Origin of the sequence: Blautia glucerasea (assembly GCF_013304385.1) — a bacterium.
GTDB lineage: Bacteria > Bacillota > Clostridia > Lachnospirales > Lachnospiraceae > Blautia_A > Blautia_A ammoniilytica.
Genome location: NZ_JAAITU010000028.1, coordinates 1 through 52,874, shown reverse-complemented (window position 1 = coordinate 52,874; position 52,874 = coordinate 1). Strand labels below are relative to the sequence as shown.

Genomic DNA, 52,874 nt, shown 5'->3' with positions numbered 1-52,874 from the left:
GAAATACGAAAAAAAGCCCAATTCTTTTTTAGAATCAGACTTTTTCAGTGCCCTTAATTATTGAGGGACTTGGGGAGCCTTTTATTATCCCTGACTCTGGGTAGCCACCAGATGGGCGGCACCATAAATCTCACGAAGCTTCGGCTTCTCAATCTTGCCGGTAGGATTCCGTGGAACATCTGCAAAGATGATCTTCCTAGGACGTTTGTATCTTGGAAGCTTTCGGCAGAACAGGTTAATATCCTCTTCTGTGCAGGTACTGTCCGGTTTTAACTGGATAATGGCAGCTGCGATCTCTCCAAGACGCTTATCCGGAAGACCGATCACTGCAACATCCAGGATCTCAGGATTTGTGCGGAGGAAATCTTCGATCTGTACAGGATACAGATTCTCACCGCCGCTGATGATCACATCTTTCTTACGGTCTACCAGATAGATAAAGCCGTCTTCATCCTCCATAGCCATGTCTCCGGTATATAACCAGTCTCCGTGAAGCACCTCTGCAGTAGCTTTAGGATCCTTGTAATAGCACTCCATAACGCCAGGTCCTTTGACAGCAAGCTCACCGGTCTCACCCTGAGCAACAGTATTGCCCTGGGTATCAATGATCTTTGCTTCCCATCCATAGCCTGGCACACCGATGGCACCAACCTTGTGGATATTCTCAACTCCAAGGTGGACACAGCCTGGTCCGATGGATTCACTAAGTCCGTAATTGGTGTCATATTGATGATGAGGAAAGTATTCCTTCCAGTGCTTGATCAGGCTTGGAGGAACCGGCTGGGCACCAATGTGCATCAGTCTCCACTGAGACAGCTGGTAATCTTCAAGTTTTAATTCTCCACGGTCAAGGGCAAGAAGAAGATCCTGTGCCCAGGGAACCAGAAGCCATACGATGGTACATTTTTCTTCGGAAACCGCCTGCAGGATAAATTCAGGATTAGCACCTTTTAAAAGCACAGCCTTGCTGCCGGAAAGCAGACTGCCGAACCAGTGCATCTTGGCTCCTGTATGGTACAGGGGAGGAATGCAGAGGAACACATCCTGGTGTGTCTGGCCATGATGGTGCTGTTCTGTCTGGGCGGCATGCAAAAGAGCACGGTGTCTGTGCAGGATAGCTTTTGGAAATCCGGTAGTACCGGAAGAAAAATAAATGGCAGCGTAATCGTCATCTGAAATAGCAATCTTGGGCGACTGGCTGGAACAGTTGGCAGTATGGGAAATATAATCCTCAGCAAAACCAGGACAGCTATCACCCACATAGTACAAAAGCCTGTGTTTCCCGATTTCATCGGCTACTTCCTCTACACGGCCAATAAATTCCGGACCGAATACCAGGATGTCCACATCAGCCAGATCCAGGCAATACTGGATCTCATCAGCAGAATAACGGTAATTCAGGGGAACAGCCAGTGCACCTGTTTTCAGGATACCAAAATAGATAGGAAGCCACTCCAGGCCATTCATCAGAAGGATGGCAACTTTATCTCCTTTCTGGACACCACGTTCCAGAAGCAGGTTGGCAAAGCGGTTGGCTTTTTCGTTGAAGATATTCCATGTAATCTCACGCCTGTAATAGGGGGCACGTTCCGGCTCGATCAGTTCAAATTCTTTCCATGTGACCCGCCGGGTCTCCGGCAGTTCCGGGTTGATCTCCACAAGACAGACTTCATCTCCGTACAGACGGCAATTCTTTTCCAGAAGCTCAGTAATAGGCATTTCAAATAACTCCTTTTTGTTTAAAACATTTTATAAAATATTCGCGCGTTAAAGCGTCGGTTCATTGAAGTAATCATATCCGATTTATCACAAAATGTCAACAAAAGAATCGGCAGGATCATGGATTCAACAAGATAAAATGCACAAAAAAGTGAAGAAAAACAGTTGACGGAACCAGGAGATCAATGGTATACTGTTTCTACTTGAAATTTAACGAGTAAAAGCGTAACGCTTTAACGCAACAAAGCAGAATGAAATAACAAAAGTTCAATAAAAAATGTAACAACAAAAATGAAATAACAAAAGTGCAGCAACAAGAATGCAGCATCAAACAGGTAAATGAGGGAGGATTTTTTTATGGCTGTAAAACTGATCATGTTGGTGATCTTTTTCGGGATCATGATCGCAGTAGGAGTGATGTCCAGGAAGCATGCTTCCAGTGTTACAGGATTTGTACTTGGAGGAAGGAATGTGGGACCGTGGCTCACAGCCTTTGCTTATGGTACTTCTTATTTTTCAGCAGTAGTATTCGTTGGATATGCAGGACAGTTCGGATGGAAATATGGACTGGCATCTACCTGGATCGGACTTGGGAATGCTTTTCTTGGAAGTCTTCTGGCCTGGGTGGTGCTTGGACGAAGGACAAGGATCATGACTCACCATCTGCAGGCGGCTACCATGCCGGATTTTTTCGGCAAGCGGTTTGACAGTCATGCACTTAGGATCGCTGCTTCTGCCATCGTATTTATTTTCCTGATCCCATACACAGCATCTTTATATAATGGACTGTCCAGACTGTTCGGGATGGCTTTTGACATTCCTTATTCTGTATGTGTGGTTCTTATGGCTACTCTTACCGGCATCTATGTGATCCTTGGAGGATATATGGCCACTGCTATCAATGACTTTATCCAGGGAATCATTATGATCTTCGGGATCATTGCAGTGATCGGGGCAGTACTGGCCGGACAGGGTGGATTTATGAATGCAGTGAAAAGCCTGTCCCAGCTGTCCAGTGATGTGCCTGCTACTCTGGGCCAGCCAGGAGCCTTTACATCCTTTTTTGGACCGGATCCTATGAATCTTCTTGGCGTGATCATTCTTACTTCGCTGGGAACCTGGGGACTTCCCCAGATGGTACATAAATTTTATACTATCAAAAGTGAGAAAGCAGTACAGACAGGTACAGTGATTTCTACTGTTTTTGCAGTGATCATTTCCGGCGGCTGTTATTTTCTGGGAGGCTTTGGAAGACTTTTTGACGGAGCCGGGATCTACACGGCAGAAGGTGCAGTTACCTATGATGCCATTATTCCGGCTATGCTTTCTACCCTGCCGGATGTGCTGATCGGTATTGTGGTGATCCTGGTGCTTTCTGCATCTATGTCTACGCTGTCTTCTCTTGTGCTGACTTCCAGTTCCACATTAACACTGGATTTTATCAAGGGAAATATTGCAAAAAATTTAAGCGAGAAAAAGCAGCTTTTGCTTATGCGTGTCCTGATCGTGTTCTTTATTGCTGTTTCTGTGATCCTGGCTTTGGATCCGCCTACATTTATTGCCCAGCTGATGGGTATTTCCTGGGGAGCACTGGCAGGCGCATTTCTGGCACCGTTTTTGTACGGGCTTTTCTGGAAAGGCACCACTAAGCTGGCTGTCTGGGCAAGCTTTATCACAGGGGTAGGCATCACAGTTGCAAATATGTTCTTTAAATTTATTGCATCCCCTATCAATGCAGGGGCTGTTGCCATGGTAGCCGGACTGATCGTTGTGCCGGTGGTAAGTCTGCTTACACCAAAGCTGAACAAACAGAAAGTAGATCAGATCTTTACCTGCTATGATGAGAAAGTGTCTGTTAAGCAGAAGATTGCTTTGCCGGATGATCAGCAGGCTGAACGCAAGTGAGGCATGGTGAGTGTTAATATCTTTTATCTCAGTCGAGAAGACTCCCACCTCTTTCAGGTGGTGAGTAACAGCAAGTTCGTCTCAGTGGGAGTCCAATCTCAGACTGAGATAAACGCTCCGCGAGGATGCGCAGTGATTCTGTAAAGAATATGTCAGCTTACGCTGACCAGAATCACGCGCCAAGTCTCGCGGCTGCTCGACTTGAAATGACAGGTTTTCAGACAGGGGAATCATAAAAAAGAGAAATGTAGGATAATTGGATTGACCGCCATAGAATAATAGGGTATAATAATTGTACAATAAATAGCACAATAAATAACACAATAAATAGTACAAGAAATTGAATAATTATGAAAGGCTGGTGAGACTATGTTAGCTGTGAATTATTCTACAATCCGAAATCATTTAAAAGATTATTGTGATCAAGCAACAGATAATCACGAGACTGTTATTGTTACACGTAAAGGTGAAAAGAATGTTGTGATCATGAGCCTTGAAAGATACAATCAGCTTGAAAAAGCTGCTCGTAATGCAGAATACCTTGCTATGATTGATAGGGGAATTGCACAATTATCTGCAGGCATGGGGAAGGAACATGAACTGCTTGAGGTAGATGAATGAAAAAGTTATGGGCTGACAGAGCATGGGATGATTATCTTTATTGGCAGACACAAGACAAAAGGACTTTGAAGCGCATAAACGAACTCATTAAGTCTATTGAAAGAGAAGGCTTGTCTGAAGGCATTGGCAAGCCGGAACCATTACGCCATAGAAAAGCATGGAGCAGGCGGATTGATGATGTGAACAGACTGGTTTACAATATAGATGAGAATGGTTTTCTGTGGATTATTGCCTGTAGGGGACATTATGAGGATTAAGTAAATAAGTAGATATGAAAAGAACCGTCCAGGTTTCTCTGAGTGATTAAGGCTCAGATAAACATTTGGGCGGTTTTTCAATTATATTTTCGCCTGGTACAGCGTTTTGCAAATAACTGTACCAGACTTTTAGTCTAACATTCGCGTATCCAATATCCAGGTAAATTGGCCGGGAAATTATGGATACTTTGATTGTGTACTTTATTTGTACGATAAATTTTATAAAAATGAAAAGTGTGATATTGAACAGATTATAGTAAAGATGTATAATTTAACCGAATCAAGTAAGTCCCCTGCTTCAATTGCGAAAAGCAATAAGCAGTGGGTGGGGACTTGCTTGTATCAGGAGGAGTGTAAGCTCCTTCTGATAAACTGCGGAGCAGTTATTCGGTTATGAGCAAGTAGCGAAGCGGATTGCGAATATCCGCTTGACAATGAAAAACTGGGACAGCAACAGAGAATGAGTTAAAAATGAAAGGCATTAAAAAAGAAAGGCATAAAAAAAGGAGGAAAGGTGTATGAGGAAGAAAGGAATAAGCAGGTTGTTGGCTATGACGATTGCTTTTTCCATGGTGATTGGCGGTAATTTCCAAGGTGCAGTGGCAGGAAATGTAAGCTATGGGGCCGAGTTTTCCGATGGCGGGGAGGTTACAGATGGCGCAGCGGATCCGGCAGTATTAACAGAGGAACAAAGTAAAGATGAACCGGAGGAAGTAATCCTGCCAGAAGAATCTACAGGGGAATCTACAGACGAATCTACAGGTGAAGAGGACGGTAATAATGAAAACCCGGCAGGTGATGAACCGCAGTTTCAGGATGTGACGGAATCCCAGAATCAGGATGTGGATGAAGCTGATGATAATGCTTCAGATTCTGCTTCAGAGGACATGGAAATTGAGGATGTGGAAGAAGAAAATGCAGAAACAGATCTGCTGGAGGGCGAGGAGCTTCAGCCTGTAAATGATAGCACTAAGATTATAGAGGATCCGGCGAATCCAGCCTGCGGAATGATTGTGGATTATTCACTGGATGGTTCATTACTGGAAGCTTACAGCAGGATCCACTTTTCTTGCAATGAAGGTAAAGTGGATGATATATGGTACAAGGAGGGAAGCTATGATGGCTATTGGTATCGTTTTCTATATGGGAAAATCGATAACCGGTATGAATACATCACAATGAATAGAGCTTATTCTTTCGATGTGATAAGTGAAGCAAAAAGCTATGTGGGAAAGTATAGCTCCATAAGAATGGTTGTCTTGCCAAGGTATTATTATTGGGATAGTTACAAAAGAAAATATTACTATCTTACCGATAGTATACTGGCACAGAACAGTTCGTCGTGGGTTGATAAAGCAACTTTCAAATTACAAGGCGAACAAATTAAGACCTGTGAAATACAACAGGTTTCCGATGCAGGAGGAAAAGGGTGCAGTCTTCCAGATACAGACCAGTGGACCACATATGAAGGAGATGGGGAGCACCCTATGGAGCAGCTGACAACAGAAAATCCACGATCTGTTATTAGAATACGGAATGCTGTTTCTAAACAGGTTCTTGAATACCAGGAGAACGGATTGCCTAAGGGAGCTGTGGTCATTCGTAATGCAGGAGAGATAGGGACAGTTGTGTCGGTGACGGGGCATCTGACAGGGAAGACTAAATATATCGTACATGAAGACACTGTTGAAGAATGCGAATCAGACAATTATAGATATAAGATTGGTGCTGAAAAATACTCACAGAATGAAGAAGGAAAATGGGAAAATACAGATTACGGACAAAAATGGTATAACTTATACGGATCAGAAACAAGAAGATATTTGTCTCCTGGAGAATGCCTGGTTCTTTATCCAATGGTTTCAGAAATGTATCATTATCAACTGTTGGTAGAATTTAACCGAGATCTGGATACTACCACAAAGTCAGTGGAAGCTGTGCAAGGAGAATGGACGCAAAAGGGACAATACTGGAGCACCGAGGTATCTTCGGATGTAACCGATATAACAAATCCGCAGCTTAACGTAACGTCAAAAGAGGCGGCAGTTCCATCTTTCAAAGAAAATGGACTGCCTAATTATGCACTTCTGATCCACGGAAATGCACAGACGGAAGCAGTAACAGGTTATGCTGGAGAAAGCAGGTATCCTGGTTACTTTGTAAGAGTAAACCCCTGTTGGGATAAGCTGCATAATTCCCAGCCTGAAAATTATCAGACACCAGGATTGTGGGCAGCGTGCATTTATTACAAATGGAATCAGAATACAAGAAAATACGAAGTAAACGACGAAGATAGAGACAATACAGGTTGGAACGGCATCCAGAATATTGAAAATTATGAGGATACGTCCGATTATTATCATTGCTTTTATGTTAATCCAAAACCCGATGAAGTGGCAGCAATCATACCATTAAGGTGCAAGGGAGATCAATATTCTTATGAACATACACCTGAAGAATATGAAAATACACAAAGCCGTAATTATTGTTTCCAGTATCAGGTTTTTCTGAACAGCACACAGGAGTGGTCAATCATAGGTGTGAACGCCTTGGATGGACAGAGTAGTCCCACTCTGGTCGATGGTATGGTAAAGGGAGCATGGCTTACTTGTGGAAACGGAACCGCAGAACATGAAGGAACAGTGGGAGCGGATCTGGAAATTTCAACACAGCTTCAAAAGGATGGCAAATTATATGAATTGGGCAAAAATGGTCTTCCTAATATAGGATTTCAGATGAAAATTGGAGAAATACCGGCAGACGGTCTGACAGGAATGCTGAAAGTGAATATTACAGTACCGGAAGATTTTAAAAACGGTGAGGCTGGCATGGGATATTCTTCAGATGATCAATACCGAGAGCCAGCAGGTGGGTCTTACTGGACATATAAAATCACTGGTAAAGGTGGAACCAGGATGGCTGCTGTATTATTCCGGAATCAAGGAGATGGTACATACATTGTAGTGGATGCCCAAAATACTACTGTGACTGCTGAAGATGGAGGAAGTCTGAATCTTGCCGAAATGGATTTACAGACAGGAGATATTTTGTGTATCATTCCATATTCGCCGGAATACACTGGCTTCACAAGAAAGGAGTATTATGGAAAATACGAAAGCACATTAAAATCAAATGATCCAGATAACAACAAAGTCTTTCCAGACACTTTATATGGCAGTACGCAGAATATTCGATACTTTAATTTTGATTACAGTCTTTCTCTGGATGGGACTGGAGATATTTTATCTGTTATCGGTGAGAATGAAACCGAAATTGAAAACGAGGCAGACGTTTTTTATGGAAAAGAATCGGTATGTGATGATGGAAAGTATTTACAGGAAGCAGTTTTATCAGTAAGTACCGGTGAAAAGCTACAGGGATGTGGGCTTCTGGAAAATGGTCTTCCTAATTACGGCTTCATTTTTCTGCCAGGTGAGTTCGGATCAATATATATTGATCCAGCTTTGAATAACGGAGAAAAATATAGCTGGTATGTACTGGAAAAGTATCAGTTGAATGATGATGGCAAATATACGATTGTTTCAGGAAATTATGGACCGAAAGTGGTTATATATAGAATCCCTAAAGGAAAGAATGCGATTGATGTAGAAAGCAATAGTACGGTTATTCAGGTTTTTCGTCCCATATTTCCAAATAAAAAAGTTACTTCATCAATGAGAAATGACAATTACATTGATCAGTCGTGGTGGAATAATTACCGTAAAGATGGAGCATATGAGACAACAGACAAGAATGGCAATGTTATTTATCCTCAGACTGGAACAGTAAGTTACGCTTGTTTGATCAATGAAATATCAAGAGATGACGAGACAAGATTATATACGTACCTGAAAAAGACAAATCGGTGGCATACGACAGACTGGCAGAATACATCACCTGAAGCTGTATGTACACCAAACGTGTCCTATGGAGTGACCGGAGAAGTTAATTATACTTCAGAAAAGGAAAGACTGGTTGTATTGCAGGGCTTAGGAACAAATACAGTGTCATTATCTAAGCAGACGCTTCCCGAAAATAGTCTTCCAGAGAATGGTCTTGTAATACAGAATAAAAATATTGGTGGAAGTTCCAATGAACTTGCTGAATTTAATATACAACTTAATATGGCGGAAGATGGAGTTGGTGGCGACGAAGAATATGGAGTTATGTATTTTAATGCATGGTTGTATCGCCAGGATAAAGAAGGAAACTGGCATAAGATAGAGAAAAAGAATGAGACCGGCGACTGGATTAATATTTTAGATTCAGGTACCTTTGAGTCAGGTACCTATCAGGATGCAGGACGTCTTCATGGAGAGTTTGGTTATATGGTACATGCCCACCTGAAGGATAACGAGGCTATCGTTATTGTGCCGCAATATGACCTGTATACATTCTCCTACAGGGTCTGGCTGAGCAATGCCAGAGAGTATGATGTGGTGCATGGCTCTTGTCAGATCCCTTCGGATGTACAGCATCCCGGCAGACATGAATTTACCGGAACACTTTCCCATTTCCCGACAGAAGATCCAAAGACAGAACATCTGGTGATCGCTACCTCCCCGAAAAATGTGGATGCAGGAGGCAGTGAGACAGTAAGCAGGCTGACCAATGTAAGATCCCTGCCGGTTACGCTTTTTAACTATGATTTTGGTGAATGGGCGCATTTTGTACTTGGGGCGCAGACTGCACAGTACAGATTCCGGTATGATCCTAAAAATGTTAAAAACACAGCAGTAAATAGCTGGTACAATAATATATTTACAGGAATCCTGAAGAATCAGCTGGGAGAGGACGGGCTGCCTGTATTTAATTATACAACGCCATTTTCATTGTTTGATACTTCAGTGGTGCCTGCCGCTGTAAACGGCGGTACAAAAAGTGTATACCAGAATGTTGGCTTTGATTTTGTATATGATCCTTCAGCCAATGAGTACAGCTACCAGAGCAGCATCAACCATGCCGGTTATGATCCGGGAGCAAACAAGATCTATCAGTATGATAAGGCCATCGGTATTGAGGGCTGGGATGAGAAAGGAGCAGGCTTTTTCCCATTCAATAGCTTTGAGGACAAAGGAGTATGGGGGACCAGTGAGAAAAATACTAAGGGTATTTATTTGCTGGACCAGCTGAAAACCGTAGATTACCATTTCGGGATGAGCATGGAAAAGGACTTCATCATTCCGGAAGAGGGCACGGTAGCTATTACTGATGATCAGGGAAATGTTTCTGCACGGAAGGATATGGTCTTTTCCTTCAGCGGTGATGATGATGCCTGGCTGTTTGTGGACGGACAGCTGGTGCTTGACATGGGCGGTATCCATGAAGCGGTATCCGGAAGCATTAACTTTACCAAGGGAACCTTTACTGTGACCAGCAGTGTTACCGGAGACACCAGGACTCAGTCATTATCCTCTGTTTTTGCAGACTATCCGGAAGCTATCGGCAAGTGGGATGATTCTGCATGGGCGGCAGGAACAAAGCATACCTTCAGCTTCTTCTATCTGGAAAGAGGAGGAACCCTTTCTGACTGCTCCATTAAGTTTAATCTTCCTGTATTTAAGGATTTTGCAGTGACAAAGGCAGTAGAAGGAAAAGATACCCAGGAAAGCTTTGACTTTGAAATGGAGCTTCTGGATGGACAGGGAAATGCCTACACCGGCAATCTGTATCAGCTGACAGATGGAAAGCGTACCCCTGTAGAAAACGGAACAGGAAAATATCAGTTCCAGTTAAAAGCAGGAGAGCCCATCCAGTTCAGCACCTTGCAGGAGTGCACCGCTTACCGTGTAACTGAAACAAAGCAGGGGAACTGGATCGCAGGATGGGCCTCCACAAATGGCAAGAGCGGTGAAGGAAATATGACAGAGCTTCTTCCGACAGACTGTGATGTGACAGTGACCAACCGGTATCAGGAGTCACCCCCAACCGAGCCAACAATTACACCAACGAATACACCAACTCCACAGGTTACAACCACACCTGCACCGGAAGTATCTGCTACACCCATACCGTCTGTGACTGTGTCCAAGACACCCACACCTACTAAAAAGCCAAAGCCCTCTGATACTCCGGAGCCTACAGTTACAGTAACTGTGACCGAAGGACCATCCGGCGGCTCAGGAAACGGTGGTGCCGGTGGTTCAGGAAATGGCGGCTCAGGTTACAGCACCAATTCTCCCAAGACAGGAGATGACAGCGATGCCGCTTTGTGGCAGACGTTATTATTATTGGCTATGGGTGCAATTCTGGTAACAACTATGAGAATTGTTAGAAAACAGAAAGAATTGTAAAACAATAGAAAGGTAACAAAAGTAATCAGATTTTATCAGAGCTGTTGCATATGTAACAGCTCTTTTTTTGTGCTGCCACATGGCAGGTCTGGTTAAATGCCCAGAAGAAGCTGTGCATTCCCATGAAGGATCTGTTCTTTTTCAGTAAGGGACAGTCCTGTAAAAGACATAAAGCGTTCAATATCTGCCCTCTGGTCTGTCCAGGGGGTATCGCTGCCGAACAGTACTTTGTCTGTGCCATGAAGATGGATCATGCGTACCAGCTGCTCCTCGGACATATGTTGAATAGAATAGGCGGTATCAAAATATACATTCTGACCGCACAGCTTGGCTTCAGCCTCGTCATAGTGTTCGTTGCTTCCCATATGGGCTAGCACCAGCTTTGGCGGGGCTGTTTCTTTTATTACATGGAGGACCATATCCGGGGAGCAGAACTGTTCTCCGGGAGTATAGGGATCCTCTCCTGTATGCACCTGCACGATCAGCCCCAGTTCGGAAGCCGTATAGACGATCCGCAGATACCGGATATCGTCAAAGCATGTGTCCTGGTAATTAGGATGAAGCTTGATTCCGGAAAAGCCCTGGGCTGCGATCAGGTGGAGCAGATCTTTGTAATTATCCATAGCCGGATGGATTCCTGCAAAAGAGATCAGCCTGGGATGGGTATTGTCCTGGCTTTCATTGATACTGGAAGCAAAGCGGATGATGGAATCAAACTGATGTGGATCTGTGATCACCGGCAGGATCACGCTTGTGTCTACCTTGGCCCTGTCCATGGAATCAAGAAGCCCCTGGATGGTACCGTCCATGCTGGGAGAGATATTTATAACAGAAGCAAGCTTGGGGATGGCGGCAGCAGCCACCTTATCCGGAAAAATATGGGTATGAAAATCTATGATCATGAGAACCTCCTGTAAGTTTAAAAGGTTGTATGAAAATACAACAGCTAAATCGACCATTTCCTATACACTCTAGCAAAAATCAGGTTTTCGTACAAGATAAAAATGTGAAAAAATCAGCAATTCACAAGCACTCTTCTTTCCTTTGCCAACTTAGTATTGGATATCCGCAGAAAGTATGATACAATCAAACGGATTTCCCGGCAAAAATGCCGGATAATTAGGAAAAGGAGAGAAAAATGAAATCATTTAAGAAAATCCTGTCCAATATTTTTATTGACGGATTAAGCGGTATGGCGCTGGGACTTTTTTCCACGCTGATCATCGGTACCATTTTAAAACAGATCGGTGATCTGATGGGAGGAACCTATGGCCATTATCTTAGTGCCTTTGCAGTGATCGCACAGAGACTTACAGGTGCAGGCATTGGTATTGGAGTAGCTTATAAGTTTAAGGAATCCACCTATGTTCTTCTGTCTGCGGCAGCTGCAGGTATGATCGGTGCTTATGCTGCCAATATTCTGGCAGGTACATTTTTTTCAGAGCAGGGAGCCATGGTGCTGTCCGGCCCTGGAGAGCCTTTAGGTGCCTTTATTGCTGCTTATGTAGGAATTATGGTAGGACATCTGGTAGCAGGAAAGACTAAACTGGATCTTTTGATCACTCCTGCAGTGACCATTATATCCGGTGGTGCTGTTGGAATGCTGTTAGGGCCTGGTATCTCTCAGTTTATGAGCTGGATCGGAGGAATGATCAACTGGGGTACAGAGCAGCAGCCTATCCTTATGGGAATCGTGGTTTCTGTCCTTATGGGTATGGCTCTTACACTGCCCATCAGTTCTGCAGCCCTTGGGATCATTCTGGGATTGAACGGAGTAGCAGCAGGTGCAGCTACCGTAGGATGCTGCTGTCAGATGATCGGCTTTGCTGTAACCAGTTTTAAAGATAACGGAGTAGGTGGTCTGTTTGCCCAGGGCGTTGGTACGTCTATGCTGCAGATTCCCAATATTGTACGCAGACCTTTGATATGGCTGCCGCCTACATTGGCATCTGCTATTTTAGGACCGATTGCGATCATAGGGCCTTTTCATATGACGAATAATCCTACAGGCGCAGGAATGGGTACTTCCGGACTGGTAGGACAGATCATGACTTATCAGACTATGACTGCAGCAGAAGAGCCTTTGATGGTACTTCTGAAGATTCTTGTTTTCCATTTCATTCTTCCAGCAGTAGTTTCCTATGTGATCTATCGGGGCATGAAAAATATGGGCTATATTAAAGACGGTCAGATGAAGCTGCAGGTGTGATGCTTTTGATGTAACAGATGCCCTTGTCAGACCGGATAGAAATGTGTTAGTATTTTTATAGCGGAGGATAATTTACTACAGATTGCGGATATTAAACAAAAAGGAGAATTAAATGAGAGGATTATATTCGTCTAAGACGAAAATAAGACATCAGATCTTCACGGAAATTGCCCGCATGGCATATGAAGAAGACGGAATCGAAAATCTGGAAAAGCTTCCTTACAAGATCATTCCAGGCGAGATTGCCACATACAGGGACAGTATTTTCCTGGAGCGTGCAGTTGTAGGCGAACGTCTTCGTGTTGCCATGGGAATGTCCCTTCGGAGTATTTCAGAGCATGCCCCTATTTCTCAGGGGGTAGAGGCAAGTGTAATCGAGGAAAAGTATTATGAACCCCCGCTGATTAATGTGATCAAGTTTGCATGCAATTCCTGTGCAGAGAAGAAAGTGATGGTAACAGAAGGATGTCAGGGCTGCCTGGAACATCCCTGTGTGGAGGTCTGTCCCAAGAAGGCCATATCCATGGTGAAGGGCCATTCTTATATTGATCAGGAAAAGTGTATCAAATGTGGGAAATGCGTTAGTGCCTGCCCATACAATGCTATTATCAAGCAGGAACGCCCCTGTGCTGCAGCTTGTGGAATGGGAGCGATCCATTCAGATCAATATGGAAGGGCAGAGATCGATCAGGATAAGTGTGTGTCCTGCGGAATGTGTCTGGTAAGCTGTCCATTTAGTGCCATTGTTGATAAGGGTCAGATATACCAGACCATTATGGCGATCAAAAGTGGTAATCCGGTATATGCTATTGTAGCACCGGCAGTTGCAGGCCAGTTTGAAGGGCTTAAGGATACAAAGATCCGGGAAGCCTTTAAAGCACTTGGGTTTAAGAATGTGCGGGAAGTAGCCGTTGGTGCAGATTTGTGTGCCATTGAAGAAGCCAAGGATTTCATAGAAGAAGTTCCGGCAAAGATTCCGTTTATGGGAACCTCCTGTTGTCCAGCCTGGTCTGTGATGGCAAAGAAAATGTTCCCAAAGCAGGCTGACTGTATTTCCATGGCATTGACACCGATGGTACTGACAGCAAGGCTGATCAAGCAGGAAGAACCGGAATGCAAGATAGTTTTTGTGGGACCATGTGCTGCCAAGAAATTGGAAGCAAGCAGAAAATCCATCCGAAGCTATGTGGACTTTGTACTTACCTTTGAAGAGGTGGCTGGTATGTTTGAGGCAAAGGGCGTAGACTTTGATTCTCTGCCTGACGGAGAGCCTTTGGTACGTGCCAGTGCAGATGGAAGAGGCTTTGCTGCCAGCGGCGGTGTGGCAGCAGCAGTTGTGAATGCCATTCACCGTTTGGACCCGGAGCGAACCGTAAAGACTGCCAGTGCAGACGGTCTTGCAAATTGCAAAAAAATGATGCAGCTGGCCAAAATGGGCAAATATGATGGATATCTGCTAGAAGGTATGGCTTGTCCGGGAGGATGTATTGCAGGAGCCGGAACGATCCAGCCTTTGAAAACCTCTGCCTCTGCCCTCCAGAAAATGCAAAAGGAGGCTGTTTTCCAGGAATGCAGCGATACAGAGTTTGGTGATAAGCTTTCCTCTTTGGAAGAATTTCAGATTTAACTGTAAGAAATTCGGATAGGACAGATATTGACATATTACTTTTGTTAGTATATACTAACGGAAGAAACATAAGTCAGACTTTTAAGTGTCTGTTCAGGAAAAGGAGGAATTTCCATGGGAACAGTGATCGTAGGCGCTGTATTGGTTGTGATTGTAGGCCTGATCGTTCGCAGTATGATCAAGGATAAAAAGAATGGTAAAGGATGTGGCGGTGACTGTGGGCATTGCAGTGGCTGCCATTAAGGTGTTCTGAATTAACTTCATAGTGTAAAATGTGAGATATATAGTTACTGTGAATGGTGTGATCAGTAACTATATATTTTTTATATGACAATAATATGAACGATACATTTTACATTTTGACAGAAGGCAGGTATTATATGAACTAATAGCTAAACAGCCTTTGCTCGACTTGAATTGGACAGGCTGTGTAAAACAAAAGAGGATGGAGATATATTTTTCATGGAAACAAAACACCACGAACATCATCACCTGTTTTCTGATGCTTCGGATGTACAGATGTCCGAAGCTTTTGTAAACAGTGCATTCCTGGCTCTTTCAGGAGGATTCCAGGATGCGTACACCTACAATGTGAGAGACGAAGTCTTTTCAAATGCGCAGACAGGAAATGTGGTGCTGCTTAGTCAGCATCTGCTTGCCGGTGACTGGGGGATTGCCCTTCGGTATCTGCTTCCGGTACTGTCCTTTGCATTAGGAGTTTTCTTTGCTGAGAAGATTCAGGGCAAATTTAAAAATGCCAGACGTCTTCACTGGAGACAGGGGATTCTGGCAGCAGAGATTGTGATCCTGTTTTTGGTTGGCTTCGTTCCATCTACGATGAATATGCTGGCTACCATACTGGTATCCTTTGCCTGTGCCATGCAGGTACAAACATTCCGGAAGATCCACGGATATTCCTATGCAAGTACCATGTGTATCGGTAATCTGCGAAGCGGTACAGCTGCCATTTCAGCTTACTGGCGACGCAAAGATCCTAAGAAGCTGGAACAGGCAGGTTATTACTTCGGGATCATTTTCCTGTTTGCCCTTGGCGCCGGAGTAGGCGGTAATCTGAGTATTGCCTATGGATATAAAATGATCTGGGTGTGCAGCGGCCTTCTGCTGATAAGCTTTTTCCTGATGTTTATTGAGCGGTTTAAGGCTTCTAATGATTAGGATCAAAATATAACAATGGTTATAATATGAGAACTGTAGCATAGGATTTTCCTGTGTTACAGTTTTTTTATGTAATTCACATGAAAAAAACACCAAAAACAACATAAATCCACAAAATACAACAGATATAATGTGTTGATTCTGTTGACATTTGCGGAATGATTCGATATAATAGAGGAAAATAAGGTGGGGAGGGAGTATCCTGCCGCAGCGAAAAGACTTTGGAAAGCATCTGTGATTGCGGAGCATAGGCGCTGCCCTTTGGGAGAGGAGTAACATGGAGAAATATAATACAAGCGATATTCCAAAATCATCAAGGATTCCAAGACTGGTGGAACATCTGTATGCAGAGATGCCAAAGATCGAATCAGCAAGAGCCAGACTTCTGACAGAATCCTATCAGCAGACTGAGGGAGAACCGATCATTCAAAGAAGAGCAAAGGCATTTGCACATATCCTGCATCACCTTCCCATCGTGATCCGTGAGGAAGAACTGATCGTAGGAAGCAGCACCCTTGCACCCAGAAGCTGCCAGACATTCCCGGAGTTTTCTTATCAATGGCTGGAGGATGAACTGGATACGGTTGCAGGCAGAAGTGCAGACCCATTTTTCATAAAAGAAGAGACTAAGGAAGAACTGCGTCAGATCCATCAATATTGGAAGGGCAGGACCACCAGTGAGCTTGCCACTTCCTATATGGCACCGGAAGCCATCCGGGGGATTGAACACAATATTTTTACACCAGGGAATTATTTTTATAATGGCGTGGGACACGTAACTGTTAAATACTGGGAAGTTCTGAACATTGGCTTTGAGGGGATCATGGCAAAGGCAAAAGCAGAGCTGGCCCAGTGCAATGTGGGAGATGGTGACTATGCAAGAAAGTCCCGTTTTCTGGAGGCTGTGATCATAAGCTGTCAGGCTGCTATGGATTATGCTGCCAGGTATGCCGAATTGGCACAGCAGATGGCTGAAAAGTGCACGGATCCGGACAGGAAGCAAGAGCTTCTGGCTATTGCTGACAACTGCAGCAGGGTGCCTGCCAAAGGCGCAGAAAGCTTTTATCAGGCCTGTCAGTCTTTCTGGTTTGTACAGCTTCTGATTCAGATCGAATCCAGCGGACATTCTATTTCACCTGGAAGATTTGACCAGTATATGTATCCATATTATAAGAAGGACGTAGAAGCAGGAAAGATTACCAGGGAAGCTGCCCAGGAGCTGATGGATTGTATTTGGGTGAAGCTGAATGACCTGAATAAATGCAGAGATGCTGTATCTGCGGAAGGATTTGCAGGATACAGTTTGTTCCAGAATCTGATCGTAGGAGGTCAGAATAAAGATGGGGAGGATGTGACCAATGATCTGTCTTTTATGTGTATTCAGGCCTCCATGCATGTAAACCTGCCTCAGCCCTCATTGTCCATCCGGGTATGGAACGGTTCGCCCCATGATCTTCTGATCAAGGCAGCAGAGCTTACCAGGACAGGAATCGGTCTGCCTGCATATTATAATGATGAGGTGATCATCCCGGCACTGATGAACCGGGGATTAACTTTGGAAGATGCCAGGGAATATAACATCATCGGATGTGTGGAGCCACAGAAGGCGGGGAAGACAGAAGGATGGCATGATGCTGCATTTTTTAATATGTGCCGCCCGCTGGAGCTTGTTTTCTCCCAGGGTATGGACAAGGGAGAGATGGTGGGAGTTCCTACTAAGGACATCAGTGAGATGCACAGCTTTGAAGACTTTTATGATGCATATAAGCAACAGATGGATTACTGTATTTCCTTGATGGTGAATGCAGATAATGCAATTGATGTGGCTCATGGGGAGAGATGCCCGCTGCCATTTTTATCCAGTATGATCGATGACTGTATCAAGAAAGGCAAATCCACCCAGGAAGGCGGAGCTGTGTATAACTTTACCGGCCCTCAGGGATTTGGGATCGCTAATATGGCAGATTCTCTTTATGCTATCAGGAAGCTGGTATTTGAAGAGAAGCAATTTACCCTTGGGGAATTAAAGGAGGCACTGATCTGGAATTACGGAAAAGGCTTGGATCAGCAGTCTGTACAGGATCTTGCCCAGGGCATACTGAAAGAAGCTGAAAATGCAGGCAGGCAGGTTGATGAAAAGATGACAGAAGCAGTGGTTCAGTCTGTGCTTTCCATGAAGCTTTCAAAGGAGAAGATCAGCCGGTACGAAGAGATCCGGAACAAGATCCTGGAAGTACCTAAGTTTGGAAATGATATTCCAGAAGTGGATTATTTTGCAAGAGATGTTGCTTATACATATACAAGGCCTATCCAACAGTATAGCAACCCAAGAGGAGGCAGCTTCCATGCAGGTCTTTATCCTGTATCTGCCAATGTTCCGCTGGGAGGACAGACAGGAGCTACCCCGGACGGCAGATATGCCCATACACCGGTTGCTGACGGAGTTTCACCATCTGCAGGCAAGGATGTGAACGGTCCTACAGCAGCAGCTACTTCTGTATCCAGACTTGATCATTTCATTGTATCCAATGGTACATTATTTAATCAGAAATTCCATCCCTCTGCCTTGTCAGGAAGAGAGGGATTGGAGAAATTTGTGGCATTGATCCGTACCTTCTTTGACCAGAAGGGCATGCACATGCAGTTTAATGTAGTAAGCAGGGAAACACTTCTGGACGCACAGGCACACCCGGAGAATTATAAGCATCTGGTGGTGCGTGTGGCAGGATACAGCGCTTTATTTACCACATTGTCCAGATCTTTGCAGGATGATATTATACGAAGGACAGAGCAGGGATTCTGAGAAACAGGAGAACATAATGGATTACTTGAAAACAGCAGGCAGGATTTTTGATGTACAAAGATATTCCATTCATGACGGACCAGGGATCCGTACCATCCTTTTTCTGAAAGGGTGCATCCTGCGGTGCAGGTGGTGCTGTAATCCGGAATCCCAGGAGTTTGCCATTCAGAAGATGATCGTGCAGGGGGAAGAGAAGATCATCGGTAGGGATGTGACAGTGGAAGAAATGCTTCAGGTAGTGGAAAAGGATCGGGCATACTATTATCGTTCAGGCGGTGGGATGACTCTTTCCGGAGGGGAATGCCTGTGCCAGCCTGAGTTTGCCAGGGATCTGCTTCGCGGTGCAAAGGAAAGAGGGATCCATACGGCTATAGAAAGTATGGCAGGCATGCCCTGGGAGAATATCCAGATGGTGCTGCCCTATCTGGATCTGTACCTGATGGATATCAAGCATACCAATCTTGAAAAGCATAAGGCTTTTACCGGAAGATCTAATGAACGAATGCTGGAAAATGCAAGAAAAACAGCGCTTTCCGGGATGACCCGCCTGGTGATACGGGTGCCTGTGATCCCTGGGTTTAATGATACTGTGGAAGAGATCCAGGGGATTGCCAGATTTGCAGCAACTCTTCCGGGGGTAGATAAGATTCATTTGCTGCCTTACCACAGGCTGGGACAGGATAAATACACTGGTCTTGGTCGTGAATATTTGCTGGACGGGGTTCTGCCCCCATCAGCAGAACATATGGAAACATTAAAAAAGGCAGTCCATGCAGTATGTGGCCTGGACTGCCAGATCGGAGGATGATCCTGCATTTTGCAGGATCATTTTTTATGCAGTGATTATTATGCAGCGATGATTGTGCGGCAATGATTGCGCGGACATCTGTTTCATGAAGGATCATTCTTTTAATGCGGCGATCATTTTGCGTACAGCAATACTTTGGGGCCGCGTGCTGTCCCGTACCAGATAAACATCCCTGGCTGGGATCTCTTCTGCCAGGGGGATCTGGATCACCTGACCACGGCGCAGGGCATCCTGGGCAAGTATTTCCGGGAAAAAACCAATGCCAAGATTATGCATGATCATAGGCAGGATCTGGTCAGTGGCAGATGCTTCCATATCCGGCTGGAAAGGCAGTCCCCGTTGGAGGAAAAGCTCCATATAGGTTTCCCTGGTGGAAGTCCGTCCCCCAAGAGAAATAAAGGGATAATCCCGAAGATCCTGCAGGTGCAGGGGTGTATTGGCTGCCTGGGCGAATTTAGGACCTCCCAGAAGAATCTCCTTAAAAGATACAAGGAGGGTTTTCTGGAGAGGTTTTTTTGTGTGGGCAGGGCTGGAAACCACTGCAAAATCCACAAGTCCGTTTTCCAGGGCAGTAAGAGCTTCCGGGGTAGAGTGACTGGCAATCCGTAGACGTACATGAGGATATTTTTTGTGAAAGGATTCCAGCTTATCTAAAAGCAGAAGACGCAGGGCTGTCTCACTGGCACCAATGGAAATCAGGCCGCTTTCCAGACCACGATCCTTTTCCAGTTCCTTTTCGCCAAGGGAAATCTGCTCATAAGCTACGGAAATATGTTCATACAGACGTTTGCCCTCAGGGGTAAGGGAAACTCCACGGTGAGTACGGACGAACAGCTTACAGTTCAGTTCGCGCTCCAGGATATTCATGCAGCGGGTAATGTTGGGCTGATTATTATTCAGGATTTCTGCTGCTTTGGTAAAGCTTTTGTACTGGCAGACAAAATAGAAAATGCGGTAATAATCAAAGTTGACCAAGATTCACGACTCCTTCTGGCTGCACCTGTTTGTGGCAGCCATCCTTTTTATCATCATTTTGCAGGTTTTTGACCGGGATGTCAAGGAAAATACCATAACTGCAGCGTTCTTTCACTTGTCTTTTCTTGTGCTAAAGTGTAGAAATGAGAAAAGTTACTTGATTAAAGCGAAAAAGGGTGCTATAATTTCTGCATATTTTATGGATGGATGTTCTATCCGTAGTAAAGAGCAATACTTTCCTAACAGACATAGTAGAGAACTTATGAAGTAGAACGGAATTGATTTGGTCTTTGAAAAAAGAAGTTTTCGGAGACTTTTTTTGTTTTATTTGCAAGAATGGTGTGTCAGGGGAAAAGAAAACAAGGAGGAAAAATGGGCAAATATTTTGTAAAAAGGCTTGGAATGGCAATACTGACCATCTTTCTGGTGGCATGTCTTACCTTCCTTTTAATGAATGCTGTGCCAGGAAGTCCCTGGCTCAGTGAGAAAACGCCGTCGGAAACAACTCTTGCGGCACTGAATGCAAAATACGGTCTTGATAAACCGGTTTACGTTCAGCTTTATATGTATCTTAAGAATATTCTTCATGGTGATTTTGGTGTATCTCTGAAAATGCAGAAGAACCGTGCGGTTCTTAGTATTATCACAGAGATGTTCCCGGTATCAGCAAAGGTTGGAGCCATTGCTTTGTGCTGGGCAGTGCTGGTAGGTATACCCATTGGCTGTCTTGCTGCTTTTAAACGAGGCAAATTTACAGATAGTGTGCTGCGTATTATATGTACTCTCGGCATCTCTATGCCCAGCTTTGTTGTAGCATCTGTACTTCTGGTTACACTTACAGGAACAAACGCTTTAAGCTTGTTCCCTTCAATCTTTGATGCTTCCCAGGGATGGAGGGCATATGTACTTCCCTGCTTTGCACTTGGATTTTACCCTATGTGTTATACTGCAAGACAGACCAGATCAGCCATGCTGGATTCATTCAGCCAGGAATATATCAAGACGGCAAGGGCAAAGGGCCTTAAGAATAATAAGATCATTTTCAAACATGCCCTTAGAAATGCCCTGATTCCGGTTATTACATATCTGGGGCCGCAGGTAGCATTTACCCTGTGCGGCGGCTTTGTAGTGGAAAGCGTTTTCTCCATTCCGGGACTTGGACGTTATTTTGTACAGTCCATCCAGAACCGTGATTATCCGGTGATCATGGGTACAACGATTTTCCTTGCAGCATTTATTATTTTGATGAACCTTGTGGTAGACCTTCTTTATAAAGTAGCTGACCCAAGGATCAGCCTTACGAAAGGAGGAGAATGATCGTGGCAGAACAAAAGAAGAAAATGAAGCGCTGTCCTGTCAGTATGCAGCCGGATATTGAGAATCTGTTAAACGATCTTTCCCCGGAGGATTTCTCAAAGGCATCAAAAGAAGAAAAGGATGACTTTATTCAGGATCGTAAAAGCGTATCTTACTGGAAGGATGCATGGCGCAGACTGAAAAAGAATGTGGTAGCCATGGTAGCCCTTGGTGTGATCGTTTTGCTGTTTTTATTTGCTTTTTTGGGGCCGGTTCTGGTTCCATATGGCTATGACGAATTTAACAAAGGTGCAGAGAACCTGTATCCTTATCACTATACCCTGGAAGACCAGCAGAAGCTGGATGCAGAGATCGCCTCAAGAACAAAGACAGATGTGGTTGATGTAGATGAGATGATCGCCAAGGCTAAGGAAGAGGCTGAAGCCAAGGGGGAGGAATTCACCAAAAAGGACGAAGCTGTGATCCGTGCCCAGGCAAAGGTTGCTGCTAAAAAAGGCAGCTCCGCAAGCAGTGACAGTGAAGAAGAGATCGATCAGGATGCACTCCGTAAGGAACTTGGCATCAAAAAGCATCTGTTTGGTTATTCCCAAAAAGAACTGGAGCGTAAGGCTTCCGGAGAAAAAGTTTTTCCACATGTATTTGGAACTGACATGTATGGCCGTGACATTCTGGTACGTGTTATGTACGGAGCCAGAGTATCCATGTCCGTAGGTGTGTTTGCAGCACTTCTTGTGCTGGTGATCGGTGCAGTTTATGGTGCAATTTCCGGCTACTGCGGCGGCAAGGTGGATGCTGTGATGCAGCGTATTGTAGAACTGATCTATGCAGTACCTGAGATGCTGGTGGTACTTCTGATCGCCACAGCTATGAAACCAATCCTTACAGAATATGTAAATTCAGCAGGCAACAGTCCTATGAAGTCCTTTGTGTCTGTATTGGGACCAAACCTGATTTCCATGTTTATCGCTTTCGGTATGCTGTACTGGGTAACAATGAGCCGTATTATCCGTGGCCAGGTACTGCAGCTGAAGCAGCAGGAATACGTAACAGCAGCAAGGGCACTGGGAGCATCCGGCGGCCGTATTATCCGTCGTCATCTTCTTCCCAACTGTATCGGGCAGATCGTTGTTACCACCTGTCTGCAGATTCCATCTGCTATTTTCCTGGAATCCTTTTTGTCCTACCTTGGAGTAGGTGTGTCCGCACCGCTTCCAAGTCTTGGTTCCATGGCAACAGATGCCCTTGGCGGCATGTATACATATACCTATCGTCTGATCGTGCCTTCTGTGATCCTTAGTGTGATGATCCTTGCTTTCAACCTGTTTGGTGACGGCCTGCGTGATGCTTTGGATCCTAAGCTGAAGAAATAAGAAAGGAGGAGAACAATGTCTGAAAAGAAAGAAAAATTATTGGAAGTAAAAGACCTGAAAGTCTCCTTCTTTACACCAGCCGGTGAGGTTAAGGCAGTAGGAGGCATTTCCTATGATCTGGATTATGGTGAGGTCATGGGAGTGGTTGGAGAGTCCGGATCCGGAAAAAGCCAGGAGGCTTATTCCATTATTGGTCTTCTTCAGTCACCAGGTAAGGTTGTTGGCGGAAGCATTACTTTTGAAGGAAAGGACATGCTTGCCCTTACAAAGAAAGAAATGCAGGAATATCGTGGGAATAAAATCGCCATGATCTTCCAGAACCCTATGACAAGCCTGAATCCTGTTTATACAGTAGGAAATCAGCTTGTGGAGGCCCTGCGTGCTCATGACAGCAAGATCAGCAGGAAAGAAGCTGAACAAAGAGCTATGGAAATGATGGAAATGGTTGGTATCAACAATGTACAGAAGCGTATGAATCAATATCCTCATGAGTTTTCAGGAGGTATGCGCCAGAGGGTTATGATCGCCATGGGCCTGATCTGTCATCCACAGCTTCTGATCGCAGATGAACCTACCACAGCCCTGGATGTGACCATTCAGGCGCAGATCCTGGATCTGATGAAATCCCTTCAGAAGAAGACGGGCATGGGTATTATTTTTATCACCCATAACCTGGGAGTTGTTGCAGATATCTGTGATAAGGTATCTGTTATGTATGCAGGAAAGATTGTTGAGCAGGGGCCTGTAGATGATATTTTCTATGAGCCTGCCCATCCATATACCAAAGGACTTCTCCGTTCCATGCCACGTGTGGATGCCCAGAGCTATGAGAGACTGATCCCCATCGAGGGAACACCGGTGGATATGCTGAATCCTCCGGAAGGATGTCCTTTTGCACCACGTTGTGAGAAATGTATGAAAATCTGTCTGAAGAAAATGCCTCCTTACGTGGAAATCAGCGACAAACACCGTTCTGCATGCTGGTTGTGTGTAGAAGATCTGATGAACAAGGAGGAGAATTAAAATGGCAGAAGATAAGAAACTCCTTGAAATACAAAATTTACGTAAATATTTTCCTATCAAGGGAGTGAAAGGTCCTGGGGTGCAGGCTGTACAGGACGTTTCCCTTTTTATCAAAAAAGGAGAAACACTGGGTCTGGTAGGAGAGTCCGGATGTGGGAAAACTACTCTTGGAAGAACCATCCTCAGACTGTATGAGCCTACAGGCGGAAAGATCATTTATGACGGACAGGCGATTTATGATAATCCTCTTGGGCCGGACGGACAGCCTCTTGGCAAAGCCAAATCTGTGAATATGCTGCCTTACCGCAGAAAGATGCAGATCATTTTTCAGGATCCATCCGCATCTCTTGATCCCCGTATGACAGTAGGAGAGATCATCGGGGAAGCAATCGATATCCATAAGCTTGCAGCAAATAAGAAAGACCGTGCAGACATGATCAAGGAGCTGCTTGCACAGGTTGGATTAAATACAGAGCATGCAAACCGTTATCCTCATGAGTTTTCAGGCGGACAGCAGCAGCGTGTGGGAATTGCCCGTGCACTGGCTGTTAAGCCGGAGTTTATCGTATGTGATGAGCCGATCTCCGCACTGGATGTTTCTATTCAGTCTCAGATCGTAAATATGCTGGAGGACATGCAGCAGCAGATGGGACTTACTTATCTGTTCATTGCCCATGACCTTTCTGTTGTACGTCATATTTCCAACAGGATCGGTGTTATGTACCTGGGCTCTCTGGTAGAGCTGGGTGAAAGCTATGAACTGAACCGTCATCCCATCCATCCATACACACAGACACTGTTATCAGCAGTGCCGGTGCCGGATCCAAAGCTTAGCCGTACCAAGAAAAGGATCATTCTTGAGGGAGACGTGCCAAGTCCAATGAATCCGCCAAGCGGATGCCGCTTCCATACCAGATGTCCATATGCTACGGAAAAGTGTAAGGTGGAAGCCCCTGTATTCCGGGAGCATGAGCCGGGGCACTGGGCTGCATGCCATATGCTGGACAAATAAGGTATAGAGGATGAATACCATGGATTGCTATGCAGCTATGCTCTTGCAATCCTGCAAATAGGTTATTGTAGGGAGAGATCCCTCTTTAATAAATGTGTTGTTTCTCATGCAGCACAAAAAAGAAAAAAGGAGGAAAAGTAATGAGAAAGGCAAGAAAATTTATGTCTCTGGCCCTGTCAGCAGCTATGGTTGTAGGCATGGCCGCTACCACACCGGTAATGGCTGAGGATGCTGCTGCATCTGAGGACGGATATAATCTGTCTCTTTGCATCGCTTCTGAGCCTATGTCCATCGACCCTGCATTAAACAGTGCAGTAGATGGTGCGATCATGTGTAATCACATGTTTGAAGGTCTGGTCAAATGGGTGGATGACGGCGACGGAAATGCAGTAACTGCACCTGGACAGGCAGAATCCTGGGAGAAGACAGCGAACGATGATGGTACAGTAACTTATACACTGACACTTCGTGACGGTATTAAATGGTCAGACGGACAGGACGTAACAGCAGGTGACTTTGTATATTCCTGGCAGCGTCTTGCAAATCCTGAGACAGCAGCAGATTACTGCTACATGATCGATATGGTACAGGGCTATGATACAATTGCTGATGGCAGTGCAGAGCCTGACACACTTGGTATCAAAGCAATTGATGACAAAACACTTCAGATCGATCTGAGCTATGACTGCCCGTATTTCGAGGAGATCATGGCATTCCCGGCAACATTCCCTGTTCGCCAGGATAAAGTTGATGGAAATGATGACTGGACATATGATGTAGATTCTTATGTCAGCAATGGACCATACAAGATGAAAGAGTGGTCACACAATGCTTACATCCTGATGGAGAAAAACGAGAACTACTATGATTATGAGAATCTTGGACCGGATACCATCAAATTTGCACTTCTTGATGACAACAATGCTATGCTGAAAGGCTACAACAATGGCGAGCTTGATTTCATCGAGAATCTGCCGGTAGATGAGATTCCAACATATCTTGCTGATGGACAGCTTAACATTGCTGATTATATTGGAACATACTATGTATGCTTCAACACAGAAGACGAGATTTTCTCAGATCCTAACATCCGTAAAGCTTTCTCTCTTGCAATCGATCGTAACTATATCGTAGAGAATGTTTCCCAGGCTGGTGAGGTTCCGGCTGACGGATATGTTCCATCCGGTGTATATGATGCAGCAGGCCCTGGAAATGATGATTTCCGTACAGTAGGTGGTTCTTACTACAGTGTTGCAGATGAGGATTATGAGAAGAACTGTGAAGAGGCTCGCCAGATCCTTGCAGATGCTGGTTATCCTAACGGCGAAGGCTTCCCCACTGTTGAGTATCTGTACAACACATCTGACAACCACAAGAAGATCGGTGAGGCTCTTCAGAACATGTGGCAGGAGCAGCTGGGCGTTACTGTTAAACTGAACAATCAGGACTGGAACGTATTCCTGGAGAACAGAAAACAGGGTAACTACCAGATCGCCCGTAACGGCTGGATCGCAGACTACAATGATCCTTGCTCCTTCCTGGATATGTGGTACACTGGCGGCGGAAACAACGATGCTCAGTATTCCAACCCGGATTACGATGCAAAGATTGATGAAGCAAAAGCTACTTCCGTACAGGAAGATCGTATGAAAGCATTCCATGAGGCTGAGGATATCCTGATCGGTCAGGACAGCGTACTTGCTCCGATTTATTTCTATACACAGCCATACATGCTGAAAGAGAACATTCAGGGTATGTACTACACACCACTTGGATACTTCTTCTTCGGTTATACATCAAAAACAGCAGAGTAAATTTTCTTGTAGGAAATCTGCTTTGTAAGCCTTTGACAGGGGCAGTTCTATCACAGAAATGTGGCAGGGCTGTCCCTGTTTTTTTGCTTCGCATTGACCCGGATTAAGAGGCATGGTATACTTTCTTTAACTCTAGAAAGGATGGTAATGAATATGGACGTATTAGATCAGCAGAAGGCTGTGCGGAAAGCTGCAACCGGCAGGATGTGCCTGTTATTCGGCGGTGGATTCCTTTTGTTTACAGCCATTACATCGACTTTGCTGTACGGGATCAATTTTCTGGTGATCGCCTCTAAGGCAGCCGCAGGAACCAAGGAATATGTGGAGATTCTTGAAAAGACAAACATGCAGGTTCCGTTTCTCAGGCTGGTTGGTATATTGTTTGTGATTATGGCAGTTGTGGAGGTTTTTGCCGGGATCAGCAGTGTACGGTACAGTAACCGGGTAGACAAGGCGACTACGATGATCCGGATTGCTCTTGTACTTTTGGTAGTGGAGGCCTTGATGGAAGTCTTTCTTTGTTTCTCCAAGCTGATGAGTCTGGGGATGCTTTTTACAGCAATTGGGATCCCACTGTTTATTTTATGGGGAGCATGGGGCTTTCGGAAGCTTTCTAAGGAAGATCCTAAGCGTGTCTATGCAGTGGATATGAAGAAAAGACAGCAGGCAAGAAGACAGGCAGCAGCCCAGCCGGCGGCACCAAAGAAAAGCCTGCGTGAACGTGCTATGATGCAGGCAGATTACACACAGGATACATCAGAAGAGATCCAGCCGGAAGGCGAAAAGGAGCCTCAGGCAGATGCTGTGCACACATCAGAAGGAATACAGTCAGACGGCGAAGCAAAACAGGAAGTGCATGATGCTGCAGAGGCTGATAAAACAAAACAGGGAGAAGAGTAATTATGAGAGCATATGAGCGTTTTTTGAAGTATATCAGGGTGTATACCACAAGTGATGATAGCAGTGAGACAATACCTTCCACTCAGAGACAGTTCGATCTGGGAAATGAGCTGGCACAAGAAATGAAAGCGCTTGGGATCAGCAATGTGCGTATAGATGACAAATGCTATGTGTATGGTGAAATCCCTGCTACAAAGGGTTATGAGGATGCACCAGGGATCGGGTTTATTGCCCATATGGATACAGCACCGGATTTTTCCGGAGAAGGTGTGAATCCTCAGATCATCGAAAATTATGATGGCAGCAGGGTAGCATTGGGAAATAGCGGACTTTTTCTGGATCCGGCAGATTTTCCACACCTTTCTTCCCTGAAAGGCAGAACACTGATCACCACAGATGGCACCACGCTCCTTGGAGGAGATGACAAGGCAGGGATCGCAGAGATCATGACTCTGGCAGAGATCCTTCTGAATGAGGATTTCCCCCATGGAAAGATCTGCATTGGTTTTACTCCGGATGAAGAGATCGGCAGAGGTGCTGATTGTTTTGATATAGAGAATTTCGGCGCTGATTTTGCCTATACCGTAGATGGCGGTGTGGAAAACGAACTGGAATACGAGAACTTCAATGCTGCAGGTGCCCAGGTACAGATCAAGGGTTTTCCAGTGCATCCTGGCAGCAGCAAAAATACTCTGGTGAATGCAGTGCAGGTAGCGGTAGAATTTCATAATATGCTTCCTGCAGGGGAGACACCAAGGTATACAGAAGAGTATGAAGGCTTTTACCATCTTTGCGACCTGAACGGGGATATTGCACAGGCAAGTATGGTTTACATTATTCGTGACCATGACAGCCATCTGTTTGAAGCAAGGATTTCTACCATGAAGCATATTGCAAAGCTTCTTAATGAAAAATACGGTGCAGGTACAGTCACATTGACCATTAAGGAGCAGTACCGGAACATGAAAGAAAAAATTGAGCCATGCATGCACCTGATCGAGAATGCAAAGCTGGCAGCCCAGGAAGCAGGTCTGTCACCTGTAACAGTACCCATCCGTGGCGGCACAGACGGGGCAAGGCTGTCTTACATGGGTCTTCCCTGCCCCAATCTTGGCACCGGCGGCTATGCAGCCCATGGTCCCTGTGAGCATATTACGGTAGAGGGCATGGATCTGGTGGTGGAGATCCTGAAAGGGATCGTGAAGCGGTATGCAGAGCCTGTGAAATAATAGGATAAGAACCATTGTGATCTGGCAGTTGTTCAGCAGCATGTAACAGAGAATGTGTTGGGTAACTGTGTGATAATTTTTTATCACAATGGTTCTTTTTTTGTAAAAATTTAAAGCGTAAAAGCACCGTAGCTGTTTAAAAATATACAGAAATGGACACATGTTCAAAAAATGATCTTGAGTTCTTAATTTAATACAATATGCTTAAAAATTAACGATAAAAAATGTGCAACATGCTGATATTCTTGAAATACAAAAAAAAAACTTGTTAAAATATTATCATTATGGTATCTTAGTAATGCGGAACTGAACTAAATTCTATTTATGCGGAGAAGAGGGAATATGCCTGTATTTGAATGAAAATATTGGTAGAGCAGAAGATGAAAGTTGTGGTTCTGTTTTTTTATTCAGATAATTGTTAAAAAAAAGACGAGAGGAAGAAGGAAGGAACAGGTTATGAGTAGCAAAATTACTATTATTGGTGCAGGTAGCGTAGGTTCTACCATCGCTTATACTTTGGCAAGTGAGGCGATTGCGTCTGAAATCGTTATGATTGATATTAACAAGGAAAAGGTAGAAGGTGAAGTGATGGATATCCTTCAGGGTACCTGTTTTAGAAGTCCGATTTCCATGATCGCAGGAGAATATGAAGATGCTAGGGACTCTGACATTGTAATTATTACATCCGGGATTGCCAGAAAGCCGGGACAGACCAGGATCGAGCTTACACAGACGAATGTAAATATTATGAAAGACATTGCTCCAAAGATCGCAAAGGAAGCTCCAAATGCTATTTACATTATCGTAAGCAATCCGGTAGATATTATGACTTATGTATTTACCAAGATCTCCGGTATTCCGGAGAAACAGGTGATCGGTTCCGGTACACTGCTGGATACAGCACGTCTTCGTTGCGGTATTTCTGAGCATTTCAAGGTAGCACAGGCAAATATCCATGCATATGTATTCGGTGAGCATGGGGATACTTCCTTTATTCCGTGGACAGGCGCTTATATCTCAGGAGTAAGTGTGGATGAATATTATGAGAATATGAAAGCACTTGGAAAAGAGATCCAGCCAATTGATAAAGAGGCAATGTTGAATTATGTCCAGAAGTCCGGCGGTCAGATCATTGCAAAGAAAGGGGCTACTTTCTATGCTGTATCTGTAACCGTATGCAAGCTGGTCAATCTGGTACTTGCAGCATCTGATACTATTACCACTGTTTCTTCCATGATGCATGGAGAGTATGGTATTGAAGACGTATGCTTAAGCACACTTACCTTGGTAGGACCTAATGGTATCCAGGGAAAAGTACCAATGCGTATGAATAAGAATGAAATTGAACAGTTGAGAAAGAGTGCTGACGCCCTGAAAAATGTTATTGCACAGATCAATCTGTAAAATTACGTATATATTGGGAGCCGCTTGCGGCTCCCCTATTATGTCCAAAATAGTCTTGATTTGATTTTAAAATACAAAATAACGTGTTGATTCCTATTAATTTCTGAATATACCAGCAGCCGGAAAACAAGATAAAAAGGTTGCTGTATATATAAATAGATTTGCTGAAAAAACGATAGAAAATGCTAAGAAACAAAGAAAGGATAGCAGGATTATGAAGTACAGTTATTATCCGGGATGTACCCTGAAAAACAAAGCAAAAGACCTGGATACCTATGCCAGGGCTTCTGCCAAGGCGCTTGGATTTGAACTGGAAGAAATCGAAGACTGGCAGTGCTGCGGCGGTGTTTATCCGCTGGGAAGCGATGAAATTGCCACAAAGCTTTCTTCTGTCCGTGCATTGGAGCAGGCCAGGGAAAAAGGCCAGGATCTGGTAACAGTCTGTTCCGCCTGTCATCATGTGATCAAAAGAGTCAATGACGACATGCAAAATGTGGAGGATATCCGCACCAGAGCCAACAATTACCTGAAATTTGAAACACCCTATGCAGGAGAAACAACCGTTCTCCATTACCTGGAAGTATTAAGAGACAGGGTAGGCTTTGATAAGATCAAAGAAAAGGTTGTAAATCCGTTAAAGGGCAGAAAAATAGGTGCTTATTATGGGTGCCTTTTGTTAAGACCCGGGAAAATACTGGGATTTGATAATCCGGAAAATCCTTCCATTATAGAAGATTTTATCCGTGCTATCGGTGGTGAGCCGGTGATCTATCCTTTCCGTAATGAATGCTGCGGTGGATATATTTCCCTGAAAGAAAAGGACATGGCACAGAATATGTGCAAAAAGATCATGGACAGTGCAGAAGGTTTTGGGGCAGAGATGCTGATCACAGCCTGTCCGCTTTGCATGTATAACCTGAAAAAGAACGGAAACGGAAAACTTCCTGTATACTATTTCACAGAGCTTCTTGCGGAAGCACTGGGCGTGAAAGAGGAGGTGGCAGAGTAATGAGTGCTTATACATATGGAAATACTGCAAATGCTGCAGAACGGATCAAAGAGATCTCAGGAGTAAATCCTCTGAAATGTATGAAATGCGGTAAATGCTCTGCAACCTGTCCGGCATTTAATGAGATGGATATCAAACCACATCAGTTTGTATCTTATGTACAGAATGGGGATATCGAGGCACTTGCCCAGTCAAAATCCCTGTGGAAATGTCTTTCCTGCTTTGCATGTGTGGAGCGTTGCCCAAGAGATGTAAAACCAGGAAAACTGATCGATGCTGCAAGACAGATCGTGATCAGGGAGAAGGGACAGAATTATCTGAAAGCAGATGAGATCCCGGAGCTTCTTGATGATGAAACGCCTCAGCAGCTGTTAGTCAGTGCATTCAGAAGATACAGGAGGTGAGAGACTGGTGCAGAGAATAGGTGTATTTGTATGTCACTGTGGTACCAATATCGCAGCCACAGTAGATGTAAAAAAAGTAGTTGAAATGGCAAAAATGGAGCCAGGAGTAGTCCATGCAGAGGATTATCAGTATATGTGCTCTGAAGCAGGACAGTCCAAGATCATTAATGCAATTAAAGAGAAACATCTGACAGGAGTTGTAGTATGTTCCTGTTCCCCACGTATGCATGAGGCTACTTTCCGCAAAGCAGCGGAAAAGGCAGGTCTGAATCCATACATGGTAGAGATCGCAAATATCCGTGAGCACTGCTCCTGGATCCACAAAGATATGGAGGAAGCAACCAAGAAAGCTGTGATTCTTGCAAGAGCAGCCATTGCAAAGGTTAATCTGGATGCGCCTCTTCAGCCAGGAGAGAGTCAGGTTACAAAAAGAGCCCTGGTGATCGGCGGTGGTATTGCCGGTATCCAGTCTGCACTTGATATTGCAGATGCAGGATATGAAGTGGATATTGTGGAAAAGCTTCCAAGTATTGGTGGAAGAATGTCCCAGCTGGACAAGACATTCCCAACCCTGGACTGCTCCGCATGTATCCTTACCCCTAAGATGGTAGAAGCTGCAGCTCATGAGAAGATCAATATCTATACATACAGCGAAGTTGAGAAGGTAAGCGGCTTTGTAGGAGATTTTACAGTAGATATCCGTAAAAAAGCCAGAAGCGTAGACATGAGCAAATGTACAGGCTGTGGTGTATGTTCCCAGAAATGTCCATCCAAGAAGATTCCTAACGAATTTAACCGTGGACTGAACAACCGTAGTGCCATTTATATTCCTTTTGCACAGGCCATTCCAAATGTACCTGTGATCGATCGTGAGAACTGTATTAAGTTCAAAACCGGCAAATGCGGTGCCTGCGCCAAGAACTGTGCAGCAGGAGCCATTGATTATGAACAGCAGGACGAGATCGTAACAAAGAAATACGGAGCCATTGTTGTGGCAACCGGCTTTGATGTGATCAAGCTTGATCAATATGATGAATATGCTTACAGCCAGAGCAAGGATGTGATCACTTCCCTGGAGCTGGAGCGTTTGATGAATGCAGCAGGACCTACAAAGGGTCATCTGGAGCGCCTTTCCGATGGAAAAGCACCGAAGAATATTGTGTTTGTACAGTGTGTGGGAAGCCGCTGCTCTGATAACAGAGGAAAAAGCTACTGCTCCAAGATCTGCTGTATGTATACAGCAAAGCATGCAATGCTGATCAGAGATAAATACCCGGATACGAATGTGACCGTATTTTATATTGATGTACGTACTCCTGGAAAGAACTTTGATGAGTTCTACAGAAGAGCTGTAGAAGAGTATGGAGTAAATTATATTAAAGGCCAGGTTGGCAAGGTCATTCCTCAGCCGGACGGAACTTTAATGGTACAGGCATCAGACCTTCTGGACAATAAACAGATCCTGATGGAGGCAGATATGGTTGTGCTTGCAGCTGCCATTGAGCCAAATAAAGATGTACGTAAAATCGCAACCATGCTTACTGCAAGTATTGATACCAACAATTTCCTTACTGAAGCCCATGCAAAGCTTCGTCCTGTAGAATCACCAACCGCAGGTATCTTCCTGTCCGGAGTGTGCCAGGGACCAAAGGATATTCCGGAAACCGTTGCACAGGCTGGAGCAGCAGCAGTAAAAGCAATCGGATTACTGGCAAAAGACAAGCTGACTACAAACCCATGTACAGCAAAGGCAGATCCTCTTGCATGTAACGGATGTTCCCAGTGTATGAATGTATGCCCATATGGAGCTATTTCCTATGAGGATGTACAGGTGAATGACCATGGAGTACGTGAGACGAGGCGTGTGGCAGTTGTGAACAATGCACTTTGTCAGGGCTGTGGTGCATGTACAGTTACCTGTCCATCCGGAGCGATGGATCTTCAGGGATTCTCCAACAGACAGATCATAGCGGAGGTAGATGCAATATGTCGATAGAAGCAAAAGAAGAATTCAGGCCTAAAATCGTAGCGTTCTGCTGCAACTGGTGCAGTTATGCAGGTGCAGACCTGGCAGGAAGCAGCCGTCTGGTTTATCCGGCAGATGTAAAGATCATCCGTGTTCCATGTTCCTGCCGTGTGAATCCTATGTTTATCCTCCGTGCTTTTGAAAAAGGGGCAGACGGAGTGATCCTTTGTGGATGTCATCCGGGAGACTGCCATTATACAACCGGAAACTATTATGCAAGAAGAAGAATGACACTTTTGTTCTCCATGCTTGATTTTATTGGTGTGGAAAATGGACGTACCCGTGTGGAATGGGTATCTGCAGCAGAAGGTGTTAAGTTCTCCCAGACCATGAATGAGTTTGTGGAGAAGATCCATTCTCTTGGCAAGAATGTAAGATTGGAGGATATAAGATGCAGGAACTGATTAGCCGTGCAAAAGAGCTGCTGGCAGATAATACGGTAGCCCGTGTTCTTGGCTGGAGAGCCGGAGACCTGCCTTACAATCCTGAAGCAGCATATTTTGAAACACCGGAAAGCCTGGATGAATTCGTTTACGATGGCTTTTGCGGAGCAAATTTAAGCAAGATGATGATCGAAGCTTCCAAGCTGGAAGGAAAAACCCTTGTCTGTCTGAAGCCGTGTGACACATACAGCTTTAATCAGCTGATTAAAGAGCACAGGGTAGACCGTGAAAAAGCCTATATTATCGGTGTAGGCTGTAAAGGTAAGCTGGATGTGGAAAAGCTTCGCAAAATGGGAATCAAGGGAATCCAGAAAATCACCGGAGCAAAGCTTACTGATGATTGCGAGAACCTTGAAATTGAAACAATTTATGGCAGCAAAACTGTTTCCTATAAAGATGCAATGCTGGAAAGATGCCATGTATGTAAGGGCAAAGAGCATATGATCTATGATGAGATCATCGGTGAGTCCAAGGATACAAAAGATGCTGACCGCTTTGCAGAAGTGGAACGGATCGAAGCAATGTCTCCAAAGGAAAGATTTGAATTCTTCCAGAAAGAACTGAGTAAATGTATCCGCTGCAATGCCTGCCGCAATGCTTGTCCTGCATGCAGCTGCCGCAGATGCGTATTTGACAGTACCAAATTTGACAGTGCCCAGAAAGCAAATGTGGATGATTTTGAAGAAAAGATGTTCCACATCATCCGTGCATTCCATGTAGCAGGAAGATGCACAGACTGTGGAGAGTGCAGCCGTGTCTGCCCACAGGGAATTCCTCTTCATCTTTTCAACCGTAAATTCATCAAAGACATCGATCAGTTCTATGGAGAATATCAGGCAGGTGCAGATGCTGAATCAAAAGGTCCGCTTACCAGCTTTACATTTGAGGATGTGGAGCCTGGCATTGTGGCAGAAAGGGGATAATGTATGTATAAGATAAAAAAAGAAAATCTGAAGGCATTATTCCAGATGATTTCTGAAAAACAGGATCTGATCCTTCCTGTAAAAAAAGCAGAGCAAACAAATTTTGCACTGTGGACTGAAGATGCAGATGTGGATCTTACAACCCTGAAAACTGTAAAATCAGGAAAAGATGCTTTTTTCCCACAAAGCGAAACTTTATATACATGTGTACGTGATGGCAAGAAGCTGTCTGTAGAGCCGGAAGCATTAAGAGAGCATCCGTTTGTAGTATTTGGAATGAAAGCCTGTGATGTAAAAGGTGTGGAGGTTCTGGATAAAGTATTTCTGTCTGATCCGGTAGACACTTTTTATGCAGCAAGGCGTGAGCATGGGACTATTGTTGCCATGGCCTGCCATGAGCCGGAAGAGTCCTGTTTCTGCAAGGTTTTCGGTACAGATGCAGCAGATCCGGTGGCAGATGTAGCTGTCTGGATGATTGGTGAAGAGCTTTTCTGGAAAGCTGTTACAGAAAAAGGAAATGCTCTTACAGAAAGCGTGAAGGAGCTTCTTCAGGATGCTGATGCAGCAGATGAGGAGGCAGTTTCTAAGGAAAAAGAAGCAATCCGTACCATTATTGAAAAACTTCCCTATACACACCTTTCCCTGGAGGGTTGGGATGGAAATGCTACAGAAGAAAAATTCAATTCTCCTGTATGGAATGAACTGTATAAACCATGTCTGGCATGTGGTACCTGCACCTTTGTATGTCCTACCTGCCAGTGCTATGACATTAAAGACTATGATACAGGCCATGGCGTAAAGCGTTATCGCTGCTGGGATTCCTGCATGTATTCTGATTTTACGCTGATGGCAGGTGGTAATAACCGTACAACACAGCTGCAGAGATTCCGCCAGAGATTTATGCATAAGCTGGTTTATTTCCCGGCAAACAACGATGGCATGTATTCCTGTGTAGGATGTGGACGTTGTGTGGAGAAATGTCCGGAAGCATTAAATATTGTAAAGGTGATCAAAGCCTTTGAAAAGCAGGGAGGAGAAAAAGCATGAGTGAATGTACCTGCCATAAAAACTACAAACTGGATACTCTGATTCCAAAGGTAGGAGTTATCACCAGTATTAACGAGGAAACTCCGGATGTGAAAACCTTTTGTGTGAATGCACCGGATGGAGGAAAGCTTTTTGAACATATGCCCGGACAGTGTGCAATGCTTTGTGCACCTGGAGTCAGCGAAGGAATGTTTTCCATCACATCTTCCCCTACCAATAAAGAATATCAGGAATTCAGTATTAAAAGATGCGGAGAACTGACATCTTATCTGCACAGTCTGCAGGTTGGAGATGAGATCACAGTGCGTGGGCCTTATGGAAATCATTTCCCGGTAGAGGATAAGCTGAAAGGAAAGAATCTTCTGTTTATCGCCGGAGGTATTGGTCTGGCGCCTCTTCGTTCTGTGATCAATTATGTGCTGGACAATCGTGAGGATTATGGAACTGTGGATATTCTGTACGGTTCCCGATCCGCAGATGACCTGGTTAAGCTGAAAGAGATCCAGAATGTATGGATGAAAGCAAAAGATGTAAATGTATATCTTACCATTGACCGTGAGCAGGAGGGCTGGGACGGACATGTAGGCTTTGTTCCTAGCTATCTGAAAGAAATCGGATTTGATACAAATAAAGTTGCATTGGTGTGCGGACCGCCGATCATGATCAAGTTTGTTCTTCAGGGATTGGAAGAACTAGGCTTTTCAAGATCACAGGTTTATACCACACTGGAACTTCGTATGAAATGCGGAATCGGTAAGTGCGGACGCTGCAATATTGGTTCCAAATATGTGTGCAAGGACGGACCGGTGTTCCGGCTGGATGAGATCGATCAGTTACCTGATGAGTACTAAAGAAGCACTGCGATTACCTACTATAAGAAAGGATCAAACAACATGGAAAATATGGTAAATGTATATTTCTTTGGAAAAAAATACACAGTACCTGCTGATCTTACGATCATGACCGCTATGGAATATGCAGGTTATACCTTAAAAAGAGGCTGCGGCTGCCGTCATGGCTTCTGCGGCGCCTGTGCAACCATGTACAGGATCAAAGGAAAAAATGAACTGAAGACCTGCCTGGCCTGTCAGACACAGGTACAGGAAGGTATGTATGTGGCAAGCATCCCATTCTTCCCAACAGACAAGAGAACCTATGAGATTGATGAGATCCGTCCGGAACAGCGTATTATGATGGAACTTTATCCGGAAATCTACAGCTGTATCGGATGTAATGCCTGCACAAAAGCCTGCACACAGAACCTGAATGTTATGCAGTATATCGCTTATGCACAGCGCGGAGAATTTGAGAAATGTGCAGAAGAGTCCTTTGACTGTATCGCATGCGGCTGCTGTACTGTGCGTTGTCCTGCAGAGATTTCCCATCCAATGGTTGGTCTTCTGGCAAGACGTCTTACCGGAAAATATATTGCACCAAAGAGTGAGCATCTGGCGAAACGTGTAGAAGAGATCCATGAAGGGGCATATGATGAACTGATCGAACAGATCATGCAGAAGCCTATTACAGAAATGGAAGAACTTTACAACCACAGAGAGATTGAGAAATAAGGAGGAAGAGCCATGTTTACACCAGAAATGATGGAATCCGTGAAAAAAGTGGAGGCAACAAGACCTTCACGAATTGGCATGGAACCTAGAAGAATGACAGCTGAAGAGAAGGACACTCTTTTGAAGGCTTTTCATCCGGATTACAGGGAAGAGGCGTTTGCTGAGATTAAGATCGGACCGAATAAAGGCCAGAAAGCTCCAAAAGAGCTGACACATCTTCTCCATTCCAACAGTCGTCTGCTGACAGATAAAGTAGATCTTGATAAAGTAGATTATGACGTAGATGTGCTTGTGATCGGCGGCGGCGGTGCAGGATCTTCAGCAGCAATTGAAGCTCACGAAGCCGGAGCAAAGGTTATGATCGTTACAAAGCTGCGTATCGGTGATGCTAATACCATGATGGCAGAGGGCGGTATCCAGGCAGCTGACAAAGCAAATGATTCACCGGTACAGCATTATCTGGATGCTTTCGGCGGCGGACATTTTGCTGCAAGACCGGAACTTTTGAAAAAACTGGTTATGGAAGCACCGGATGCCATTCAGTGGCTGAATGATCTTGGTGTTATGTTTGATAAAGATGCAGAAGGAAATATGATGACCACCCACGGCGGCGGAACCTCCAGAAAGAGAATGCATGCATGCAAGGATTATTCAGGAGCAGAGATCATGCGTACCCTTCGCGATGAAGTGATCAACCGTCAGATCCCGGTTGTGGAATTTACTTCAGCAGTAGAGCTGATCAAAGATGACAAGGGACAGGTTGCAGGTGCAGTTCTTCTGAATATGGAGACAGGAGATTATATGGTAGCCCGTGCAAAGACTGTGATCATTGCTACAGGTGGTGCAGGACGTATGCATTATCAGGGCTTCCCAACATCCAACCATTATGGAGCAACTGCGGACGGACTTGTACTTGGATACCGTGCCGGAGCACCGCTTTTGTATCAGGATACCATTCAGTATCATCCTACAGGTGTTGCTTATCCGTCACAGATCTTTGGTGCACTTGTTACTGAGAAGGTACGTTCTATTGGTGCTATGCTTGTAAACGCAGACGGTGAAGCATTTATGCATCCGCTGGAAACCCGTGACGTAGCTGCTGCATCCATTATCCGTGAGTGTACAGAAAGAGGAAAGGGAGTAAAAACCCCAATCGGAACCGGTGTATGGCTGGATACTCCGATGATCGAGGAAATGAGCGGTGCAGGTACCATTGAAAAGAGAATCCCTGCAATGCTTCGTATGTACATGAACTACGGAATTGATATGAGAAAGCTTCCGATCCTTGTATATCCTACTCTTCATTATCAGAACGGCGGTCTGGAGATCGGCGGAGACGGATTTACAAAGGTGATCCCAAACCTGCTTGTTGCAGGAGAGGCAGTTGGAGGAATCCACGGACGTAACCGTCTGATGGGTAATTCTCTTCTGGATGTGATCGTATTTGGCCGTGACGCAGGAAAGGCTGCAGCTGCAAGGGTAAAAGAGATCACTCTTGGAAAGATGAATCTTGATCATGTGCAGGCTTATGCCCAGGAACTGGAAAAAGCAGGACTTCATTCTGAGGACGTTTCTCCGCTGCTTCTTCCAAAGTATGCAAGACATGAAGGAACTGTTGACAGTTTTGATAAATAGTAACTATTCAGCAGGCAGTATCTTTGGTGAGTACTGAACAGTTATGATAAATAAAAATCAGGAGAGTGAGTAGTATGCGTGAGATTTTAGCAAGCCAGATCACAGACGTAGTGGAAAAACTTTGCATACAGGCAAATGAGCATCTTCCGGAAGATGTAAAGTGTGCCATCAAAAATTGCCGTGCATGTGAAGACGGAGAGATTGCAAAAGGTGTTTTGGATGATATCATCCAGAACTATGAGATTGCTGACAGTGAATGTGTGCCGATCTGCCAGGATACAGGAATGGCATGTGTGTTCCTGGAAATAGGTCAGGATGTACATATCACAGGCGGAGATCTTCGTGAGGCAGTAGATGAAGGTGTGCGCAGAGGCTATACTAATGGATATCTGAGAAAATCTGTTGTAAAGGATCCTGTCCGCAGAGGAAACACAGGAGACAATACACCGGCTATGCTTTACACAGAGATCGTACCTGGTGAAAACATTAAGATCACGGTAGGCCCGAAAGGCTTTGGAAGTGAGAATATGAGCATGATCCGTATGTTCAAGCCTTCAGCCGGACTTCAGGGAATCAAGGATTTCATCCTGGAAGCAGTTGAGACTGCAGGTCCTAACCCATGTCCGCCAATGGTGGTTGGTGTAGGTATCGGAGGTACCTTTGATAAATGTGCTCTTCTTGCAAAAAAAGCACTGATGCGCCCTATCGATACTGAAAACCCGGATCCATTCTATGCTGATCTTGAAAAAGAAATGCTGGAAAAGGTGAATAAACTGGGAATCGGACCACAGGGCTTTGGTGGAAAAACCACAGCGATCGGTCTGAACATTGAGACAATGCCAACTCATATTGCCGGAATGCCTTGTGCAGTAAATATCAACTGCCATGTGACCCGTCATAAAACGGAGGTGATCTAAATGGAGAGAAGACATATTACACTGCCTCTTACTGAGGAACTGGCCAAAACACTTCATGCCGGAGATCAGGTACTGCTTACAGGAACTATTTATACATCCAGGGATGCAGGACACAAAAGAATGTGCGAAGCACTGGCAAAGGGAGAAAAGCTTCCCTTTGATCCGACGGATGCCACCATTTATTATGTGGGACCTACTCCTGCAAAACCAGGAAAAGTGATCGGCTCTGCAGGCCCTACCACCAGCGGACGTATGGATGCTTATGCACCCACTATGATGTCTGTTGGAGCAAGAGGAATGATCGGAAAAGGTGCCCGTCTTCCGGAGGTTGTGGATGCAATGAAGAAATACTCCGGTGTTTATTTTGGAGCCATCGGCGGTGCAGGTGCACTTCTTGCCAGATGTATCAAGAAGGCAGAACTGATCGCGTATGAGGACCTGGGCGCAGAGGCTCTCAGAAAGCTTTACGTAGAGGATATGCCGCTGGTAGTTATTATTGACAGCGAAGGCAATAACCTTTATGAAGAAGGCCGTGCACAGTATCTGAAGGAGCACGAATAATCTGTGATGCAGGAAAGTGTCTGCAATTAGAAAAGAAGGGACTGTCTGGGAATAGGCAGCTCCTTCTTTTTAACTTTATTTATGTAAATGCAGGTAAAAGTCTGGCAGTGAACTGGGAAATCGAATTGATCACAGAGGCGTCTCCGTACTTGCGGTTTTCATAAAAAGCGTAATAACTCCCATAAAGAAGGTAGGACAACATAATGTTCAGCTGGGGATCCTTGCGATAATCAGGATAGACAGAGAAAACAAGGGCTTTCAAGGCAGATTCCATTTTCTGAACAAGGAACTTGCTGCGGCTTCCGGAAAAAAGGGTACGGATCAGGGTATCTTTAGCCATATATCCCATAAAGATTTCTTTTGTAAAATCAGCAGGATTTTGGAGCAGATTTTCAGGATGGTTGAAATTCTCCATAATCGAATCCACCAGTTCTGTTTCCAGTTGATCAGAAAGATCATAGATATCCTTATAATGGGCGTAAAAAGTGGATTTATTGATCCGGGCTTTTTCACATAATTCTTTCACTGTGATCCGTTCTACTTCCTTGCGTGACCGGATTTCAATAAAAGCATTGATAATGCTTTGTTTTGTTTTTTCAATACGTATATCCATAAAGCAGCCTCCCGACGATTTTTCAAATTGGTTGGATAACCTACATTTCTTTCGGATTGTTGGTGGATAAAAAATCATTTTTATTATACACTAAAATCGAAAAAAAACAACTGGTGTCGGTTTTAATGGAGGAATATATGGATTTTTATAATTTTTATATCGGGAAAGAATTTCAGGCATATGAATTTCTTGGAGCACATGTGTGGGAAAAGGGCGTCACCTTCCGTACATTTGCCCCGGCTGCTAATCGTGTAAGTGTTATTGGTGAGTTTAATGGATGGACAGAAACACCTATGAACCGTATTTATGATGGCAATTTCTGGGAATGCGATATTCCGGGAGTGACATCAGGGCAGATGTACAAATACCGGATTTACAAAAATGATGGTTCTTTTATAGATCACGCAGATCCTTATGCATTTTATTCTGAATTACGCCCAGGAACAGCTTCTGTTACCTGGACATCTAAAGACTACAGATTTCATGATAAAGAGTGGCAGAAAAATGGCAAGGACAGAAAGAATAAACCAGTCAATATTTATGAAATGCATTTTGGATCCTGGAAATGTCCGGAAGAAGGCTCAGGAGAAAGATGGTACACCTATCGGGAGATGGCAGGCCTTATTATTCCTTATCTGAAGAAAAACGGATATAATTATATAGAGGTAATGCCTCTTTGTGAATACCCCTGTGATGAATCCTGGGGATATCAGGGAACCGGGTATTTCAGTCCTACTTCACGTTACGGAAAGCCGGAAGATCTGAAGTATTTTATTGACCAGTGCCACAAAAATGAGATCGGTGTGATCCTGGATTTTGTGCCGGTTCATTTTGCTGTTAATGATTATGCACTGGCTAATTATGATGGAACTGCTTTATATGAATATCCTAATATTGCAGTAGGACGCAATGAATGGGGAAGCTGTAATTTTATGCATTCCAGAGGAGAGGTTTGCAGCTTTTTACAGTCCTGTGCTCTTTATTGGCTGCAGGAATTTCATTTTGACGGACTGCGTATGGATGCTGTTGGCAATCTGATCTACTGGCAGGGAGATAGTAATCGCGGGGAGAATTTATCAGCTCTGAAGTTTTTGAAGACCATGAATCAGGGGCTGAAGGAACGGTTACCGGATGTTATGCTGTTTGCAGAGGATTCCACACCTTACCAGGGAGTAACGAAGGCTGTTTCTGAAGGCGGACTTGGCTTTGATTACAAATGGGATCTGGGATGGATGAATGATACACTTTCTTATTTTCAGTCTTCTCCGGAGCAGCGTAAGGAGCAGTATCATAAGCTGACATTTTCCATGATGTATTTCTATAATGAAAAGTATCTTCTTCCGCTGTCTCATGATGAAGTGGTCCATGGGAAAGCAACCATCGCACAGAAAATGAATGGAGGATATGACGGGAAATTCCCACAGGCAAGAGCCTTTTATATGTATATGTATGCACATCCCGGTCTGAAATTGAATTTTATGGGAAATGAACTAGCTCAGCTAAAAGAATGGAGCGAGGTAGGAGATCTGGACTGGATGCTATTGGACTTTCCTATCCATGAGAAGTTCCACAGATTTATGAAGGAACTGAATCATTGCTATTTGGAACATCCGGCACTGTACAGGCATGACTTTGAAGATAAAGGGTTCCAATGGATCGACTGTCATCAGGAAGAGAAATGCGTATATGTTTTTGAGCGCAGAAGCGAAGAAGAAACAATCCTGGCATTGTTTAATTTCTCTGATCAGACCCAGGAATATCAGATCCGGCTTGAAGAGGAATATGATCTTCTGATGGCAAGTGATATGGAAGTTTATGGCGGCAACAGGAAATATACTAAGAAAGACAAGATTCTCCCAGCAGGGGAAAATGCATTAAAATTATCACCGTTTTCTGCTGTTTTCTACGAGAAAAAAGCAGATCAGGAATAACAGAATAAAAATAGGGTGTCCATCCTGTATAACCACAGGCAATGGGCACCCTTTTGTTTGAGAAAATTATTGCATTTCCGGAGCAAGATGCTTCTTGATCGCTTCAAAACTTTCCTGACTGATCACATGCTCGATCCGGCATGCGTCTGAAGTAGCTGTATCAGGATCTACTCCAAGGCGGATCAGCCATGCAGAAAGAAACTGATGACGCTCATAAATCATATCAGCAATCTGCTGACCGGATGGAGTAAGGTAGATATACCCTTCCGGAGTCACCGTAATGTGATTCTTCTCACGGAGGTTCTTCATGGCAACGCTGACGCTGGACTTCTTAAAGCCCAGTTCTTCTGCGATGTCTACAGAACGCACAACAGGTTTTTTCTTACTGAGAATCAGTATGGTTTCCAGATAATTCTCTGCAGATTCATTGGATTTCATAATGTTTCACCTCAATCTCATATAGCTTTGATACCCCTGGTACAGCGAATGTTAAGGAATCGTGAAGATGGGGTATTTTCTGATGCAGACAGTTGGAACTGCACTTGTTGCATATTTTATTCAGTATACCATACTTCGTGAAGTTCAGCAAATTGTTTTTATGGGTCAGCGGAGCAATAATTTATCCCCCCAGGGGGCTTGCAGAATCCACACCACTTTGCTAACATTTTAACAGATTTTGTGGAAAAGACTGAAATAAGAAATTAAAAATTGATAGAAGAAACAGTTGGAAGAGACTTGTGGAGGAAATACAGTTGACAGAACTGATGAAAGAAATTAAGGATTACTGGAATACACGGACAGAAGGATATTCAGAGGTAAATGAAAAAGAGCTTCTTGGCACACAAAAAGAAGCCTGGCTTATGCTTCTGAAAAATAAATTTCCACAGAAAGCCAGGGAAAGCCTGCGGATCCTGGATATTGGCACAGGCCCAGGTTTTTTTCCTGTGATCCTGGCAGGCGAAGGTTATTATGTGGATGCTGTGGATTACACAGAAGGAATGTTGGAAAAGGCTAAAGAGAATGTGGAAAAGTATCTTGGAAATAAGAAGGATCATGTGTCATTTTATCGGATGGATGCCCAAGATCTGGACTTTCAGGATAATACTTTTGATGTGGTGATCACCAGGAATCTGACCTGGAATCTGCCGGATCCGGTAAAGGCTTATCGGGAGTGGATCCGTGTGCTTTGTCCCGGTGGACAGCTTTTGAATTTTGACGCCAATTGGTACGGATATCTGTATGATGAGGAGAAACGGCTGGCTTATGATAAGGACAGGGAAAATGTAGAAAAGGAAAACCTGGATGATCATTATCTCTGTACAGATATTGATCGCATGGAAGAGATTGCCAGACAGGTTCCATTGTCCGGGAAGCAGCGTCCGTCATGGGATGAAAAGGTGCTGACAGAGCTTCATGCTTCTGTTACAGTTGACACCAATGTATGGAACAGGGTGTGGAGTACAGAAGAAAAACTGAATTATGGATCAACGCCTATGTTCATGATACAGGCTGTAAAACAAGAACTATGGGAAGGTTATACATTAGGTGATCTGACAGTGCAGCCAGGGCATCGGGCACATGGCTTTTTAACCCTTGGCAATGGAGAATTTTCTCTGCCGATAACGGTGATCCGTGGGAAAAATCCGGGAAAGACTGTATTGATCACAGCTGGGATCCATCCAGGAGAATATGTGGGAATCCAGTCTGCTGTAGAACTGGCAGAGGATCTGAATGCAGAGAAAATGTCCGGTACAGTGATCCTTGTAAAAGTGGTTTGCCGAGAGGCTTTTGAGACCAGAAAAGGCAGTGCAGATATGGCAGAGAGTGGAAATCTGAACCGCCTTTTTCCTGGAAAAAGAGAAGGAAAAAAACTGGAGAGGCTGGCTTTTGCAGTGGTTAAGGAACTGCAGGAAAAGGCAGATTACTATATTGATCTGCATAGTGGAGACGATTATGAGGAACTGGCTTCTTATGTATATTATGCAGGACGTGCAGATGCAAGAACTGTGGAAATTTCCAGACATATGGCTCAGCAGGTGGATGTGCCTTATATGGTACAGTCCGATGTAGTTTCCGGTGGTGCTTACAATTATGCTGCCTCCCAGGGAATTCCAAGTGTGCTTCTGGAAAGAGGGGGAATGGGATGCTGGGATGCAGAAGAGGTGCGTTCCATGAAGAGGGATGTACGCACCATTTTGCGGTACCTTGGAATTTATGATGGTCATAAAAGTTATCGCAAGTATTATCCTTTGGAAGTGAAAAATGTTCAGTATCAGGATGCCTCATACAATGGTTTATGGTATCCTGAAAAAAAGGCAGGAGACCTGTTTGAATCTGGTGATGTACTTGGATATGTGCGGGATTATGAAGGGAAAGAACTGGAATGCTGTGTGGCCTATAGTGATGGAGTGATCCTGTATCAGACACGTTCCCTGCAGGTGCTGCAGGATGGCCCCATGATCACTTATGGGCAGATTAGTTACGAAGATGATGACAGGAAGGAAAGAATCACCAATTACTGGACAAAACGCAGTGACAGCTTTTTAAAGCAGCGCAGAGATGAACTTCACAGTCCCCTTGCATCAAGATGGATGAACGAAATCCATAAATGCATGCAGGAAAAGGGAAGAAAATTGAAAATTCTGGATGTAGGTTGTGGAGCAGGATTTTTTTCTGTACTTCTTGCAAAGGAAGGACATAGAGTAACTGGTATTGACTTGACTCCAAACATGATCGAAGGTGCCAGAAGCCTTGCAAAAGAAGAAGGAGTGAGTTGTACGTTCCAGGTAATGGATGCAGAGACACTGAACTTTGAGGATAACTGCTTTGACATGGTGATTTCAAGAAATCTGACCTGGACGCTTCCTAATGCGTCAAAAGCATATGGAGAGTGGATGCGGGTTTTGAAAAATGGCGGTATTATGTTGAATTTTGATGCAAATTACGGACTGGAAGACAGTACAGATACTTCTTTACTTCCTAAGATGCATGCACACAATATGCTGGGAAGTGATATGATGCGGGAATGTGATGAGATTAAGCATCAGCTTCCCATCAGTTCATGCAGCCGACCAGCTTGGGATCTGCAGACACTGGAAACATTAGGTGTAAAAAGAATCTACGTGGATTTGGGCATCAGCAGCAGGATTTATTGTGAAAAGGATGAATTTTATAATCCTACACCAATGTTTTTATTGTGGACCGAAAAGTAACCTGCAGGGATAAGGAAGAAAGACATCCAATCCTGTTCTCACAAAATATATGGAGAAATTTATGGATTTAAAGCAGTTACAATATTTTAAAATATGTGCCCAGACGGGGTCGTTTAGTGATGCAGCCAAAATTTTGTACTCCACACAGCCAAGCGTAAGTAAGGTGATCAAGGGCCTGGAGGATGCCCTTGGAATCCAGCTGTTTGAACGGATACCCAGAGGTATTCGATTAACACCAGTAGGGAAAAAGGTATATCAATATGCCTGTAAAATCACAAATGAAATGGAAGCCCTGGAGAATATGGTTTCCCATGGGATGACAAAATGGATCAGAATCTCCATGAATCCCAGTTCCTGGTTCGCAAATCAGTTCGTTGATTTTTATAATAAAACCAGTGAACGGGGATACCATTTCCAGATTACTGCAGCAGGAGTAAGAGACGTTATGGAACGTGTCAGGGATTATGTGGATGATATAGGCTTTGTTTATATATTAAATCATCAAATGGGGAGTTTTTTGCATGAACTGGGTAAAAATAAAATGGAGTTTGTCATAATGCAGGAAACAGATACCATTTTGTATCCAGGGCAAAATACAGATTTTTATCGTTTAAAGAGAGACAGGATCTTATCGGATGATTTGGAAAAGATGCGGTTCATACAAAATTATCAGGATGAATTTTTTGATATAGGAGCAATTGAAGACAGCCGTTTTAAGTGGAAGAATATGGATATTTCTGTTTTAACCAACAGCGATTATATTATGGAAAAGATGCTGAAGAACAGTAATGTTTCCAATATAAGCGGAAGTTATCTTTCTGAAAATAAAACCGGAACCATGTGGGGAATACCACTGGAACCGGGAAAAAGCAGAGTATGTTTTGGGTATGTGATCCATAAAGACGAGGAGCCGGAAGAATGCATACAGGAATTTCTGGATTTTCTTACCAGTCGATTATCTGAATGATCTATTCAAAAATAAAGGAGCATCCATGACAAAATATATTTTAAAAAGACTGCTTCAACTAATCCCGATTCTTATAGGGATTACCTTTTTATCCTTTGCGATGATGCGTTTGGCAGGTGGGGATGCAGTTACATATATGTATGAAAATGCAGGATCAGCGGTTTCACAGGAAGTGATTGATGCCACCAGAAAAGAATATGGTTTGGATAAACCCTTTCTTGTCCAATACGGAAAATGGTTTTGCGGAATGATTACAGGAGATATGGGAAAAAGCTATGTCTCCAAAAGAGACGTATATGATACGTTTATCGAAAAGCTTCCGTCAACCATTGTGCTTACCGTATCCTCAGTAGTTCTTACAATGCTGATTGCGATTCCACTGGGGATCTATTCTGCAGTAAGACATAACCGATGGGTTGATTATTTGATCCGTTTCTTCAGTTTTATTGGAAATTCTATGCCTAATTTCTTTGCGGCACTGGTGTTGATGTATTTGTTTTCTATTAAGCTTGGCTGGCTGCCTGTCATTACAACGGATAATATGGCTTTGAGCCTGGTTTTGCCAACACTGACGCTTGCGATTTCCATGGCATCTAAATATACAAGACAGGTGCGTACAACGGTTCTGGAAGAACTGAACAAAGATTATGTGACAGGAGCCAGGGCACGGGGCGTAAGAGGAAGTGTTATTATCTGGAAAAATGTTATGAAATCCTCCATGATTACGATCATCACGCTGTTGGCACTGTCAATAGGAAGCCTGTTAGGCGGAACCACGATCGTGGAGACTATTTTTATGTGGGATGGGGTAGGGAAGATGGCAGTAGATGCCATTACAATGCGAGATTATCCCATTATTCAGGCCTATGTGGCATGGATGGCAATTATATATGTGGTGGTCAATTTGATCACAGATATTTTATATCATTATCTGGATCCCCGGGTGCGGCTGGGAGGTGACAGAACATGAAACAGACGGAAAAAGGTGTTATACTCCCTGCAAAGAAAGGGAAGAAGAATCATATTAAAGGAAAGCTATATTTCCTTATTTTTCTTACCTTGCTGTTGCTATTAGTGGCAGCATTTGCAAAGCATATTTGTCCATATGATCCATATGCACAGGATCTTCTACAGGCACAGAAGCCGCCCAGCCTGGCCAATATTATGGGAACCGATTGCTATGGAAGGGATATGTTTTCAAGAGTGCTTGTAGGAAGCACTACCAGTATTTATGCAACACTTTTGCTTGTGTGTATTGTTACGGTGGCAGGAACTGTGATCGGCATGATCTGTGGATGGATCGGAGGACTTGCGGATACTATTCTGATGCGCATTTCGGATCTGTTTCTTGCATTTCCAAGCCTTGTTTTTGCCCTTGCTGTTGCAGGGGTGCTGGGAGGTGGGATCCAGAATGCTGTGATCGCTTTGGCAGTGATCGGATGGCCAAAATATGCCAGACTTGCAAGAGGACTTACACTGACTCAAAAGGATATGCCCTATTTAATGGCTGTAAGACTATCTGGAAGTGGCACCTGCAAGATCATATTCAAACATATACTTCCTAATATATTTGGATCCATTCTGATCACCTCTGTTCTGGATATTGGAACAATGATGATGGAGCTTGCCGGATTGTCTTTTCTTGGACTGGGGGTGCAGCCTCCAATGGCAGAATGGGGAAGTATGATCAATGACGGCAGAAGTATGCTGCAGATCTCACCATGGATGGTGCTGGCTCCCGGACTGGCAATTTTTATTACAGTAATGATTTTTAACCTTCTGGGAGATACATTAAGAGATTATATGGATCCAAAACAAAGAAATAAAAAGAAAGGATAATAAAAGGGTGAAGAAAAAAATATTGGGAGCAGTTTTGACGGGAGCAATGCTTATTGCTGCCACAGCCTCCAGTGTGTATGCAGAGGGAGAAAAAAGCTTTGTGTATGGCACCACCGGTTACAGTGAAGAAATGGGAGATGCAGGCTTGAATCCTCATGATAATTATTCTGGCTGGAGTGCCATCCGTTATGGTGTGGGTGAAACACTTTTTAAGTACAATGACAACATGGAGGTTGAGCCATGGCTGGCTACAGACTATGAATTTGTAGATGATTTAACTGTAAAAATAACTCTTCGTGACGGAGTGAAGTTTTCCAGCGGTAGGGCTATGGATGCCCAGGCAGTAAAGGAGTGTCTGGAAGATCTGATCAGTGTTCACGACCGTGCACCATATGATCTTAAAATTGATCATATAGAAGCTGATGGACAGATTTTGACGATTTATACAACGGAGCCTTGTCCTGCAATCATCAATTATCTTGGTGATCCATATGGTGCCATTATTGATATGGAATATGGTATTCAGGGAGAAGGAGGATCTGCAAATGTAGCAGGAACAGGTCCTTACATTGCTACGAATGTAACACCAACTCAGATCGATCTGACTAAGAATGAAGACTACTGGGGCGGTGATGTAAAAGTTGACAAAATCACGGTGAAATCTTTTGCTGATGGAAGTGCCCTGACAGCTGCATTACAGACAGGAGATGTCCAGGGAACCTATGGTCTTCAGTATGATAATTATGTTTTATTTGATCAGAATCCGGATTATACCATTCATTCCAGTGCCACCAGCAGATGCTTCTTTGGTCAGTTTAATATGGATTCAGAGCTGATGCAGGACCAGAATATCCGTAAGGCAGTTGAAATGGGAATTGACAAAGAAGGTTTCTGCTCAGTCATTATGCAAGGCCGGGGGATTCCGGCAAAAGGAGCATTTCCAAGCAGCTTTTCCTATGGAAATGATGCAGTGAATACAGTGTCCTATGATCCGGAGGAAGCCAAAAAGCTGTTGGAGGAATCTGGCTGGAAGGATACGGATGGGGATGGATATGCAGATAAAGATGGACAGAAGCTGACCATCAACTGGCTTACTTATCCTACTCGTCTGGAACAGCCAAAGTTAGCAGAGTATGCACAGGCTACCTTAAAAGAAATCGGCATTGACCTGCAGGTGAATAATACGTCAGACCACAGAACTTATGCAGAAAACGGAGATTTCGATGTATATGTAAGCTCTACCACCACGGCTCCTACCGGTGATCCGGAATATTTCTTTACCAGTACGGTAACAGGTGCTAAAAATTATGGAAATTATCAGAACGAAGAGGTAACAAAGCTGACAGATCAACTGCACCAGACCTTTGACAAAGAAAAAAGAGGTGAACTGGCAGTGAAGCTGCAACAGCAGATCCTGGATGATGACGCATTTTTCTTTGTATCACATTTGAATATGGGGATCGTAACAAAATCCAATGTGACAGGACTGGAAGCTCATCCATGTGATTATTATGAGATTACTGCAGATCTGGATGTTAATTAAGTGCTAAGAGGGAATTTGAATGGATTCATTGCTTCGTATAGAACATGTAACAGTTTCATATGAAGGTGAAGAAGTGATACAGGATATCAGCTTTGACCTGAAACCAGGAGAGATTCTTGGGATTGTTGGAGAATCAGGAAGTGGTAAAAGTACGATCATAAAGGCAATTACAGGACTTTTGGGACAGGAAGGAATAGTAACAAAAGGAAATATCTGGTATAAGGATCACAATCTTGCTGAAATGAATGAAAAACAGCTGTGTAGATATCGGGGAAAAGAAATCGGTATGGTATTTCAGGACTGCAAATCTGCATTATGTCCTGTGCGCAAGGTTGGAGCACAGGTGTATGAAGCAGTGACAGAACATGAGAAAGTCAGCAAAAAAGAGATTCGATGCCGAGCCAAGGAGATTATGGAAAAAATCGGCTTGCATGATAGTGAACGTGTGCTGGAAAGCTATCCATTCCAGCTGTCTGGTGGAATGAACCAGCGTGTTGGAATCTGTATCGCTATGATCATGCAGCCAAAGGTGCTCCTTGCGGATGAGCCTACCAGTGCACTTGATGTGACAGTGCAAAAGCAGGTTGTTGAAGAATTGCTGTTGCTGCGCAAGGAGTACCATACATCTATGATTATAGTCACACATAACATAGGCGTAGTAAGAAAAATGGCAGATAAGGTGCTGGTGCTGAAAGATGGACAGGTCAGAGATTATGGAGAAACAAAAAAGGTCCTTGAGCATTCTAAGGATAGCTACACCAGGGAACTTATGGGCTCTGTGCTTCATTTGAACCACAGAAAGATTCCGGAGGCAGAGTGAAATGGCAGAAACTGTTTTAAAGGCTGAACATATAAGTAAAAGCTTCATATCTGGCAATAAGCGATTCACTGCAGTGGATGATGTGAGTTTCAATCTGAAACAAGGAGAATGTCTGGGAATTGTTGGGGAATCAGGCTCAGGAAAAAGCACCATTGCAAAAATGATCACCCGTTTGGAGAATGTGTCCCGGGGACAGATATTTTTAGGTGATCAGGAAATTACAAAGGCTAAAGGAAAGGCATTGCGTAGCATATATCAGGACATTCAGATGGTATTTCAAAATCCTGCAGAATCCTTTGACCCAAGACATACCTTAGGAGATGGGATTGGAGAAAGCCTGCGTAATATGGGGATGAATCGCAGAGAAACAAATGAGAGAGTGGAGCTGCTTTTGGAAAAATGCGGGCTTGATAAGGAATTTGCACAGCGATATCCCCATCAGGTCAGTGGCGGTCAGTGCCAGAGGGCAGCCATTGCCAGAGCACTGGCTGTAAAGCCATCCATCCTGATTTGCGATGAAGCTACCAGTGCATTGGATGTGACTGTGCAGAAGCAGATACTGGAACTGCTGATAGAACTAAAACACAATGAGAACCTGACAGTTCTTTTTATCAGCCATGATCTTGCACTGGTGCAGGCATTTTGCGATCATGTTATGGTCCTGAACGGCGGAAAGATGGTGGAATATGGGACAACAGAGCAGGTGATCGATCATCCTAAAACCGATTACACCAGGACATTGATCGAATCTGTATTATAAAAAATATGCAGTAGTTCAGTTACCAGTCAAAATACATCAGCTGGGAGATGACTCCCACCTCTATAGGTGGTGAGAAACAAGCTGGTATCAGTGGTGGGAGTCAATCCCCCAGCTGATATAGCCTCCGGCAGGATTGCAGAGGTGCGCAGGAGAAGTATGTCATGCAATTGCATGACATACTTCTCCTGCGCACC

The 52,874-nt window shown here is 44.1% G+C and carries 42 protein-coding genes; 37 read left to right on the top strand and 5 right to left on the bottom strand.

The features are described from left to right. Positions 1-84 precede the first annotated feature (84 nt). Complete coding sequence (locus G5B11_RS11625) at positions 85-1,719, bottom strand: class I adenylate-forming enzyme family protein (RefSeq protein WP_158421813.1); 1,635 nt, start codon at positions 1,717-1,719, stop codon at positions 85-87. A gap of 357 nt (positions 1,720-2,076) precedes the next feature. On the opposite strand from G5B11_RS11625, the gene G5B11_RS11620 reads away from it, so the two are divergent. From G5B11_RS11620 to G5B11_RS11605, 4 genes are all read left to right on the top strand, one after another. Further along, a complete protein-coding gene (locus G5B11_RS11620) occupies positions 2,077-3,624 on the top strand; it encodes a sodium:solute symporter family transporter (protein ID WP_173728286.1) in 1,548 nt (515 codons plus the stop codon). Positions 3,625-3,993: 369 nt separating this feature from the next. Continuing rightward, a complete protein-coding gene (locus G5B11_RS11615; RefSeq protein ID WP_158421811.1) occupies positions 3,994-4,245 on the top strand; it encodes a type II toxin-antitoxin system Phd/YefM family antitoxin in 252 nt (83 codons plus the stop codon). Next, the gene (locus tag G5B11_RS11610; RefSeq protein WP_173728285.1) at positions 4,242-4,502 is read left to right on the top strand and encodes a Txe/YoeB family addiction module toxin; all 261 of its coding nucleotides are present in this window, start codon (positions 4,242-4,244) and stop codon (positions 4,500-4,502) included. The genes G5B11_RS11615 and G5B11_RS11610 overlap by 4 nt, the downstream gene beginning before the upstream one ends. A gap of 518 nt (positions 4,503-5,020) precedes the next feature. Next, a complete protein-coding gene (locus G5B11_RS11605) occupies positions 5,021-10,795 on the top strand; it encodes a DUF7601 domain-containing protein (protein WP_173728283.1) in 5,775 nt (1,924 codons plus the stop codon). Positions 10,796-10,887: 92 nt separating this feature from the next. Here G5B11_RS11605 and G5B11_RS11600 read toward each other — a convergent pair whose 3' ends face one another. Next, positions 10,888-11,697 carry an amidohydrolase family protein gene (locus G5B11_RS11600; protein WP_173728281.1) on the bottom strand — a complete coding sequence of 270 codons (810 nt, stop codon included), beginning with the start codon at positions 11,695-11,697 and terminating at the stop codon, positions 10,888-10,890. Positions 11,698-11,933: 236 nt separating this feature from the next. Here G5B11_RS11600 and G5B11_RS11595 point away from each other — a divergent pair, with 236 nt between their 5' ends. The 6 genes from G5B11_RS11595 to G5B11_RS11570 all read left to right on the top strand — a co-directional run bounded on the left by G5B11_RS11595 (position 11,934) and on the right by G5B11_RS11570 (position 19,418). Then, positions 11,934-13,004 (top strand): PTS transporter subunit IIC, encoded by a 1,071-nt coding sequence (locus G5B11_RS11595; protein ID WP_173728280.1) that lies wholly within the window; start codon positions 11,934-11,936, stop codon positions 13,002-13,004. Positions 13,005-13,116: 112 nt separating this feature from the next. Further along, positions 13,117-14,631 (top strand): 4Fe-4S dicluster domain-containing protein, encoded by a 1,515-nt coding sequence (locus G5B11_RS11590; RefSeq protein WP_173728278.1) that lies wholly within the window; start codon positions 13,117-13,119, stop codon positions 14,629-14,631. A gap of 114 nt (positions 14,632-14,745) precedes the next feature. Then, positions 14,746-14,874 (top strand): FeoB-associated Cys-rich membrane protein, encoded by a 129-nt coding sequence (locus G5B11_RS11585; protein WP_158421804.1) that lies wholly within the window; start codon positions 14,746-14,748, stop codon positions 14,872-14,874. 219 nt (positions 14,875-15,093) lie between these two features. After that, a complete protein-coding gene (locus G5B11_RS11580) occupies positions 15,094-15,807 on the top strand; it encodes a YoaK family protein (protein WP_244092993.1) in 714 nt (237 codons plus the stop codon). Positions 15,808-16,084: 277 nt separating this feature from the next. Then, positions 16,085-18,610, top strand: a complete 2,526-nt coding sequence (locus tag G5B11_RS11575) for a glycyl radical protein (protein WP_173728277.1) — start codon at positions 16,085-16,087, stop codon at positions 18,608-18,610. Positions 18,611-18,626: 16 nt separating this feature from the next. Beyond that, complete coding sequence (locus G5B11_RS11570; protein ID WP_173728275.1) at positions 18,627-19,418, top strand: glycyl-radical enzyme activating protein; 792 nt, start codon at positions 18,627-18,629, stop codon at positions 19,416-19,418. 93 nt (positions 19,419-19,511) lie between these two features. Here the strand turns inward: G5B11_RS11570 and G5B11_RS11565 are convergent, their stop codons facing one another. Next, positions 19,512-20,393: a LysR family transcriptional regulator gene (locus tag G5B11_RS11565; RefSeq protein ID WP_173728274.1), complete on the bottom strand. Its 882-nt coding sequence runs from the start codon at positions 20,391-20,393 to the stop codon at positions 19,512-19,514. A 372-nt stretch (positions 20,394-20,765) separates the two neighbouring features. Here G5B11_RS11565 and G5B11_RS11560 point away from each other — a divergent pair, with 372 nt between their 5' ends. From G5B11_RS11560 to G5B11_RS11470, 19 genes are all read left to right on the top strand, one after another. After that, entirely contained in the window at positions 20,766-21,710 is a 945-nt protein-coding gene (locus tag G5B11_RS11560; protein ID WP_173728272.1) for an ABC transporter permease, read from the top strand. A gap of 2 nt (positions 21,711-21,712) precedes the next feature. Then, positions 21,713-23,080, top strand: a complete 1,368-nt coding sequence (locus G5B11_RS11555; protein ID WP_294525001.1) for an ABC transporter permease — start codon at positions 21,713-21,715, stop codon at positions 23,078-23,080. A 15-nt stretch (positions 23,081-23,095) separates the two neighbouring features. Further along, positions 23,096-24,103: an ABC transporter ATP-binding protein gene (locus tag G5B11_RS11550; RefSeq protein ID WP_173728269.1), complete on the top strand. Its 1,008-nt coding sequence runs from the start codon at positions 23,096-23,098 to the stop codon at positions 24,101-24,103. A 1-nt stretch (position 24,104) separates the two neighbouring features. After that, positions 24,105-25,115: an ABC transporter ATP-binding protein gene (locus G5B11_RS11545; protein WP_173728267.1), complete on the top strand. Its 1,011-nt coding sequence runs from the start codon at positions 24,105-24,107 to the stop codon at positions 25,113-25,115. Positions 25,116-25,255: 140 nt separating this feature from the next. Further along, the gene (locus tag G5B11_RS11540) at positions 25,256-26,929 is read left to right on the top strand and encodes a peptide ABC transporter substrate-binding protein (protein WP_173728266.1); all 1,674 of its coding nucleotides are present in this window, start codon (positions 25,256-25,258) and stop codon (positions 26,927-26,929) included. A gap of 153 nt (positions 26,930-27,082) precedes the next feature. Further along, on the top strand, positions 27,083-27,829 hold the full coding sequence (locus G5B11_RS11535) for a hypothetical protein (protein ID WP_173728264.1): 747 nt from the start codon (positions 27,083-27,085) through the stop codon (positions 27,827-27,829). Positions 27,830-27,831: 2 nt separating this feature from the next. Beyond that, complete coding sequence (gene pepT / locus G5B11_RS11530) at positions 27,832-29,058, top strand: peptidase T (protein WP_173728263.1); 1,227 nt, start codon at positions 27,832-27,834, stop codon at positions 29,056-29,058. A 456-nt stretch (positions 29,059-29,514) separates the two neighbouring features. Then, positions 29,515-30,462, top strand: a complete 948-nt coding sequence (locus G5B11_RS11525) for an L-lactate dehydrogenase (RefSeq protein ID WP_158421793.1) — start codon at positions 29,515-29,517, stop codon at positions 30,460-30,462. 214 nt (positions 30,463-30,676) lie between these two features. Then, the gene (locus tag G5B11_RS11520; protein WP_158421792.1) at positions 30,677-31,471 is read left to right on the top strand and encodes a CoB--CoM heterodisulfide reductase iron-sulfur subunit B family protein; all 795 of its coding nucleotides are present in this window, start codon (positions 30,677-30,679) and stop codon (positions 31,469-31,471) included. Then, the gene (locus G5B11_RS11515; RefSeq protein WP_158421791.1) at positions 31,471-31,875 is read left to right on the top strand and encodes a 4Fe-4S dicluster domain-containing protein; all 405 of its coding nucleotides are present in this window, start codon (positions 31,471-31,473) and stop codon (positions 31,873-31,875) included. Before G5B11_RS11520 ends, G5B11_RS11515 begins: the two co-directional genes overlap by 1 nt. Positions 31,876-31,882: 7 nt before the next feature. Next, positions 31,883-33,871 (top strand): CoB--CoM heterodisulfide reductase iron-sulfur subunit A family protein, encoded by a 1,989-nt coding sequence (locus tag G5B11_RS11510; RefSeq protein ID WP_158421790.1) that lies wholly within the window; start codon positions 31,883-31,885, stop codon positions 33,869-33,871. Beyond that, positions 33,862-34,305 (top strand): hydrogenase iron-sulfur subunit, encoded by a 444-nt coding sequence (locus tag G5B11_RS11505; protein ID WP_158421789.1) that lies wholly within the window; start codon positions 33,862-33,864, stop codon positions 34,303-34,305. The genes G5B11_RS11510 and G5B11_RS11505 overlap by 10 nt, the downstream gene beginning before the upstream one ends. After that, entirely contained in the window at positions 34,293-35,267 is a 975-nt protein-coding gene (locus tag G5B11_RS11500) for a 4Fe-4S dicluster domain-containing protein (RefSeq protein ID WP_158421788.1), read from the top strand. Before G5B11_RS11505 ends, G5B11_RS11500 begins: the two co-directional genes overlap by 13 nt. 3 nt (positions 35,268-35,270) lie before the next feature. Beyond that, a complete protein-coding gene (locus G5B11_RS11495; protein ID WP_158421787.1) occupies positions 35,271-36,314 on the top strand; it encodes a 4Fe-4S dicluster domain-containing protein in 1,044 nt (347 codons plus the stop codon). Next, entirely contained in the window at positions 36,311-37,165 is an 855-nt protein-coding gene (locus G5B11_RS11490; protein ID WP_158421786.1) for an FAD/NAD(P)-binding protein, read from the top strand. The genes G5B11_RS11495 and G5B11_RS11490 overlap by 4 nt, the downstream gene beginning before the upstream one ends. Positions 37,166-37,207: 42 nt before the next feature. After that, positions 37,208-37,882, top strand: coding sequence for a 2Fe-2S iron-sulfur cluster-binding protein (locus G5B11_RS11485; RefSeq protein ID WP_158421785.1), 675 nt, complete (start codon positions 37,208-37,210; stop codon positions 37,880-37,882). Positions 37,883-37,894: 12 nt separating this feature from the next. After that, complete coding sequence (locus G5B11_RS11480) at positions 37,895-39,517, top strand: FAD-dependent oxidoreductase (RefSeq protein WP_158421784.1); 1,623 nt, start codon at positions 37,895-37,897, stop codon at positions 39,515-39,517. Between the two features lie 74 nt (positions 39,518-39,591). After that, complete coding sequence (locus tag G5B11_RS11475) at positions 39,592-40,434, top strand: fumarate hydratase (RefSeq protein WP_158421783.1); 843 nt, start codon at positions 39,592-39,594, stop codon at positions 40,432-40,434. Continuing rightward, positions 40,435-40,995: a Fe-S-containing hydro-lyase gene (locus G5B11_RS11470; protein ID WP_173728261.1), complete on the top strand. Its 561-nt coding sequence runs from the start codon at positions 40,435-40,437 to the stop codon at positions 40,993-40,995. Positions 40,996-41,074: 79 nt separating this feature from the next. On the opposite strand, the gene G5B11_RS11465 is transcribed toward G5B11_RS11470, so the two are convergent. Next, positions 41,075-41,608 (bottom strand): TetR/AcrR family transcriptional regulator, encoded by a 534-nt coding sequence (locus G5B11_RS11465; protein ID WP_158421781.1) that lies wholly within the window; start codon positions 41,606-41,608, stop codon positions 41,075-41,077. A gap of 137 nt (positions 41,609-41,745) precedes the next feature. Between G5B11_RS11465 and glgB the strand changes: the two genes are divergently transcribed. Further along, positions 41,746-43,539 carry a 1,4-alpha-glucan branching protein GlgB gene (glgB, locus tag G5B11_RS11460; protein ID WP_173728260.1) on the top strand — a complete coding sequence of 598 codons (1,794 nt, stop codon included), beginning with the start codon at positions 41,746-41,748 and terminating at the stop codon, positions 43,537-43,539. 66 nt (positions 43,540-43,605) lie between these two features. Here glgB and G5B11_RS11455 read toward each other — a convergent pair whose 3' ends face one another. Further along, positions 43,606-43,977: a metal-dependent transcriptional regulator gene (locus G5B11_RS11455; RefSeq protein ID WP_158421779.1), complete on the bottom strand. Its 372-nt coding sequence runs from the start codon at positions 43,975-43,977 to the stop codon at positions 43,606-43,608. Positions 43,978-44,291: 314 nt separating this feature from the next. Here G5B11_RS11455 and G5B11_RS11450 point away from each other — a divergent pair, with 314 nt between their 5' ends. The 7 genes from G5B11_RS11450 (at position 44,292) to G5B11_RS11420 (ending at position 52,680) form a co-directional block, all read left to right on the top strand. Beyond that, positions 44,292-46,751 carry a methyltransferase domain-containing protein gene (locus G5B11_RS11450; RefSeq protein ID WP_244092992.1) on the top strand — a complete coding sequence of 820 codons (2,460 nt, stop codon included), beginning with the start codon at positions 44,292-44,294 and terminating at the stop codon, positions 46,749-46,751. A 61-nt stretch (positions 46,752-46,812) separates the two neighbouring features. Continuing rightward, on the top strand, positions 46,813-47,718 hold the full coding sequence (locus G5B11_RS11445; RefSeq protein ID WP_173728258.1) for a LysR family transcriptional regulator: 906 nt from the start codon (positions 46,813-46,815) through the stop codon (positions 47,716-47,718). A gap of 25 nt (positions 47,719-47,743) precedes the next feature. Beyond that, on the top strand, positions 47,744-48,688 hold the full coding sequence (gene nikB, locus G5B11_RS11440) for a nickel ABC transporter permease (RefSeq protein ID WP_173728257.1): 945 nt from the start codon (positions 47,744-47,746) through the stop codon (positions 48,686-48,688). Next, positions 48,685-49,557 (top strand): nickel transporter permease, encoded by an 873-nt coding sequence (nikC, locus tag G5B11_RS11435; RefSeq protein ID WP_173728256.1) that lies wholly within the window; start codon positions 48,685-48,687, stop codon positions 49,555-49,557. Before nikB ends, nikC begins: the two co-directional genes overlap by 4 nt. A 7-nt stretch (positions 49,558-49,564) precedes the next feature. Next, positions 49,565-51,100, top strand: coding sequence for an ABC transporter substrate-binding protein (locus G5B11_RS11430; protein WP_173728254.1), 1,536 nt, complete (start codon positions 49,565-49,567; stop codon positions 51,098-51,100). 19 nt (positions 51,101-51,119) lie between these two features. Beyond that, complete coding sequence (locus G5B11_RS11425) at positions 51,120-51,920, top strand: ABC transporter ATP-binding protein (protein WP_173728252.1); 801 nt, start codon at positions 51,120-51,122, stop codon at positions 51,918-51,920. A gap of 1 nt (position 51,921) precedes the next feature. Continuing rightward, positions 51,922-52,680: an ABC transporter ATP-binding protein gene (locus G5B11_RS11420; protein WP_173728250.1), complete on the top strand. Its 759-nt coding sequence runs from the start codon at positions 51,922-51,924 to the stop codon at positions 52,678-52,680. The last annotated feature ends 194 nt before the right edge of the window (positions 52,681-52,874 follow it).

Coding starts and splice junctions, on each gene's coding strand:
- G5B11_RS11625 (WP_158421813.1), bottom strand. CDS start 1,719: ATGCCTATTACTGAGCTTCTGGAAAAGAATTGCCGTCTGTACGGAGAT.
- G5B11_RS11620 (WP_173728286.1), top strand. CDS start 2,077: ATGGCTGTAAAACTGATCATGTTGGTGATCTTTTTCGGGATCATGATC.
- G5B11_RS11615 (WP_158421811.1), top strand. CDS start 3,994: ATGTTAGCTGTGAATTATTCTACAATCCGAAATCATTTAAAAGATTAT.
- G5B11_RS11610 (WP_173728285.1), top strand. CDS start 4,242: ATGAAAAAGTTATGGGCTGACAGAGCATGGGATGATTATCTTTATTGG.
- G5B11_RS11605 (WP_173728283.1), top strand. CDS start 5,021: ATGAGGAAGAAAGGAATAAGCAGGTTGTTGGCTATGACGATTGCTTTT.
- G5B11_RS11600 (WP_173728281.1), bottom strand. CDS start 11,697: ATGATCATAGATTTTCATACCCATATTTTTCCGGATAAGGTGGCTGCT.
- G5B11_RS11595 (WP_173728280.1), top strand. CDS start 11,934: ATGAAATCATTTAAGAAAATCCTGTCCAATATTTTTATTGACGGATTA.
- G5B11_RS11590 (WP_173728278.1), top strand. CDS start 13,117: ATGAGAGGATTATATTCGTCTAAGACGAAAATAAGACATCAGATCTTC.
- G5B11_RS11585 (WP_158421804.1), top strand. CDS start 14,746: ATGGGAACAGTGATCGTAGGCGCTGTATTGGTTGTGATTGTAGGCCTG.
- G5B11_RS11580 (WP_244092993.1), top strand. CDS start 15,094: ATGGAAACAAAACACCACGAACATCATCACCTGTTTTCTGATGCTTCG.
- G5B11_RS11575 (WP_173728277.1), top strand. CDS start 16,085: ATGGAGAAATATAATACAAGCGATATTCCAAAATCATCAAGGATTCCA.
- G5B11_RS11570 (WP_173728275.1), top strand. CDS start 18,627: ATGGATTACTTGAAAACAGCAGGCAGGATTTTTGATGTACAAAGATAT.
- G5B11_RS11560 (WP_173728272.1), top strand. CDS start 20,766: ATGGGCAAATATTTTGTAAAAAGGCTTGGAATGGCAATACTGACCATC.
- G5B11_RS11550 (WP_173728269.1), top strand. CDS start 23,096: ATGTCTGAAAAGAAAGAAAAATTATTGGAAGTAAAAGACCTGAAAGTC.
- G5B11_RS11545 (WP_173728267.1), top strand. CDS start 24,105: ATGGCAGAAGATAAGAAACTCCTTGAAATACAAAATTTACGTAAATAT.
- G5B11_RS11540 (WP_173728266.1), top strand. CDS start 25,256: ATGAGAAAGGCAAGAAAATTTATGTCTCTGGCCCTGTCAGCAGCTATG.
- G5B11_RS11535 (WP_173728264.1), top strand. CDS start 27,083: ATGGACGTATTAGATCAGCAGAAGGCTGTGCGGAAAGCTGCAACCGGC.
- pepT (WP_173728263.1), top strand. CDS start 27,832: ATGAGAGCATATGAGCGTTTTTTGAAGTATATCAGGGTGTATACCACA.
- G5B11_RS11525 (WP_158421793.1), top strand. CDS start 29,515: ATGAGTAGCAAAATTACTATTATTGGTGCAGGTAGCGTAGGTTCTACC.
- G5B11_RS11520 (WP_158421792.1), top strand. CDS start 30,677: ATGAAGTACAGTTATTATCCGGGATGTACCCTGAAAAACAAAGCAAAA.
- G5B11_RS11515 (WP_158421791.1), top strand. CDS start 31,471: ATGAGTGCTTATACATATGGAAATACTGCAAATGCTGCAGAACGGATC.
- G5B11_RS11505 (WP_158421789.1), top strand. CDS start 33,862: ATGTCGATAGAAGCAAAAGAAGAATTCAGGCCTAAAATCGTAGCGTTC.
- G5B11_RS11500 (WP_158421788.1), top strand. CDS start 34,293: ATGCAGGAACTGATTAGCCGTGCAAAAGAGCTGCTGGCAGATAATACG.
- G5B11_RS11495 (WP_158421787.1), top strand. CDS start 35,271: ATGTATAAGATAAAAAAAGAAAATCTGAAGGCATTATTCCAGATGATT.
- G5B11_RS11490 (WP_158421786.1), top strand. CDS start 36,311: ATGAGTGAATGTACCTGCCATAAAAACTACAAACTGGATACTCTGATT.
- G5B11_RS11485 (WP_158421785.1), top strand. CDS start 37,208: ATGGAAAATATGGTAAATGTATATTTCTTTGGAAAAAAATACACAGTA.
- G5B11_RS11480 (WP_158421784.1), top strand. CDS start 37,895: ATGTTTACACCAGAAATGATGGAATCCGTGAAAAAAGTGGAGGCAACA.
- G5B11_RS11475 (WP_158421783.1), top strand. CDS start 39,592: ATGCGTGAGATTTTAGCAAGCCAGATCACAGACGTAGTGGAAAAACTT.
- G5B11_RS11470 (WP_173728261.1), top strand. CDS start 40,435: ATGGAGAGAAGACATATTACACTGCCTCTTACTGAGGAACTGGCCAAA.
- G5B11_RS11465 (WP_158421781.1), bottom strand. CDS start 41,608: ATGGATATACGTATTGAAAAAACAAAACAAAGCATTATCAATGCTTTT.
- glgB (WP_173728260.1), top strand. CDS start 41,746: ATGGATTTTTATAATTTTTATATCGGGAAAGAATTTCAGGCATATGAA.
- G5B11_RS11455 (WP_158421779.1), bottom strand. CDS start 43,977: ATGAAATCCAATGAATCTGCAGAGAATTATCTGGAAACCATACTGATT.
- G5B11_RS11445 (WP_173728258.1), top strand. CDS start 46,813: ATGGATTTAAAGCAGTTACAATATTTTAAAATATGTGCCCAGACGGGG.
- nikB (WP_173728257.1), top strand. CDS start 47,744: ATGACAAAATATATTTTAAAAAGACTGCTTCAACTAATCCCGATTCTT.
- nikC (WP_173728256.1), top strand. CDS start 48,685: ATGAAACAGACGGAAAAAGGTGTTATACTCCCTGCAAAGAAAGGGAAG.
- G5B11_RS11425 (WP_173728252.1), top strand. CDS start 51,120: ATGGATTCATTGCTTCGTATAGAACATGTAACAGTTTCATATGAAGGT.
- G5B11_RS11420 (WP_173728250.1), top strand. CDS start 51,922: ATGGCAGAAACTGTTTTAAAGGCTGAACATATAAGTAAAAGCTTCATA.